Raw genomic sequence first — 45,074 nt, 5'->3', positions numbered from 1 at the left:
CCGGCGTTTGAGGACGAGGCGCGAAGCGCCGACAAGGCGGGGGTCCCAGGGGGCGCAGCCCCCTGGTTCGGGAAGGGGCGGGCCTGGGGCGCCCCGCGAGGACCCACCCACCCGCACCCACCCCCTCAGAACCGACTGGCCCCCAGATCCCGGGAAACGGCCCGCGCACAGTCCCGCACGGCAGCAATGAGCTCCGCCCGAATCTCCCCGGAGGGACACACCCGCTCCACGGCCCCCGTCACCCCCACGGCCCCCACCGGCATCCGCCGCCGATCATGGATGGGCGCGGCCACGGACGCGATCCCCTCCCACGTCTCCTCCGCGTCCGTCGCATACCCCCGCGCCCGCGTCACGTCGAGCACGGCCTCGAACGCCGCCGCGTCACTGACCGTCCGGTCCGTGAACGCGGTCCGCTCCGCCTCCAGGGCCTCGCTGTGCGCCACGGGGTCGTACGCCGCGAGCACCTTGCCGAGCGCGGTGGAGTGCAGCGGCTGCATGGCCCCGACCTCCAGGACCTGCCGGCTGTCGTCGGGCCGGAAGACGTGGTGCACGATCAGCACGCCCTGCTGGTGCAGGACGCCCAGGTAGACGCTCTCGCCGCTGGAGCGGGCCAGGTCGTCGGTCCACACCAGGGCGCGGGCCCGCAGCTCGTGCACGTCCAGATAGCTGTTGCCGAGCCGCAGCAGCTCCGCGCCCAGCTGGTAGCGCCCGGATGCCGGGTCCTGCTCGACGAAGCCCTCCTGCTGCAGCGTGCGCAGGATGCCGTGGGCCGTCCCCTTGGCGAGCCCGAGGGCGGATGCGATGTCCGAGAGGCCAAGGCGGCGCTCGCCGCCCGCGAGCAGCCGCAGCATCGCGGCGGCCCGTTCGAGCGACTGGATGTTCCGTGCCATCGCGGCCCTTTCCTCCGTCCCGCGCCCGGCACATCCCCGTACCGGGCACTCGATCCGCGGCGAACGCGCGCAACGCGCGTGCCGTTCGGCAATGACGAACACTATCGGTCGTTGCCGACCTCTGGCTAAGGGTGAGCGCACCGCGTTTCAGCCGAGCGCGCCCCACCGTCGACTTCCGGCCACCAGCCCGCCACTGCTTCGCCACTAGTCCGCCACTAGTCCGCCCCATGGGACGCTCTCACCCCAGCACGCCGGTCCCCGCTACCCTGGCCGGGTGCGCCTTCCACGGGAAGCCGCAAAGCCGACAGCCGTCGCACTCCAGGGAGCTCATTCATGGCCTCGTCGCCGACCCCCTCGTCCGTTCCCCAGGCGGAGCCCACCGCCGGGAACCGAGCCGACGCCCTTCGCGAAGCCCTCGCCACCCGCGTGGTGGTCGCCGACGGCGCGATGGGCACGATGCTGCAGGCACAGGACCCCAGCCTCGAGGACTTCCAGAACCTCGAGGGCTGCAACGAAATCCTCAACGTCACGCGCCCCGACATCGTGGCGTCCGTCCACACGGAGTACTTCGCCGCGGGCGTCGACTGCGTCGAGACCAACACCTTCGGCGCCAACCACGCGGCGCTCGGCGAGTACGACATCCCCGAGCGCGTCTTCGAGCTCTCCGAGTCCGGCGCCCGCATCGCCCGCGAGGTCGCCGACGAGTTCACCGCGTCGACCGGGCAGCAGCGCTGGGTCCTCGGCTCCATGGGCCCCGGCACCAAGCTGCCCACGCTCGGCCACGCCCCGTACACCACGCTGCGCGACGCCTACCAGCAGAACGCCGAAGGCATGATCGCGGGCGGCGCCGACGCGCTGCTCGTGGAGACGACGCAGGACCTCCTGCAGACCAAGGCCGCGCTGCTCGGCGCCCGCCGCGCCCTGGAAGCCACCGGCACGAACCTGCCCCTGATCTGCTCCGTCACCGTCGAGACGACCGGCACGATGCTGCTCGGCTCCGAGATCGGCGCCGCGCTCACCGCCCTCGAACCCCTCGGCATCGACATGATCGGCCTCAACTGCGCCACGGGCCCGGCCGAGATGAGCGAGCACCTGCGCTATCTGGCCCGCCACTCGCGCGTCCCGCTGGCCTGCATGCCCAACGCGGGCCTGCCCGTCCTCGGCAAGGACGGCGCCCACTACCCGCTGACGGCGCCCGAGCTCGCCGACGCCCAGGAGACGTTCGTCCGCGAGTACGGCCTGTCCCTCGTCGGCGGCTGCTGCGGCACGACGCCCGAGCACCTGCGCCAGGTCGTCGAGCGCGTCCGCGGCCTGACCCCGACCGAGCGCGAGCCGCGCCCCGAGCCGGGCGCCGCCTCGCTCTACCAGACCGTGCCGTTCCGGCAGGACACCTCGTACCTGGCCATCGGCGAGCGCACCAACGCCAACGGCTCCAAGAAGTTCCGCGAGGCCATGCTGGAGGCGCGCTGGGACGACTGCGTGGAGATGGCCCGCGACCAGATCCGCGAGGGCGCCCACATGCTCGACCTGTGCGTCGACTACGTGGGCCGCGACGGCGTGGCGGACATGGAGGAGCTCGCCGGACGCTTCGCCACCGCCTCCACGCTGCCCATCGTCCTGGACTCCACCGAGGTCGACGTCATCCAGGCGGGCCTGGAGAAGCTGGGCGGCCGGGCGGTCATCAACTCCGTGAACTACGAGGACGGCGACGGCCCCGAGTCGCGCTTCGCGAAGGTCACCCGGCTCGCCCAGGAGCACGGCGCCGCGCTCATCGCGCTGACCATCGACGAGGAGGGCCAGGCCCGCACCCCGGAGAAGAAGGTCGAGATCGCCGAGCGGCTCATCGACGACCTCACCGGCAACTGGGGCATCCACGAGTCCGACATCCTCATCGACACCCTGACCTTCACCATCTGCACCGGTCAGGAGGAGTCCCGCGGGGACGGCATCGCCACCATCGAGGCGATCCGCGAGCTCAAGCGCCGCCACCCCGACGTCCAGACGACACTCGGCCTGTCCAACATCTCCTTCGGCCTCAACCCGGCCGCCCGCATCCTGCTGAACTCCGTCTTCCTCGACGAGTGCGTCAAGGCGGGCCTGGACTCGGCGATCGTGCACGCCTCCAAGATCCTGCCCATCGCGCGCTTCGACGAGGAGCAGGTCACCACCGCCCTCGACCTGATCTACGACCGCCGCCGCGAGGGCTACGACCCGCTGCAGAAGCTGATGGCGCTCTTCGAGGGCGCCACCGCCAAGTCCCTGAAGGCGGGCAAGGCCGAGGAACTGGCCGCGCTGCCCCTGGAGGAGCGCCTCAAGCGCCGCATCATCGACGGCGAGCGCAACGGGCTTGAGGCCGACCTCGACGAGGCCCTGACGACCCGCAAGGCCCTCGACATCGTCAACGACACCCTCCTGGACGGCATGAAGGTCGTCGGCGAGCTGTTCGGCTCCGGCCAGATGCAGCTGCCGTTCGTGCTCCAGTCCGCCGAGGTCATGAAGACCGCCGTCGCCCACCTCGAACCCCACATGGAGAAGTCCGACGCGGAGGGCAAGGGCACCATCGTCCTCGCCACCGTGCGCGGCGACGTCCACGACATCGGCAAGAACCTCGTCGACATCATCCTGTCCAACAACGGCTACAACGTCGTCAACCTCGGCATCAAGCAGCCCGTCGCCGCGATCCTCGACGCCGCGCAGGAGCACAAGGCCGACGTCATCGGCATGTCCGGCCTCCTGGTCAAGTCCACCGTGATCATGAAGGAGAACCTGGAGGAGCTCAACCAGCGCCAGATGGCCGCCGACTACCCGGTCATCCTCGGTGGCGCCGCCCTCACCCGCGCCTACGTCGAGCAGGACCTGCACGAGATCTACGAGGGCGAAGTCCGCTACGCCCGCGACGCCTTCGAGGGCCTGCGCCTGATGGACGCCCTCATCGCCGTCAAGCGCGGCGTGCCCGGCGCCAGCCTCCCCGAGCTCAAGCAGCGCCGCGTGCCCAAGAAGGCTGGTACATCAGCGGCTGCCGCCGCGGGCCCCGCCGTCGAGGCCAAGGAGACCGAGGGCCCGGCCCGCTCCGACGTCGCCACCGACAACCCCGTACCCACGCCCCCGTTCTGGGGCACCCGCGTCATCAAGGGCATCCAGCTCAAGGAGTACGCCTCCTGGCTCGACGAGGGCGCCCTGTTCAAGGGCCAGTGGGGCCTGAAGCAGGCACGCACCGGCGACGGACCGACGTACGAGGAGCTCGTCGAGACCGAGGGCCGGCCGCGCCTGCGCGGTCTGCTCGACGAGCTGCAGACCAAGAACCTGCTCGAAGCCGCCGTCGTCTACGGCTACTTCCCGTGCGTCTCCAAGGGCGACGACCTGATCATCCTGGACGAGCAGGGCAACGAGCGCACCCGCTTCACCTTCCCGCGCCAGCGCCGCGGCCGCCACCTGTGCCTCGCCGACTTCTTCCGCCCCGAGGAATCGGGCGAGACGGACGTGGTGGGCCTCCAGGTCGTCACCGTCGGCTCGCGGATCGGCGAGGCCACCGCCGAGCTGTTCGCCTCCGACTCCTACCGCGACTACCTGGAACTGCACGGCCTGTCCGTGCAGTTGGCCGAGGCGCTCGCGGAGTACTGGCACGCCCGGGTGCGCGCCGAGCTCGGCTTCGGCGGCGAGGACCCCGCGGACGTCGAGGACATGTTCGCGCTCAAGTACCGCGGCGCCCGCTTCTCCCTCGGCTACGGCGCCTGCCCCGACCTGGAGGACCGCGCGAAGATCGCCGAACTCCTCCAGCCGGAGCGCATCGGCGTCCAGCTCTCGGAGGAGTTCCAGCTCCACCCCGAGCAGTCCACGGACGCCATCGTGATCCACCACCCCGAGGCCAAGTACTTCAACGCCCGCTAAAGGGCGCGTACCGCCAGGCTTTACTCAAGAGCGCGTACGCCGGACGAGTCGTACACTGGTCGGTCCAGTACATGGTCCAGTACAAGGCCGGTCCCTCCTGGGGGGCCGGCCTTCTCGTCCCTCATGGAGGTGTGCCCGGATGACCAGTACGGTTCCCGCGCTCGGTACCCGAACGGCCGAAGGCAGCGCCCTGCAGGCCGTGCTCCTCGACATGGACGGCACGCTCGTCGACACCGAGGGCTTCTGGTGGGACGCCGAGGTCGAGGTCTTCGGCGCGCTCGGCCACACCCTGGACGAGGCCTGGCGCGACGTCGTCGTCGGCGGCCCGATGTCCCGCAGCGCCGGGTTCCTCATCGAGGCCACCGGCGCCGACATCACCGTCGCCGAGCTGACCGTCCTGCTCAACGACGGCTTCGAGGACCGGATAAGCCGAGCCCTGCCGCTGATGCCCGGCGCCGGCAGACTCCTCGCCGAACTCGCCGCGCACGAGGTGCCGACGGCCCTGGTCTCCGCCTCCCACCGGCGCATCATCGACCGCGTCCTGAACTCCGTCGGGGCCCACCACTTCGCCCTGACCATCGCGGGCGACGAGGTGCCGCGCACCAAGCCGCACCCCGACCCCTACCTCCTCGCGGCCTCCGGGCTCGGCGTCGACCCGGCCCGCTGCGCGGTCATCGAGGACACCGCGACCGGTGTGGCCGCCGCCGAGGCCGCCGGCTGCCGCGTGGTGGCCGTGCCGTCCGTCGCGCCCATCGCCCCGGCCCCCGGCAGGACCGTGGTGCCCTCGCTCGAACACGTCGACCTGCCGTTCCTGCACGGCCTGATGGGGATCTGACCGCGCCGCCGCGGAGCCCCGGGCCGGCTGCCGCGCAGCCCGCGAACCGGCCGTCGATGGCCGAAATCCCCAGGGGGCGCGCCCAGTTGAAAGTGTGACGTTTCCCACTCGGAACGGGGTCGACAAGGTTTCGTACCTGTGCAGGAGGGTCCTTACCCCCCGGTCAGGCCATGTCCTTGTGTCCCGATTGCGTCGCCCTTGCGCGAAACCTTCCGGTGTCGGGGTCTCGGTGCGTCCACGCCCCGTGTCCCTGCGTGATGGCGCCCCAACTCCGGCCTCCGTCAGCGGCCCTGGTGGTGCGGACTAATCTCGTCGCGAGAACCTCGCCCCACCCCCCGTGACCCACCCCACACCCCACCCCGCCGTTGACCGGATCCACGGGATCAAGAGTTCTGGAGAACGTCGAGCATGAACCGCAAGACATTGGTGCTGCCGGCCGTCATAGGTCTGCTCGCTCCCGCGCTTGCCGCGTGTGGCGGTTCGGGCAGCGGCGACGGTGACGACCCCATCGCCGCCGGCACCACGGACCGGTTCCGTGTCTCCAAGGAGGTACCGGCGCCCTTCGACCCGGCCTACGCCTACGACGCCGGGTCCTGGAACGTGCTGCGCCAGACCCTCCAGACGCTCATGGCCCTGCCGCGCGGTGGCGGCGGCGAGCCGGAGCCCGAGGCCGCCCAGAAGTGCGGCTTCACCGACACCGGCAACGAGCGGTACGCGTGCACCCTGCGCAAGGGCCTCAAGTTCGCCGACGGCAAGCCGCTGACCGCCTCCGACGTGAAGTTCTCCATCGAGCGCCTCCGTGACATGAAGGTCGCCAACCCCAGCGGTTCCGACGGCCTGGTGTCGAACGTGGATGCCATCGAGGTCCAGGGCGAGCGGGGCATCGTCTTCCACCTGAAGACCGCCGACGCGACGTTCCCGTACAAGCTCGCCACGCCGAGCACCAGCATCGTCAGCCCCGACCACTACAGCAAGAACAAGCTGCGCCCCGGCTTCGCCCTGGACGGCTCCGGGCCGTACACGGTCAAGCAGGAAGTGAAGAACAACCAGCTCGTCAAGGCGGTCTTCACCAAGAACCCGCACTACAAGGGCTCGTTCGAGCAGCAGAACAAGAAGGTCGAGCTGCGCGCCTTCCCGGACACCCAGAGCATGGGCAAGGCCCTCGACGACGGCGACATCGACCTGATGACCCGCACCATGTCGCCCGAGCAGATCAAGAAGCTCAGCGAGAACCCCGGCAAGAACATCGACCTCGTCGAGATGCCCGGTCTCGAGATCCGCTACCTGGCCTTCAACACCGACGCGGCGAGCGTCAAGAGCAAGGCCGTCCGCCAGGCCATGGCCCAGCTCGTGGACCGCGGTGCCCTCGCGGGCGGCGTGTACGGCAGCACCGCCGACCCGCTGTACTCCATCGTGCCGACCACCATCACCGGCCACTCCAACTCGTTCTTCAACAAGTACGAGGGCCCGTCCCCGAAGAAGGCCCGCGACATCCTCCGCGCGGCGGGCATCGACACACCGGTGAAGCTGACGCTGCACTACACCACCGACCACTACGGCCCGGCCACGAAGAAGGAGTTCGAGACGCTGCGGAAGCAGCTGAACGACAGCGGGCTCTTCGACGTGCAGATCAAGGGCGAGGTCTGGAACACCTTCCGCGCCGCCGCGGGCAAGGGGAAGTACGACGTCTTCGGCATGGGCTGGTTCCCCGACTTCCCGGACGCCGACAACTTCATCGCGCCGTTCCTCGCCCCGGACAACTTCCTCAGCCTGCCGTACCGCAACAAGACCATCATCAACGAGCTGCTCCCCACCTCGCGCCGCGAGGCCGACCGGCTCAGCGCTGCCAAGAGCATCGAGAAGATCCAGGACATCGTGGCCGAGGACGTCCCGGTGCTCCCGCTCTGGCAGGGCAAGCAGTACATCGCCGCCCGGGACGACATCACGGGTGTCGAGTGGGCTCTCAACTCCGCTTCGAATCTGCAGCTGTGGGAGCTCGCCCGCGGTGTGGGCGACTGACCTTCGCCGCACCCGAGACGGAAACAACGACAAGGCACGTAAGTGAAAATGCGCAACCAGTGGCTGGCCCTGCCCCTCTCCTCAGGCCTGGCGGCGGCTCTGCTGACCGGCTGTGGCTCGGAGTCCTCGAGCTCGGCCGAGGACAGTGACTCCGTGGTCGTCGGCATGTCCGACAACGTCCTCGCGACCGACCCGGCGGCCGGCTACGACCCGGGCTCGTGGCTGCTGTTCAACAACGTCTTCCAGTCGCTCATGAGCTTCCCCAAGGGCACCACCCAGCCGGAGCCCGAGGCCGCCCGCAAGTGCGGCTTCACCGACCAGCGGACCATGGTCTACACCTGCACGCTGCGCGACGGACTGAAGTTCAGCAACGGCAACGCCCTCACGTCGAAGGACGTCAAGTTCTCCTTCGACCGCATGCTGAAGATCAATGACGACAAGGGTCCGGCGATCATGTTCCCGATGCTGAAGAGCGTCGAGACCCCGAACGCCAAGACGGTCGTCTTCAACCTGAAGGTCCCGGACGCGACCTTCCCCAGCAAGATCGCCTCCGGCGCGGGCTCCATCGTCGACCACCGCGAGTACCCGAAGGACAAGCTCCGCACCGACGGCGGGGCCGTCGGCTCGGGCCCGTACGAGCTCGACTCCTTCGACAAGGACGAGGCGGTCTTCTCCGTCAACTCCGACTACAAGGGCACCGCCAAGCCCGGCAACGAGGGCGTCACCCTCCGCTTCTTCCACGGCGACCGCAAGGCCCTGAAGCGGGCCATCACGGACCGGGAGATCGACGTCGCCTACCGAGGCCTCGCGGCCGGGGACATCGCCGACATCGAGCAGAACTCCTCCGACCGCAAGATGGACGTCGTCGAGGGCACGAGCGCCGAGGTCCAGCACCTGGTCTTCAACATGAAGCACCCGGTGGCGGGCAAGCTCGGTGTCCGCAAGGCCGTCGCCTACCTGCTCGACCGCGAGGCGCTCGTCGACAAGGTCTACCAGGGCACGGCGACCCCGCTGTACTCGATCGTCCCGGCGGGCATCGGCAGCCACAACACCGCCTTCTTCGACACCTACGGCGCCCGCCCGCAGCGCGACAAGGCCGCCGCGGCCCTGCGCGGCGCGGGCATCAACGGCAAGGCCCGGCTCACCCTGTGGTCCACGCCGTCCCGCTACGGTCCCGCCACCGACGAGGAGCTGCGCGCCATAGCCAAGCAGCTCAACGCCAGCGGCCTGTTCGAGGCCGACGTGAAGTCCGTCGAGTTCGGGCAGTACGAGAAGGACATCAAGGCCGGCAAGTACGGCGTCTACGTGAAGGGCTGGGTGCCGGACTACCCGGATCCGGACAACTTCACGCAGCCGTTCTTCGGCAAGGGCAACGTCCTGTCGAACCGCTACGAGAACCGCACCATCACCGAGAAGATCATCCCCGGCACCGCCGCCCAGGGCGACCGCGCCTCCACCGACAAGGAGTACGGCCGCCTCCAGGACATCGTCGCCGACGAGCTGCCCATCCTGCCGGTGTGGCAGGCCAAGCAGTACGCGGTGGTCCGCGACAGCGTCTACGGCGTGGAGTCCTGCCTGGACGCGTCCACGGTGTTCCGCTTCTGGGAGCTCAGCAAGGACTAGACGCCGCGCTGAGCCGGACAGAAAGGGTGGTGGCCGCCCCCGCGCAGGGACGGCCACCACCCTTTGGTTCTGCTGGTTCTGCGGGGACTACTGCGCTCCCGGCCTGACGAGGCCACTCTCGTACGCGTACACCGCGGCCTGCACGCGGTCCCGCAGGCCGAGCTTCGTCAGGACGTGCCCCACATGCGTCTTCACCGTCGTCTCGCTCACGAAGAGGTCCGCGGCGATCTCGGCGTTCGACAGGCCACGCGCCACCAGCTTGAGGACCTCCACCTCGCGCTCGGTCAGCGTGTGCAGCGTGTCCGGGACCGGCTCGTCGCCGGACGGGAGGTGCCCCGCGTACTTGTCGAGGAGCCGGCGCGTGATGCTCGGCGCCAGCATCGCCTCACCCGCGGCGACCACCCGGATGGCCTGCACCAGCTCGTTCGCCGGGGCGTCTTTGAGGAGGAAGCCGCTGGCGCCCGCGCGGAGCGCCTCCACCACGTACTCGTCGAGGTCGAACGTCGTCAGGACCAGGACCTTCGCCGGGCCGTCGCGGCCGGGCCCGGTGATCTGCCGGGTCGCCTCGACCCCGTCCATCCGCGGCATGCGGATGTCCATCAGGACCACATCGGGCTGCAGCGCCCGCACCTGGTCCAGAGCCTGCAGTCCGTCTCCGGCCTCGCCGACGACCGCGATGTCCTGCTCGGCCTCCAGAATCATCCGGAAACCCGTGCGCAGCAGCGGCTGGTCGTCGACCAGTAGGACGCGGATGGCCACGTAACTCTCCTTCGCCTAGCCCGGGCCCATTCTGCCCTGCTCGTCGCCGCCCGACTCGGGCGGCCTCACCGGAAGCGGATAGGGCGGGGGAGTGCCGCCGAATTCCGGACAGACGGCCTGGTGGTCGCACCAGCCGCAGAGCTTCGTCGGCCGCGGCCGCCACTCGCCCGTCTCCGTCGCGAGGACGATCGCCTCCCAGAGCGCGAGCAGCTTGCGCTCGACCCGCTCCAGGTCCGCCTGGACCGGGTCGTACGTGATCACGTCACCGCTGCCGAGATAGACCAGCTGCAGGCGGCGGGGGATCAGGCCCTTCAGGCGCCACACCACGAGGGCGTAGAACTTCATCTGGAAGAGCGCGCCCTCCGCGTACTCGGGGCGGGGGGCCTTGCCCGTCTTGTAGTCGACGATGCGGACCTCGCCCGTCGGTGCGACGTCCACCCGGTCGATGATGCCGCGCAGCTTCAGGCCCGAATCCAGCTCGGCCTGCACGAACAGCTCCCGCTCCGCGGGCTCGAGCCGCGTCGGGTCCTCCAGCGTGAACCACCGCTCGACGAGCCGCTCCGCGTCCGCGAGCCAGCGCGTCAGGCGCTCGCCCTCGCTGTCGTCCGCGAACAGCTCCGCAAGCTCCGGCTTCGCCTCCCGCAGCCGGTCCCACTGGCCCGGGACCAGCGCCTTCGCGCGCGGTGCCGTGCGCTCCGGCGCGGGCGCGTCGAAGAGTCTCTCCAGGACCGCGTGCACCAGCGTGCCGCGGGTGGCCGCCTCGCTGGGCTTCTCCGGGAGCTTGTCGATCACCCGGAAGCGATACAGCAGCGGGCACTGCATGAAATCGCCCGCGCGCGAGGGCGACAGGGAATCCGGGCGCGCGGCCGCGGACGCCGTGACGGCGTCGGTCCTGGTCTCCATGACAGAAGACCCTACGACCCACCACTGACAACGGCCGCATACCATCGACGGCAGACCCTTCCGCCCTGCATGATCGTGCGTGTACCGCGCCGCAGCAGGCGCGGGGGACGCTTCGAACGAGGGGACATCGTGGACGAGAGCGGCGGGAGCGGCAGGCCGCGGTCCGACGACGCGCGGGTCCGGGCGGACAGCGCGGACGCGCCCGCCCGGGCGGAGAGCGCGCCACGGCCGGGAGCCGACGGCGCCGAACCGGGCCCGGCGGCCACCGAAGCGGAGGGCCTGACGGCCACCGAAGCGGCGGGCCTGACGGCCACCGAAGCGGCGGGCTCGGGGTCCGACCACGCGACCCGGGCCGACGGCACGACGACCGGGCCCGACGGCGCGCCCCACATGTCCGGTGACGCACCCGCCACGTCCGGCGACGCACCCGCCACGTCCGGCGACGCACCCGCCACGTCCGGCGATGCGGCGGCTACGTCCGAGGGCACGGCGACCACGTCCAGCGGCACGGCGGCCACGCCGGATGGCGCGCCCGCCACACCCGGCGGCGGCCGGCCCGCCGCGCTCGATGGTGCGTCGGGCCTGTCCGGCGATGCGGCCGTTACGTCCGACGGCGGGTCGGCCGCGTCCGGCGGCGCGTCCGCCACGTTTGACGGCGCGGCCGACGGGCTCGATGGGGCGCCTGCCACGCTCGGCGGTCGGCCCGCCGCGCTCGACGGCGCGCCGGGTACGTCTGGCGATGCGGCCGTGGCGTCCGATGGCGCGGCGGCCACGTCCGGCGGTGCGCCCGACACGTCCGGCGATGCGGCGGCCACACTCGGCGGTGCGGCACAGCCGGAGCCCGGCCAAGCCGCCTCCGGCCAGGACTCCGCCTCCGGCCAGGACCCCGCCTCCGCCCAGAACCCCGCTCCCAGCCACGCGTCCGGCCCCGACCAGGCCCCCACCCCGGCCGAAACCCGACCCGACGCCGCGAAGCCCCGCCCCGAAGGCGCGGCAATGCCGCCCCACCCCGAAGGCACCGGTTCCCGGCGGCCCGGCGGCGCGGGTGACGCGGTCGACATCACGAAGAGCCACCCCGACCGCACCACCCCCGACCGGCACGCCCCCGCGCACGCCGACGCCACGCCGCCCCCCTCTCCTCACGAGGGGACCCGGCAACCCGGCGGCGGCGCCCGGCCTCCCCTGGGGCGGCCCCCCAAAGCCCAGCCCCCCAAGGAAGAGCCGAAGAACCCCGGCGGCGGGCTGCTCATGGGGCGGCCCTTCGGCGTGCCCGTCTACGTGGCGCCCAGCTGGTTCCTCGTCGCCGCCCTCATCACCTGGGTCTTCGGCGACCAGCTCGACCGCGTGCTGCCGGAGCTCGGCGGCGCCCGGTACCTCGTGTCACTGTTCTTCGCCGTCGCCTTCTACGCCTCCGTACTCGTGCACGAGCTCGCGCACACCGTCGCCGCGCTCCGCTTCAAGCTGCCGGTGCGCCGCATCCAGCTGCAGTTCTTCGGCGGCGTCAGCGAGATCGAGAAGGAGTCCGAGACCCCCGGCCGCGAGTTCGTGCTCGCGTTCGTCGGCCCGCTGCTCTCCCTCGTGCTCGCCGGGGTCTTCTACGCCGCCATGACCGCCGTGGAACCGGACACGGTCCCCGGCGTCCTGCTCGCCGGGCTGATGATCTCCAACCTCATCGTCGCGGTCTTCAACCTGCTCCCCGGCCTGCCCCTCGACGGCGGCCGCATGCTCCGCGCCGTCGTCTGGAAGATCACCGGCAGGCCCATGAGTGGCACCATCGCCGCCGCCTGGGTCGGCCGCGCCCTCGCCATCTCCGTACTCGTCGGCCTGCCGATCCTCAACCAGTCCGGGGCGCTCGGCGGCGACACCCAGGACATCGGCGGCATGGACACCGTCACCGACGCCCTGCTCGCCGCGATCCTCGCCGCGATCATCTGGACCGGCGCCGGCAACAGCCTGCGCATGGCCCGCCTGCGCGAACACCTCCCCGAGCTGCGCGCCCGCGCCCTGACCCGGCGCGCCGTCCCCGTGGAGACCGACACCCCGCTCTCCGAGGCCCTGCGCCGCGCCAACGCCGCCGGAGCCCGCGCCCTCGTGGTCGTGGACGCCGACGGAGACCCCCTGGCCGTCGTCCGCGAGGCCGCCATCGTCGGCGTTCCCGAACACCGCCGCCCCTGGGTCACGGTCAGCGGCCTCGCCCAGGACATCACCGAAGGCATGCGGATCCCCGCCGAGCTCGCGGGCGAGGAACTCCTCGACCGGCTGCGCGCCACCCCGGCCACCGAGTACCTCGTGGTCGAGGCGTCCGGCGAGATCTACGGCGTCCTGTCCGCCGCCGACGTGGAGCGCGCCTTCGTGAAGGCCATGGCCCGCCCGAGCTGAGCACCGGCACCCCGCGAGCGGGCCCGGCGCGACCGACCACCCCGCAGACACGACCGGCCACTCCGGAGACACCACCGACCCTCCGGAGAAGCGCGCCGCCGTCACCCTGGTCGGCGGCCCCCGCCGCGGCCGGTAGGCTGGTCACATGTCCGAACCGACCGGTGCCGCCCGCCGTCGCGGGCCCTTCAAGGTCGGGGACCAGGTCCAGCTCACCGACCCCAAGGGACGCCACTACACGTTCACGCTCGAAGCGGGGAAGAACTTCCACACCCACAAGGGTTCCTTCCCGCACGACGAGCTGATCGGCGCTCCCGAGGGCAGTGTTGTCCGCACCACGGGGAACGTCGCGTACCTCGCGCTGCGCCCCCTGCTCCCCGACTACGTCCTGTCCATGCCCCGCGGCGCCGCCGTGGTCTACCCCAAGGACGCGGGGCAGATCCTGGCCTTCGCCGACATCTTCCCCGGCGCACGCGTCGTCGAGGCGGGCGTCGGCTCCGGCTCCCTCAGCTCCTTCCTGCTGCGCGCCATCGGCGACCAGGGCATGCTCCACTCCTACGAGCGCCGCGAGGACTTCGCGGAGATCGCCCAGCAGAACGTGGAGCGCTACTTCGGCGGTCCGCACCCCGCCTGGCAGCTCACCGTCGGCGACCTCCAGGACAACCTGTCCGACACCGACGTCGACCGCGTCATCCTCGACATGCTCGCCCCCTGGGAGTGCCTGGAGGCCGTCTCCAAGGCGCTCGTGCCCGGCGGCATCCTGTGCGCGTACGTGGCCACGACCACCCAGCTCGCCCGGACCGTCGAGTCCATCCGCGAGCTCGGCGGCTTCAACGAGCCGACCGCCTGGGAGTCGATGATCCGCAACTGGCACATCGAGGGCCTGGCCGTGCGCCCCGACCACCGCATGATCGGCCACACCGGCTTCCTCCTCACCGCCCGCCGCCTCGCGGACGGCGTCGAGCCGCCCATGCGGCGCCGCCGCCCCGCCAAGGGCGCCTACGGCGAGGACTACAGCGGCCCGAACGCCGACGGCGGCGCACCCCGCTGACCGGGGCACCGCCACCCGCACAACGCACCGGCGCCGTCGCCGAGTTCCCGCACCCCCGCGCGGAACTCGGCGACGGCGCCGCCTCGTTGGACGCGTACACCACCACCGACCCCGGTGTTCCGCCGTCCTGTGAGGTGTGGCACGATGCTGGCCACCCACACCCCCCGGCACAGCCCTCACAGGAGACACTCCTCGTGCAGCACCCCGCCGTCCCGGAACTGGCCCACACCACCACCCGCCCCATCCACTGGGTGGCCACCGCCGCGGCCCTCGCCGCCGTCATCGCGGGCGCCGCCTTCCTCCAGCCCGACCCGGCCACCGCCGCCCAGACGGACCCCGCACCCGCCCCGAAGTCCGCCCCCGGCCCCGCACCCGACCCCGCGGCCGTCGACTTCCCCCTCGACTGCGGCACCGCCGACTCCGTCGTCTCGGCCAAGGCCACCGGCGATCTCGACGCCGACGGCCGCCCCGAGACCGTGGCAGCCGTGCGCTGCGCCGCGGGCTCCGGCACCCCGCCGGACGGCGTCTACGTCGTCACCAGGTCCCGCACGGGCGCCCCGCGCGTCGTCGCCACCCTGGTGAATCCCAAGGACCGGCTCACCGTCCGCGACCTGAAGGTCAGCGGCACCGCCGTGACCGCGACCCTCCTCGGCTACTCGTCGCTCGACGTGCCCCGCTGCTGCCCCGACCGCCGCGACGAAGCCAAGTGGCAGTGGAAGAACGGCGCGTTCACCCGCTCGACAAGCGGCGAGGCCCGCAGCGTGTAACGCCCCGCGCGCATCACCGGCCGCCACCCGACGACAACGCACAGGGCCCGCACGCACCTCCGACAGCGCGTACGGGCCCTCTGCGGCTAACCCAGCGAAACTATTCGGTCACTCTGCGTCGGGTCCGTAGACCTCGACCCTGTCCGAAATTCGACGTACGTGAATACAGTCACCCGGGCACTCCCGCGCCGAATCGACCACATCGCGCAGCAGCGGAAGCGGAACCGGCGTCGTCGCCCCAGGGGCCTGCAACAGCTCGTCGTCCCCGCCCTTCACGTACGCGAGTCCGTCGATGTCCAGCTCGAAGACCTCCGGCGCGTACTGGGCGCAGATGCCGTCGCCGGTACACAGGTCCTGGTCGATCCAGACCTCGAGTGGATCTTGGCTTTCGCCGACGGTCTCCGCGTCGTGCCGCACGGTCATCTCTCCTGCCGAAACTGCGCCGGACCCGGCCGACTTTGCCGCAAGTCCGGCCAGCCCTGACGGGTGTTGAACAGTTCGACCCTACAACCGGCAGCTTTCCGATGTTGTTGGGTGGGTATTCCCCTGGCGTGAGGGAGAGCGCAAGGGTGAAGATCGGACACACCCCCACCGTCTTTGTGATCTAGGGGTTTCAATCAGCACCCACCCAGGTAGGGTCAGGAAGCGTCCAGCTCCCCTTGGAGGAGGTGAGGACCGTGGCAGCCCACGACGACGACATCAACCGCGGCATCCGGCCGGGGCGAGGGTCTGAAGACCCAGCCGGTCAGGTTGCCTATCTCGAGCAGGAAATCGCCGTCCTGCGACGCAAGCTCGCCGACTCTCCGCGTCACACGAGGATTCTCGAAGAGCGGATCGTCGAGCTGCAGACCAACCTGGCAGGCGTATCCGCACAGAACGAAAGACTCGCGAACACGCTCCGAGAGGCCCGCGACCAGATCGTGGCCCTCAAGGAAGAAGTCGACCGGCTCGCACAGCCCCCGGCCGGCTTCGGAGTCTTCCTCACGGCGAATGAGGACGGCACCGCCGACATCTTCACCGGCGGCCGCAAACTCCGCGTGAATGTCAGCCCGAGCGTCGAACTCGACGATCTCAGGCGCGGCCAAGAGGTCATGCTCAACGAAGCGCTCAACGTGGTCGAGGCCATGGAGTACGAGCGGGTCGGAGACATCGTCACCCTCAAGGAAATCCTCGAGGACGGCGAACGAGCCCTGGTGCTCGGACACACCGACGAGGAACGGGTGGTCAGGCTCGCCGAGCCGCTCCTGGACGTGACCATCCGCCCCGGTGACGCCCTCCTGCTCGAACCTCGCTCCGGGTACGTCTACGAAGTCGTACCGAAGAGCGAGGTCGAGGAACTGGTCCTCGAAGAAGTCCCGGACATCAGCTACGACAAGATCGGCGGCCTCGGCGGCCAGATCGAGATGATCCGCGACGCGGTCGAGCTCCCCTATCTCTACCCCGACCTCTTCAAGGAGCACGAACTCAGGCCGCCCAAGGGCGTCCTGCTCTACGGCCCGCCCGGCTGCGGCAAGACGCTGATCGCCAAGGCCGTGGCCAACTCCCTTGCCAAGAAGGTCGCCGAGGTCACGGGACAGCCCGCGGGGAAGAGCTACTTCCTCAACATCAAGGGCCCCGAGCTCCTCAACAAGTACGTCGGTGAGACCGAGCGCCACATCCGCCTGGTCTTCCAGCGCGCTCGCGAGAAGGCGAGCGAGGGCACCCCCGTCATCGTCTTCTTCGACGAGATGGAATCCCTCTTCCGCACCCGCGGCAGCGGCGTCAGCTCGGACGTGGAGAACACCATCGTCCCCCAGCTGCTCGCCGAGATCGACGGTGTGGAAGGCCTGGAGAACGTCATCGTCATCGGCGCCTCCAACCGCGAGGACATGATCGATCCGGCCATTCTCCGCCCCGGACGACTCGACGTGAAGATCAAGATCGAGCGCCCGGACGCCGAGGCGGCCAAGGACATCTTCGCCAAGTACCTCACCGAGCGCCTCCCGCTGCACGGCGACGACCTCGCCGAGCACGGCAGCGACAAGGGCGCCACGGTGCACGCCATGATCCAGTCGGTCGTCGAGCAGATGTACGCCGAATCCGAGGAGAACCGCTTCCTCGAAGTCACGTACGCCAACGGCGACAAGGAAGTCCTCTACTTCAAGGACTTCAACTCCGGCGCCATGATCGAAAACATCGTCGGCCGCGCCAAGAAGATGGCCATCAAGGCCTTCCTCGAGCAGAACCAGAAGGGCCTCAGGGTCTCCCACCTCCTCCAGGCTTGCATCGACGAGTTCAAGGAGAACGAGGACCTGCCCAACACCACCAACCCGGACGACTGGGCCCGCATCTCCGGCAAGAAGGGTGAACGGATCGTATACATCCGCACCCTCGTCACCGGAAAGCAGGGCGCCGACACCGGACGCTCCATCGACACGGTGGCCAACACCGGTCAATACCTGTAGGCAAAAGGGCGGCTGCGGGTGCCCACCACGGGTACCCGCAGCCGACTGTTTTCCGCCGGTCGCGGACGCCTCGCAGCCGCGTCACCAACCCAGCGAGAGCAAAGCAGGAAATGATCTCCCCACCAGCGCAAAGGCGTTCTAGGCTCTTCCGTACCGCCGAGTCGCGCAGTGCGGGGACGGGCACCGCACACGCACCGGAGAACCAGCGGTACTTGAGCTGCGCCCCCGACCGAGGGCGCCGCCGGGCAAGGAGGGCCGCATGACCGTACGGCGAGTAATGGGCATCGAGACGGAGTACGGAATCTCCGTCCCCGGCCACCCCAACGCCAATGCCATGCTCACCTCATCCCAGATCGTCAACGCCTACGCCGCGGCGATGCACCGGGCGCGACGCGCCCGCTGGGATTTCGAGGAGGAAAACCCGCTGCGGGACGCACGGGGCTTCGACCTCGCCCGCGAAGCCGCCGACGCCAGCCAGCTCACCGACGAGGACATCGGCCTCGCCAACGTCATCCTCACCAACGGGGCGCGCCTCTACGTCGACCACGCACACCCCGAGTACAGCGCACCGGAGGTCACCAACCCCCGCGACGCCGTCCTCTGGGACAAGGCCGGCGAGCGGATCATGGCGGAGGCCGCCGAGCGCGCCGCCGCGCTCCCCGGCGCCCAGCCGATCCACCTCTACAAGAACAACACCGACAACAAGGGCGCCTCCTACGGCACGCACGAGAACTACCTGATGAAGCGGGAGACCCCCTTCTCGGACATCGTGCGCCACCTCACGCCGTTCTTCGTCTCCCGCCAGGTCATCACCGGGGCGGGCCGCGTGGGCATCGGCCAGGACGGCCACGAGCACGGCTTCCAGCTCAGCCAGCGCGCCGACTACTTCGAGGTCGAGGTCGGCCTGGAGACCACCCTCAAGCGGCCCATCATCAACACCCGGGACGAGCCCCACGCCGACGCGGAGAAGTACCGCCGCCTCCACGTGATCATCGGCGACGCCAACCTCTCCGAGATCTCCACCTATCTGAAGCTCGGCACCACGTCCCTCGTCCTCGCCATGATCGAGGACGGCTTCATCGCCGTCGATCTCGCCGTCGACCAGCCCGTCCGCACCCTCCACCAGGTCTCGCACGACCCCACGCTGCAGCGCCTGGTCACGCTCCGCAGCGGCCGCACCCTCACGGCCGTACAACTCCAGATGGAGTACTTCGAGCTGGCCCGCAAGTACGTAGAGGAGCGCTACGGCGCCGACGCCGACGCCCAGACCAAGGACGTCCTCACCCGCTGGGAAGACGTCCTCAACCGCCTGGAGAACGACCCGATGAGCCTCTCCGGAGAGCTCGACTGGGTCGCCAAGCGCGAACTGATGGAGGGCTACCGCCGCCGCGACAGCCTCGACTGGGACGCCGCCCGGCTGCACCTGGTGGACCTCCAGTACGCCGACGTGCGCCCCGAGAAGGGCCTCTACAACCGCCTCACGGCGCGCGGCAAGATGAAGCGGCTCCTGGACGAGACCGACGTCGAGAGGGCCCGCACCAAGCCGCCCGAGGACACCCGCGCCTACTTCCGCGGCCGCTGCCTGGAGCAGTACGCCGACGACGTGGCCGCGGCCTCCTGGGATTCGGTCATCTTCGACCTGCCGGGCCGGGACTCCCTCCAGCGCGTCCCGACCCTGGAGCCGCTTCGCGGAACGCGTAATCACGTCAAGGAACTCCTTGACCGGTGCCGCACGGCGGAGGATCTGGTCCGGGTGCTCTCCGGGGGCTGAATCGCGGCTGAAAGCCCGGCGGCCGGGGAATCACAGAGGTGGGCCCCGCACGTTGTACAAAGTGCGGGGCCGATGTCGGACCCGGATTGTAGGGTCTGATCAAGAACGTCTAACCGAGCGGGGTGAGGTAGATGGCGACCAAGGACACCGGCGGCGGACAGCAGAAGGCGACGCGCTCCACCGAGGAGGTCGAGGAGCAGACGCAGGACGCGCAGGCCTCCGAGGACCTCAAGGAGCGCCAGGAGAAGCTGAGCGACGACGTCGATTCCGTTCTGGACGAGATCGACGATGTCCTCGAGGAGAACGCAGAGGACTTTGTGCGCTCCTTCGTTCAAAAGGGTGGCCAGTAGACCGCTTTCCCCTTCGATGTGAAGGTGGATGGCGGGGGCGGGCGAGTCGAAGACGAAGCGTTGCGCGCGGCGCGGTGCGACCGGGCCGCGCGCTGCCCGCACCGGGGCGCCCGGCCCTGCCGCCGGCTCGCCGCGCGGCCGCCCTGACGGCGCTCCGGCCTCCGGCCGCTCCGTCGACGCATGTGGATCACCGCCACGAGCCGGGTAGGGTCCGTGGCGTACCGTGCTTCAACTGCAATTCGGCCATCGGCAAGTTGGGAGATGATCCCGACGCTCTCCGTCGGTCTTTTAGCTACCTGGAAGGAAACCTGTGGAAGCCAACACTCTCAAGCCCGGGCGTCTGCCGGCTGCCTTCCTGACCCCGGGGTCGTCCTCCTTCGTGGACTTCCTCTCCGCGCACCAGCCGGAATTGCTCCCCGGCAAGCGGCAGTTGCCGCCCGTGCAGGGCGTGATCGAGGCGCCGCACGGCACGACCATCGTGGCGACGACGTTCCCCGGGGGCGTGGTGCTCGCCGGTGACCGGCGGGCGACGATGGGCAATGTGATCGCGCAGCGGGACATCGAGAAGGTGTTCCCGGCGGATGAGTACTCGGCGGTGGGCATCGCCGGTACGGCCGGTCTGGCCGTCGAGATGGTCAAGCTCTTCCAGCTGGAGCTTGAGCACTTCGAGAAGGTCGAGGGGACCCAGCTGTCCCTGGAGGGCAAGGCCAATCGCCTGTCGACCATGATCCGGTCGAATCTGGGGATGGCGATGCAGGGCCTGGCCGTCGTGCCGCTGTTCGCGGGATATGACGTGGACCGGGCGAAGGGCCGGATCTTCTCGTACGACGTGACGGGTGGCCGCAGCGAGGAGCAGGGTTTCGCGGCGACCGGCTCGGGTTCGGTGTTCGCTCGCGGCGCGATGAAGAAGCTGTACCGCGACGATCTGTCCGAGGAGCAGGCGACGACGCTGGTGGTGCAGGCGTTGTACGACGCGGCGGATGACGATTCCGCGACGGGCGGCCCGGATGTGGCCCGCCGGATCTATCCGATCGTGACGGTGATTTCGGACGAGGGGTTCCGGAGGCTGTCGGACGAGGAGACGTCCGCGATCGCGCGCTCGATTCTGGAGCGGCGTCTTGAGCAGCCGGACGGCCCGCGGGCCGCGCTGCTCTGAGTGCCCTGTTGTTGTTGTGAAGTTTTGACAGAAAGGGACGGATAGCCGGTGTCGACGCCGTTCTATGTCTCACCCCAGCAGGCCATGGCCGACCGGGCGGAGTATGCCCGTAAGGGGATCGCTCGCGGTCGCAGTCTGGTAGTGCTGCAGTACGCCGACGGAATTGTGTTCGTCGGCGAGAACCCGTCCCGTGCGCTGCACAAGTTCAGCGAGATCTATGACCGCATCGGTTTCGCGGCGGCCGGTAAGTACAACGAGTACGAGAACCTCCGCATCGGCGGCGTCCGGTACGCGGATCTGCGCGGGTACACATACGACCGCGACGATGTGACGGCACGCGGCCTGGCGAATGTGTACGCGCAGACGCTCGGCACGATTTTCTCCAGTAATGCGGAGAAGCCGTACGAGGTGGAGCTGGTCGTCGCGGAGGTCGGTGCGACTCCGGACGGCGACCAGATCTATCGGCTGCCCCATGACGGTTCGATCGTGGACGAGCACGGCTCGGTCGCGGTGGGCGGCAATGCGGAGCAGATCAGTACGTATCTGGATCAGCGTCATCAGGACGGGATGACGCTGGCCGAGGCGCTGAAGCTCGCGGTGCAGTCGCTGTCCCGGGACACGAACGGCAGCGAGCGGGAGATTCCGGCGGAGCGCCTTGAGGTGGCCGTCCTGGACCGGACGCGGCCGCAGCAGCGCAAGTTCAAGCGGATCGTGGGCCGGCAGCTGGAGCGGCTGCTCGGCGAGGACGGTTCGGCGTCGTCGTCGGACGCGGAGGCCGGTGCCGAGTCCGACGACGCGGGCTCGGAGGGCGGTTCGTCCGAGGAGTAGCCGCAGCGGGTCCTTCGTCGCCCCGTGCTCCGGTGCCTGTCACCGGGGTGCGGGGCGTCGTGCTGTGGAGCCGCGCACGACGAGGCGGACGGGCAGGGGCTCGGCCCGGGACGCCTGGCCGTCGAGGACGGCGAGGAGGGTGGCCATGCCGCGCTCGCCGAAGTCCTCGGCGGGGAGGCGGACGGTGGTGAGCTCGGGTTCGACGGCGGTGGCGAGGGTGAGGTCGTCGAAGCCGGTGACGCTGAGGTCGTCGGGCACGTGCAGGCCGAGGCGGCGGGCGGCCTTGCAGACGCCCGCGGCGAGGACGTCGTCGTCGCAGATGAGCGCGGTGGGACGGGGGCCTGCGGCGGTGAGGGCGGCCTCCGTGGCGGTGCGGGCGTCGTCGACGGTGAGGGCGGCCTTGCTGGTGCGGAGCGTGGCGCCGGTGCCGCGGAGCGCGGCGGCCAGGGCGTCGCGGCGCACGTCGAAGGTCCAGGAGTCGATGTCGGCGGTGAGGTGCAGGAAGTCCCGGTGGCCGAGGCCGAGGAGGTGCTCGGCGACCTGGCGCATGCCGTCGGCGATGTCGAGGTTGACCGTGGTGGCGCCGAGGCTGTGGGCGGGGTCGCTGTCGAGCATGACGAGGGGAAGCGCGTCGCCGCGGAGGGTGGCCAGGGCGTCGGAGGCCATGGAGGAGGCGAGGACGCCGTCGAGCGCGGCGCGCGCGGAGTCGAAGGGGTCGCTGACGCGGGGGGTGTGGGTGGGCCTGTCCGTGGGCGCGGGGGCCGGGGCGACGCCCTCGGGGGAGGGGTAGAGGACGACGCTGAAGCCGTGGCGGGCGGCGACGCGGGCGGCGCCGGTGTGGAGCCGGGCGAAGAACTCGTTGGTGAGCGCGGGGACGACGAGCAGGGCGGTACGGGTGCGGCCGAGGCGCAGGTTGCGGGCGGCGAGGTTGGGGCGGTAGCCGAGCTCCCTGGCGGTGGCACGGACGCGCTCGGCGGTGCGCTCGGCGACGCGGCCGTGCCATTTGCCGCCGAGGACGAGGGAGACGGTGGCCTGGGAGACGCCGGCGGCGCGTGCGACGTCGCGGCTGGTGGGGCGGGGGGCCGTGGTGTCGTGCTGGGGTCCGGCCACGGACGTCTCCTGGTGGGTGTCGGGGTGCTCGTCGCTGTGCCGGTCGGGCGGGGCGCGGCGGTGGACTGCTGAACAGCGCTCATGGTACGTATGACCCCGCAACGTTATACGTACAACTTCGGGCGCCGCGGCGCGCGGGCGGGGTGGAGGGCGCGGTCATGGCTACCGGTTACGCGGAGATCCTCCGGGCGCGGTACGCGACCCGATTGCTGGTGGGCACGTTGGTGGGGCGGCTGCCGAACGCGACGGCGGCGATCGCCATCGTCCTCTTCGTCCGCGCGGAGGACGGCACGTACAGCCTGGCGGGCGCCCTCGCGGCGGTGTACGCGGTGGCCACGGCGGTGGGCCAGCCGCTCCTCGGCCGGCTCGTGGACCTGTACGGACAGCCCCGGGTGATGCTGCCCGCGGCCGTCGCCTCGGCGCTCGGCATGGCGGCGTTCGCCTTCACCGGCCCGGACACGCTCGCCGTCGCGTACGCCGCGATGGTGGTGGCCGGTGTGTTCACGCCCCCTCTCGAGGGCGGCCTGCGGGCGCTGTGGCCGGACGTCCTCGGCAAGGAGGAGCACGTCCACACGGCGTACGCGATGGACGCCGTGGCGCAGGAAGTGATGTTCACCGTCGGGCCGTTGCTGGTGACCGGCCTGGTGTCGCTGTGGTCGGAGCGGGCGGCGCTGCTCGTGGTGAACGCGATCGGCGTGCTCGGCGCGCTGTCGGTGGTGACGGCGCGGCCCTCGCGCACGTGGCGTTCCGCGCCGCGGGAGGCGCACTGGCTCGGGGCGCTGCGCTCACCCGGTCTGCTGGCGCTGCTCGGGGCGTTCCTCTTCGTGGGGACGGCACTTGGGGCCATCACGGTCGCGGGTGTGTCGTACGCGGACGGGCACGGCGGTGACGGGGTGTACGGCGCGATGGTGGCGGGCCTGGGGCTCGGCGCGCTGGTGGGCGGCGTGGTGTACGGGGCGCGGCAGTGGGCGGGGGTGCCGGAGCGGCGTCTTGTGGTCCTCGTGGCGCTGCTCGCGGTGTTCTACGTTCCGCTGGTGCTCACGCCGGGCGCGGTGGCCATGGTGGCGCTGACGACGCTCGCGGGGGTGTTCCTCGCGCCGTCCCTCGCGTGCGCGTTCATCGTGGTGGACCGGCACGCTCCGCGGGGCACGGTGACGGAGGCCTTCTCGTGGCTGGTGACGACGTTCACGGTGGGTACGGCCGTGGGGACGGCCGTCGGCGGGCCGGTGGTGGAGCGGGGCGGCCCGGCGTGGGGCTTCGCGGTGCCGGGCCTCGCGGGGGCGGCGGCGCTGCTCGTGCTGCTCGCGACGCGACGGGTCCTCGCAGCTACCGGCGACCGCGGGACGGTTGAGGGTTCATCGGAAAATGATCGAAGCCGTGCCGTCGAACCCGGTTTCAGTGCGGGGCATCAGGCGTAATGTTCAGTCATGGACCGCCGCATTTTCGGGCTGGAGAACGAGTACGGCGTCACGTGCACGTTCAGGGGACAGCGCCGTCTGTCGCCTGACGAAGTGGCGCGCTACCTCTTCCGCCGTGTCGTGTCATGGGGCCGCAGCAGCAACGTCTTTCTGCGGAACGGCGCCCGCCTGTATCTGGACGTGGGATCACACCCGGAATACGCGACACCCGAGTGTGACAACGTGACCGAGCTGGTCACGCACGACAAGGCAGGCGAGCGCATTCTCGAGGGCCTGCTCGTCGACGCCGAACGCCGTCTGCACGAGGAGGGAATCGCGGGCGACGTCTATCTGTTCAAGAACAACACGGACTCGGCGGGAAACTCCTATGGTTGCCACGAGAACTATCTCGTGGCCCGGCACGGGGAGTTCTCCCGGCTCGCGGACATCCTGATTCCGTTCCTCGTCACGCGGCAGTTGCTGTGCGGCGCGGGCAAGGTGCTGCAGACGCCGCGGGGCGCCGTGTACTGCGTGAGCCAGCGCGCGGAGCACATCTGGGAGGGCGTGTCGTCGGCGACGACCCGCTCCCGGCCGATCATCAACACGCGTGACGAGCCGCACGCGGACGCCGAGCGCTACCGCCGCCTCCACGTCATCGTCGGCGACTCGAACATGTCCGAGACGACGATGCTCCTGAAGGTCGGCGCGACCGATCTGGTCCTGCGCATGATCGAGGCGGGCACGGTCATGCGGGACCTGACCCTGGAGAACCCGATCCGGGCGATCCGCGAGGTCAGCCACGACATCACGGGCCGCCGCAAGGTGCGCCTCGCCAGCGGCCGTGAGGCCTCCGCCCTCGAAGTGCAGCGCGAGTACTACGAGAAGGCGGTGGACTTCGTCGAGCGCCGCGGCATCCGCACGGGCACGGTCGAGCAGGTCCTCGAACTGTGGGGCCGTACGCTCGAAGCGATCGAGACCGAGGACCTGGACCGCATCGCCACCGAGATCGACTGGGTCATGAAGTACAAGCTCATCGAGCGGTACCGGGCGAAGAACAACATGACCATGTCGCACCCGAGGGTCGCGCAGATAGACCTCGCGTACCACGACATCCACCGCCGCCGCGGGCTCTACTACCTGCTCGAGAAGAAGGGACAGGCGGCCCGGATCTGCAACGACCTGAAGATCTTCGAGGGCAAGTCGGTGCCCCCGCAGACCACGCGCGCGCGGCTGCGCGGCGACTTCATCCGCCGGGCACAGGAGCAGCGCCGGGACTTCACGGTCGACTGGGTGCACCTGAAGCTCAACGACCAGGCGCAGCGCACGGTCCTGTGCAAGGACCCGTTCCGCTCCGTGGACGACCGGGTGGAGAAGCTCATCGCAGGGATGTGACCGCCGGCCCCCGATGACCGGCAGCTGAGCGCGGAGTTGTCCGTTCGCGGCCGTTCCGTACGGGCCCGGTGGGGGCCCTGAGACGGCAGTGCGTGGCGGGAACGCAACGCGGGGCGCCGTACGTTCCTCGTACGGCGCCCTTCTCACTGCGTAGAGTTGCGCGCACGCCCACTGACAAGATCGACCGATACGAGGCCCCCACCGTGCGCCGACGCTCTCTCCTCCTGGCCGTTCCGGCCGGCCTGCTGACCCTGGCCGGATGCGGTGACGACAAGTCCGACAAGGCCAAGTCCAAGGACAGCAACACGCCGACGAACTCCACGCCCCCGAAGGGAAAGATCGTCGACGGCCCCGTGCCCGCGATCACCAAGGGCACGAAGTTCGGTGAGAAGCCGACCATCGCCAAGGGCTCCGGCAAGCCGTCGGCCGACCTGGCGGTGAAGACGATCATCGCGGGCAAGGGTGTCGAGGTCGCCAAGGGCGACTATCTGCAGGCCCACTACCTGGGGCAGATCTGGGACACTGCCAAGGTCTTCGACAACTCCTACGACCGCAAGGCGCCGACGATCTTCCCGATCGGCGTCGGCCAGGTCATCCCCGGCTGGGACCAGGGCCTGGTCGGCAAGAAGGTCGACAGCCGCGTCGAGCTCGCCATCCCCCCGGTCCTGGGGTACGGCAAGCAGGGCAACCCGCAGGCGGGCATCAAGGGCACCGACACCCTGGTCTTCGTCGTCGACATCGTGAACACGTACAGCAAGAAGAGCTCCGCCAAGGGCAAGGACGTCGCCCAGGACAACGCGGACCTGCCCAAGGTCGGCACCAACACCGACGGCAAGGCCCCCAGCGTCGACGTCCCGAAGAAGGACGCCCCGAAGAAGGTCGTGGCGACCTATGTGATCGAGGGCGACGGCGACGAGGTCAAGGAGAGCGACACGCTCCTGTGCCAGTACAAGGGCGTGCTCTGGGCCGACGGCAAGGAGTTCGACTCCTCGTACAAGAGCGGTCAGCTCGCGCAGTTCTCGCTCCAGCAGGTCATCCCGGGCTGGCGCGAGGGACTGAAGGGCAAGAAGGTCGGCAGCCGCGTCCTGGTCGTCGTCCCGCCGAAGGACGGCTACGCCGACAAGCCCCCGCAGAAGAGCCCCATCAAGAAGGACTCCACGCTCGTCTTCTCGGTGGACATCCTCGCGAAGATGTGACGCCGGGGAATGGCAGACTGTCCCGGTTGTCCTATCGCACATGAGCAGGAGCTAGTCACGTGAACATCGACAAGCCCGAGATCGACTTCCCCGACGGCCCGGTGCCGACGGAGCTCCAGATCGACGAGATCTGGGAGGGCGACGGGCCCGTGGCCAAGGCGGGCGACTTCGTCAAGGTCCACTACGTGGGTGTGTCCTTCTCGTCCGGCGAGGAGTTCGACGCCTCCTGGAACCGCGGCAACCCGCTGGAGTTCCAGCTCGGCGCCGGCCAGGTCATCGCCGGCTGGGACCAGGGTGTGCAGGGCATGAAGGTCGGCGGCCGCCGCAAGCTGACCATCCCGCCGCACCTGGCGTACGGCGACCGCGGCGCCGGTGGCGGCCGCATCGCCCCGGGCGAGACGCTGATCTTCGTCTGTGACCTGGTGGCCGTCTGACGCCTGTCGCCCCACGGTGGCGCGTCCGCGCGTGACCGGAAGTGACCGACGAGGGCCCATGCCTGCCTTGGCATGGGCCTTCGGCTTTTGCCAGCATGCCCCGGACCGGTACGGTCATCGGTCGTAAGCACTGGTGAGTGGGCACCGGGAGCCACTCGCGGGTGGACAGGGCCGAGAAAGGGCGTCGATGGCCATTGCCAAGGCCGAGCGGCTGATGAATCTGGCGCTGTGCCTGCTCGGGACGAGGCGGCCGCTCAGCAAGCGGGAGCTGCGGGAGTCCATCGAGGCCTATCTCGAAGCGGGGTCCGAGGACTCCTTCAACCGGATGTTCGAGCGCGACAAGGACGACCTGCGCGAACTCGGCCTCGTCATCGAGACGGTGGAGAACCTCGACGGCGAGACGGGCTACCTCGCACGCCGCGACAGCAACCGCCTCCCGCCCATCACCCTCGACGCCGAGGAGGCCGCCGCGCTCGGCCTCGCCGCGAAGGTGTGGCAGCAGGCCAGGCTCGCCGGGGCGGCCAGCGGAGCCCTGCAGAAGCTGCGCGCGGCCGGGCTGCCCGAGGGCGTCGACCCGTACGAGACGCACGGCGCCCTGGAGCCGCGCATCCCCGCGCACGAGGCCGCGTTCGAACCGCTGATGCTGGCCTGCCGCGACCGCAGGCCCGTCGTCTTCGACTACCGCAAGGCCACGGCGGCCCGGCCCGGGCAGCGCCATGTCGAGCCCTGGGCCCTGGAGTGCTGGCGCGGCCACTGGTACCTGGCGGGCTGGGACCGCGACCGGGAGGCGGAGCGGGTCTTCCGGCTCTCCCGCATCACCGGCAAGGTCCGCTCGCGCGCCGGGAAGTTCCGGGCGGAGGTGCCCGACGTCGTCACGGTCCGTGAGACCGTGGAGCGCTGGGCGGGCGAGAAGGCCGACCGGACCGCGCTGATCCGGCTGCGCAAGGGCGCGGGCTACCCGCTGCGCGCCAAGGCCGTCGGCACGCGGGCGCTGGACGGCGACTGGGACGAGCTCGAGATCCCGTACGGGCACGGGCTCGACGCCTGGCTGGTGGAGTTCGGGCCCGACGTGGTGGTCCTGGAGCCCGCGGAGCTGCGGGCCGACGTGGTGGACCGGCTGCGCGCCGTGGCCAAGGGCTGAGGGGGAACGGACAGAGCATGGCCGCGAACGCCATCGATCAGACCAGGCGGATGCTGTCCCTGGTGACGTATCTGCGGGAGCGCCCGGGCGCCCGCGTCGGGGACGTCGCGCGCGCCTTCGGCATCACCGAGGACGAGCTGATCTCCGACCTGGACGTGCTGCCGCTGTGCGGGACGAGTTTCCGCGGCGGCGATCTGCTCGACATCGACACCGACGGCGAGCGCATCTGGTGGCGCAACCCCAACGCGCTCAGCGCGGACGCGGCCGCTCCGCTCCGGCTCGCCGCCGACGAGGCCACCGCGCTGCTCGTGGCCGCACGCGCCGTGGCGACACTGCCCGGCCTGCGCGAGAGCGACCGCCTCGCGCTCCTGCGCGCCACCGCGAAGCTGGAGGCCGCCGCGGGCGAGGCGGCCGGGGCGAGCTCCCGGCTCTCGGTGACCTTCGAGTCCGAGGGCGGCGTCTTCGCCGATGTCGACCGGGCCATCTCGGAGCGGCGCAGGCTCTGGATCCGCTACTACTCGCCCGCCCGCGACGAGCTCACCGAGCGGGAGATCGACCCGATCCGGCTCGTCAGCGTCGGCCACACGTACGTGGAGGCGTGGTGCCGCCGCTCCGAGGCGCGGCGCACCTTCCGGCTCGACCGGGTCGCCGAGATCAAGGTCCTCGACGAGCCGTCCGCGCCGCCGGAGATCGAGCTGCGGGACCTCTCCGCGGGCCTGGTGCAGCCCGCCGCCGAGGACCCCGAGGTGGTCGTCGAGGTCGGCCCCGGCGGCCGCTGGGTCGCCGAGTACTACCCGCACGACAGCGCCGAGGAGCTCCCCGACGGCGGCCTGCGCATCACGCTGCGCACCCCGGACCCGGCGTCCCTGCGCCGGCTCGCCCTGCGCCTGGGCGGCGACGGCCGCATCGTGTCGCCGCAGGACCTCGCGGACAGCGCGCGGCGGGCCGCACGGGAGGCGCTGGCGGCGTACGACGGGGTGGTGTACGAGGACGTGGCGCACGACGGCCCGGCGGGCGGGGCCGCGCACGAGGGCGACGGCGGCGGTGCGGGGACGCATGGCGGCGCTACGGGCGGGCCCGGGGCGTGAGGACGCCGGGCGCGGGGGCGTACGGGGGGCACGGCGCCGGATCGGGGGCGGGGTGTGAGGGACGCCGGAGGGCGAGCGATCGGAGTGCCCGCGTGGTGCGTGGAGAACCGAGCCGAGGAGAGTTGCACAGTATGTCGCTGACGTCCCTTACGTCCCATCCGATGGCCGCGGTGCTCTTCAAGGCCGCGTGCCCCGACTGCCGCGCGCGCTTCGAACTCGCCGCGGGCGCCCTGCGGCTCGCGATCGGCGCCAGCCGCCGTACGACCTTCTACTCCTTCACCTGCCCCGAGTGCGGCACCGCCGTCCGCAAGCCCGCGGGGGAGCGCATCATCGAACTCCTCACCGGCGGAGGGGTGCGGACGCTGCGGCTGCACTCGACCGTCTAGGCTCGGCGCATGTTCTGGGCGATGCTGGCGGTGGCCGTGGGATTCTGCGGTCTCGCCGTACTGGGTGTGTTCGCGATCAAGGTCTTCGTGGAGGCCCAGCGTCTCGGGCGGCAAGTGACCGAGACCACGCGGCGGATCAACCGCGCGGCCGAGGACCTGGAGCGGGCCGCGACCGGAGTGGTCAGGGCGGGCAGCGACCTGAAGTGAGGCGCGGGCGGCCGCTGCGCCACGGCGTGACGCGGAGCGGCCTGTCAACTGTGCTGACCGGCCAGGTACGCTGCTGAAGTGGTCCGAAATGTGAGGCGCGGACCGCAACTGGGAGTATGCACGGGGATTGCCCCGCGTTTACTCCAGGGGGTTACGATCGCTGGCAAGCCCGGTGGTCGGACGACTGTCCGACAGCCGGTCCCGAAATCTGACGCCTCGGTGAAGAAGGTAGACAGCTATGGGTAGGCTCGGCCCCACCGAGATCATTCTGATCCTCGTCATCCTGGTCCTGCTCTTCGGTGCGAAGAAGCTTCCGGACATGGCCCGGTCCCTCGGCAAGTCGGCGCGCATCCTCAAGAGCGAGGCCAAGGCGATGAAGTCGGAAGGCAAGCAGGACGAGGCCGCCCCGGCCGACCCGCCCGCCACCACCGACAAGACCGCTCCGCAGCAGCGCACGATCCAGGCCGCGCCCGGCGATGTGAGCAGCTCCCGTCCGGTCGCCGAGCCGACCGACCACACGACGCAGCGCTGATCCAAGGCCGACCCCGACCGTCGGCCTGCCGCACGAGATGAGGACGTGGGTTGCTCAAGTCTGCCCGCAAGAAGGAGAGGGACCCCGAGGGGCGGATGCCGCTCGCGGACCATCTGCGTGAGCTCCGCAACCGGCTCGCGAAGGGAATGCTGGCGATCACGATCGTCGCGATCGTCGCCGCGTTCTACAGCGAGGACATCATGGAGTTCCTCGCGGACCCCGTGCCCCGCTGCAAGGAGGGCATGTCGACCACGGGCGGCGAGTGCGCCACCGTCGCCTACACGGACCTCCTCTCGCCCTTCACCACGACGGTGAAGGTGTCCCTCATGGCGGGCGTCATCGTGGCGAGCCCCGTCTGGCTGTACCAGCTGTGGGCCTTCGTCGCGCCCGGACTGCACAAGCACGAGCGCAAGTACACCTACGCCTTCGTCGGTGCGGCCGTGCCGCTGTTCCTCGGCGGCGCCTGGCTCGCGTACGAGATCATGCCGGTCAGCATCCGCGTGCTGCTCGGGATCACGCCCGAAGGGTCGGAGAACATCCTGCCCATGGACAAGATCCTGGACTTCAGCGTCCGGATGGTCCTGGTCTTCGGTGCCTCCTTCGAACTGCCCCTGCTGCTCGTGATGCTGAACATGACGGGCATGGTCACCGGGCGGCGCATGCTCGGCTGGTGGCGCGGCGTCGTGATGGGCGTCTTCGTCTTCGGCGCGGTGGCGACCCCCACGACCGACCCGGTCGGCATGATCGCGCTCGCCGGACCCATCGTCGTCCTGTACTTCTTCGCCGTCGGCTTCTCGGTGCTCAACGACAAGCGCCGCCGCCGCGCCGACCCCGACGCGGACCTCGACGACGACGAGGCGTCGGACCTCGACCTCACGCCCGAGCCGATCGACGACGTCAGGCCCGTCCCCGCCGCCAAGTCCCTGCCCGAGCAGGTCAACGGCGACGGCACCCGCTCCGCCCGGCACAACGGCTACGACGACGTCACCTGACCCCTCCTGAGCGGAGCCGCCGTACCCATGCGGGCCGACGCCTTGTAAGGTCCGCCCCGTGACCAGCGAGATCACTCTCTTCGTCAACCCCACCGCGGGGCGCGGCCGGGGCGCCCACGCGACCCAGCCGGCCGCCGCGGCCCTGCGCGCGGCCGGCTTCTCCGTGCGCACCGTCATCGGGGAGGACGCCGACGACGCGCTGCGCCGGGCGCGTGCCGCCGTCGACGGCGGCACCGGGGCCCTGATAGCCGTCGGCGGGGACGGCATGGCGAGCCTCGCCCTGCAGGCCGTCGCGGGGACGCGCACCCCGCTCGGGGTGATCGCCGTGGGCACCGGCAACGACTTCGCCCGCGCGCTCGGCCTGCCCGTGCGGGACCCGGCCGCCGCGGGCGCTCTCGTCGCCGACGCGCTGAAGGGCGCGCGGCTGCGGGACGTCGACCTCGGGCAGGTCGGCGGCACCTGGTTCGGGTCCGTGCTCGCCTCCGGGTTCGACTCCCGGGTCAACGACCGCGGCAACCGCATGCGCTGGCCCACCGGACGCTTCAAGTACGACCTGGCGATGGTCGCCGAACTCGCCGCCCTCGCACCCATCCCGTACCGGCTCACGCTCGACGACGGCGACGTGCGGGAGGTCGAGGCGACCCTGGTCGCGGTCGGCAACGGCTCGTCGTACGGCGGTGGCATGAAGATCTGCGCCGGGGCCGACATGAGCGACGGCCTCTTCGACATCACGGTGGTCGGCGCGTGCAGCCGCACCACGCTCCTGACGGTCTTCCCCCGCGTCTACAAGGGCACGCACCTCGGCCACCCGAAGGTCACCGTGCACCGGGCCGCGAAGGTCGAGCTCGCGGCGGCGGGCGTCACCGGGTACGCGGACGGGGAGCGGCTCGGGCCGCTGCCGCTGACCGCGCGGTGCGTGCGCGGGGCCGTGCGGGTGCTCGGGCCCTGAGGTCCGCGCCCCGGTCCTGACCAGCGGGCATATGCGCAGGTCCGGATATTGATCGTCCGATGTCAGTGGTGGCCGGTAGGCTCGAAAGCACGATGACAGAGGACCTCTCACCGGCCGAGCGGTATGCGGCAGCGCGGCGGCGCGCTGCCGAGCAGGCCACCGCGCTCGCGTCCTTCCGCGAGATGTACGAATTCGGCCTCGACCCTTTCCAGATCGAGGCGTGCCAGGCCCTTGAGGCCGGCAAGGGCGTGCTCGTGGCCGCTCCCACGGGCTCCGGCAAGACGATCGTCGGCGAGTTCGCCGTGCACCTCGCGCTCCAGCAGGGCAAGAAGTGTTTCTACACCACGCCCATCAAGGCGCTCTCCAACCAGAAGTACGCCGACCTCGCCAAGCGGTACGGCGCGGACCGCGTCGGCCTGCTCACCGGTGACAACAGCGTCAACTCGGAGGCGCCGGTGGTCGTGATGACCACCGAAGTCCTGCGGAACATGCTGTATGCGGGCTCCCAGTCGCTCCTCGGCCTCGGGTACGTGGTGATGGACGAGGTGCACTACCTCTCCGACCGCTTCCGCGGCGCCGTCTGGGAAGAGGTGATCATCCACCTCCCGGAGTCGGTCACGCTCGTCTCCCTGTCGGCCACCGTGTCGAACGCCGAGGAGTTCGGCGACTGGCTCGACACGGTCCGCGGCGACACCGAAGTGATCGTGTCCGAGCACCGGCCCGTGCCGCTGTTCCAGCACGTCCTCGCGGGCCGCCGCATGTACGACCTCTTCGAGGAGGGCGAGGGCCGCAAGAAGACGGTCAACCCGGACCTGACCCGCATGGCCCGCATGGAGGCCAGCCGCTCGTACAACCCGCGGGACCGCCGCAAGGGCAAGATGGTCCGCGAGGCCGACCGCGAGCGGGAGCGCAGATCGCGGTCGCGGATCTGGACGCCCGGCCGCCCCGAAGTCATCGAGCGCCTCGACGCCGAGGGCCTCCTGCCCGCCATCACGTTCATCTTCAGCCGCGCGGGCTGCGAGGCCGCCGTCCAGCAGTGCCTGTACGCGGGCCTGAGGCTCAACGACGACGGCGCGCGCCTCCAGGTGCGCGAGCTCGTCGAGGAGCGCACGGCCTCCATCCCGAACGAGGACCTGCACGTCCTCGGGTACTACGAATGGCTGGAAGGCCTGGAGCGCGGCATCGCCGCCCACCACGCGGGCATGCTGCCCACCTTCAAGGAGGTCGTGGAGGAGCTGTTCGTCCGCGGTCTGGTCAAGGCGGTGTTCGCCACCGAGACGCTCGCGCTCGGCATCAACATGCCCGCCCGCAGCGTGGTCCTCGAAAAGCTCGTGAAGTGGAACGGCGAGCAGCACGCCGACATCACACCGGGCGAGTACACCCAGCTGACCGGCCGCGCCGGCCGCCGCGGCATCGACGTCGAGGGCCACGCGGTGGTCCTCTGGCAGCGCGCCATGAGCCCCGAGCACCTGGCGGGCCTCGCCGGCACGCGCACATACCCGCTGCGCTCCAGCTTCAAGCCGTCGTACAACATGGCGGTGAACCTGGTCGAGCAGTTCGGCAGGCACCGCTCGCGCGAGCTCCTCGAGACGTCCTTCGCGCAGTTCCAGGCCGACAAGTCGGTCGTCGGCATCTCCCGGCAGGTGCAGAAGAACGAGGAGGGCCTCGACGGCTACAAGGCCTCCATGACCTGCCACCTGGGCGACTTCGAGGAGTACGCGCGCCTTCGCCGCGAGCTCAAGGACCGCGAGACCGAGCTCGCCAAGCAGGGCGCCGTGCAGCGCAGGGCGGCCGCCGCGGCCGCCCTGGAGAAGCTCAAGCCGGGCGACGTGATCCACGTGCCGACGGGCAAGTACGCGGGCCTCGCGCTCGTCCTCGACCCGGGCCTGCCCGCCGGGCGGGCCAACGGCCATCGCGGCTTCGACCACCAGGACGGGCCGCGCCCACTGGTGCTCACCGCCGAGCGGCAGGTCAAGCGGCTCGCAGCGATGGACTTCCCGGTGCCGGTCGAGCCCGTGGAGCGCATGCGCATCCCCAAGTCGTTCAACGCGCGCTCGCCGCAGTCGCGCCGCGACCTGGCCTCCGCGCTGCGCACCAAGGCCGGGCACATCGTGCCCGAGCGCCACCGCAAGGGCCGTTCGGCCGCCGCCGACGACCGCGAGATCGCCCGGCTCCGCACCGAGCTGCGCGCCCACCCGTGCCACGGCTGCGACGAGCGCGAGGACCACGCCCGCTGGGCCGAGCGCTACCACCGCCTGCTGCGCGACACCAAGCAGCTGGAGCGCCGCATCGAAGGCCGCACGAACACCATCGCGCGCACCTTCGACCGCATCGTCGCCCTCCTCACCGAGCTCGACTATCTGCGCGGCGACGAGGTCACCGAGCACGGCAAGCGCCTCGCCCGGCTGTACGGGGAGCTGGACCTGCTCGCCAGCGAGTGCCTGCGCGCGGGCGTCTGGGAGGGCCTCGCCCCTGCCGAACTGGCCGCGTGCGTCTCGGCGTTGGTGTACGAGGCGCGGGTCGGCGACGACGCGCTCGCGCCGAAGCTGCCCTCCGGCAAGGCCAAGGCGGCGCTCGGCGAGATGGTCCGCATCTGGGGTCGCCTCGACGCCCTGGAGGAGGAGTTCCGGATCAACCAGACCGAGGGCGTCGGGCAGCGCGAGCCCGACCTCGGCTTCGCCTGGGCCGCGTACATGTGGGCCAGCGAGAAGGGCCTCGACGAGGTGCTTCGCGAGGCGGAGATGCCCGCCGGTGACTTCGTGCGCTGGTGCAAGCAGGTCATCGACGTGCTCGGGCAGATCTCCGCGGCCGCGCCACGCGAGGGCAGCACGGTCGGGAAGAACGCCCGCAAGGCGGTGGACCAACTGCTGCGCGGGGTGGTGGCGTACAGCTCCGTCGGCTGACGCGCGCGGGCGCCGCGTGCCCCGAAGGCGATTTGGTGTGGCCCCCGCCGGGTGACTCGGCGGGGGCCACACGCGTACCGATCCGGTGCTCCTTCCGTGCGCGGGGCGTTGACACCGGTTTCGTACAGCGGGTGTCCGGGAGCGGGGTGCTCGGGCGGGCGTGCGGGGCGCCCTGGGGGAGCGGAGGCGCTGACGAGCGGGGTGCAAGCGGCTCCGGGGCCCGTGAGCGGCACTGTTCGAAGTGCTCACTCCATGCGTTCGAACGCTCGCGATGCGTGCAAATAGGGCTGAGTGTAGGCGCCTCGGCGGGCGCTCGCAGAGGGTTGCCGAATATGACTCCAGCGTGATCCGAGCGGACTAAGCTCGCCCGGAGCGTGGCGAGTTGAACGAGTTGCGTCAGATTCGCGCGCTTGTTCGTCGCTTGTTCGGAATCTTTCGATAGTTCGTTTTGCGCGTACGCAGGGAGAGCCTTCCCTCCACCTTCCTTCCCCACCCCTTTCCACCCCCCCTTCCCCGACGTCCCTCTCGACTTCCCCCTCGAGACCCGCAGATCCCCACAGCCCCACAGCCCCACAGCCCCCCCAGCTCCCCCAACCTTCTCCCCCAAGACGAGTGTTCAGAGGGCATACATGGTGAGTGTTCAAACGCCTCCCGGTGGCCGAGAAGTCCCTTACGCACGCGTGCTGTTGCTGCCCGCCATCGTCATGGCGGCCGCCACCGGAGCCGCCGTCGCCGTCGTGGCGGACCCGGCCCGGAACGCGGTGGCCCTGTGCGGTGCCGTCGCCACCCTCGTGGTGATCGCCGTCGGCGGCGAGGCCGCGCGCCGCGGCCGCGCCATCCGGGACCTGCGCCGCGGCCACGCGGAGCGGGTCGCCCACCTGGAGCGGCGCGTCGCGGCCCTCGACGAGGACACCGTGCGCCTCGGCCGCCAGCTGCTGCCCGCGACCCTCCAGCGGGTCCGGCAGGGCGAGGCCCCTGCAGAGGCCATCCGGCACGTCATCGACGGCGACGAGGCCCACCGCGGCCTGCCGCGGTCCCAGCGCGAGCTGCTGCGCTCCGTCCTGGACACCCTGGACCGCGAGGAGGCGATGCGGGAGAACGCCCAGCGCGCCTTCGTCAACATCGCCCGGCGCGTGCAGTCCATCGTCCACCAGCAGGCCGCGGAACTCCGCGACATGGAGGAGTTCCACGGCCGCAACCCCGAGGTCTTCGACGACCTGCTCCGCATCGACCACGGCACGGCCCTGATCGGCCGCCTCGCCGACTCGATCACGGTCCTCGGCGGCGCCCGCCCCGGTCGCCAGTGGCCCAAGCCCGTACCGCTGTTCAGCGTGCTGCGCGGCGCCATGTCCCGGATCCTGGAGTACCAGCGCGTCGATCTGCACTCCATCGCCAAGGTCGCCATCCACGGCACCAAGGTCGAGCCGCTCATCCACGCCTGCGCCGAGCTCCTCGACAACGCGACGCGCTACTCGCCGCCCCAGACCCGCGTGCACGTCACCGCGGTCGAGGTGCAGACGGGCATCGCCGTCGAGATCGAGGACGGCGGCGTCAGCCTCAGCGAGGAGGCCCGCGCCCGCGCCGAGCTGATGCTGGAGCGGGCCAAGGAGGGCATGGACCTCAACGACCTCGGCGAGACCCCGCGGCTCGGCATGGCCGTCGTCGGACGGCTCTCGCAGATGTACAACCTCCAGGTGTCGCTGCGGCAGTCCGCGTACGGCGGTGTCCGCGCCGTCCTGATCGTGCCGCGCGACATGCTCACCGCCGACTCCGCGCCCGGCCTCGCCCACGGCATCGGCGCCTCCGCCGTGCCGCGCGTCAACGCCGACGGCACGATCATCGAGGAGGCCCGCGACATCCGGCGCAAGAAGCCGCGCAAGGTCACCACGGTGCCGCGCCCCTCCATGCCGCTCTCCGCGTCGATGGAGGACGAGATCCCCGAAGTCACCGAGTGGACGGCCAACGGCCTCCCGCAGCGCAGGAGCCGCGTCAAGATGCCGCTCAGCGAGCGCTACGCACAGGAGGCCGAGGCGCAGCGGCGCGCCGAGGCGGCCATGCAGTCCGCCCCGCCACCGCCGCCGCCACCGGTGCGCAAGCACGAGGAGAAAGAGCCCGGTCTGTGGATCGAGGCCTTCATGAAGGGCGTGAACGGCGAGGACCCGGGCACGGGCGACCACGCGAACGACCCGGCGGCCCCCCAGCAGGTCCGCACCGAGAACGACCACGGCAGCACCGACCACGCCGACGAGGGAGGCTGGAAGTGATCCAGCAGCGCGCCAACTTCGACTGGATGCTCAAGGAACTCGCCGACGGCGTGCACGGGACCCGGCAGATCGTGGTCCTCTCCGCCGACGGCCTGCGCATCGCCCGGCACGGCGGCGACCCCGACGCCGCCGACCGCCTCGCCGCCGCCTGCGCGGGACTGCAGAGCCTGGCCGCCGCGGTCGCCACCGAGATCCCCGAGAGCGACGGCAACATGCGCATGGTCATCATCGAGGTCGACAGCGGCTACTTCTACATGATGGCCGCCGGAGCCGGTGCCTATCTGGCCGTCCTCGCCGAGGAGACCGTCGACGCGGGCCTCATCGGCAACCGCATGCGCGACCTCGTCGTCCGCATCGGCGCCCATCTGACGAGCCCGCCCCGGCGAGACGGGCAGGCCGTATGACTCATCCGCAAGACCCCTCCTCCCACGATCCTTCCGACCCCCGCTTCCAGGTCGACCTGCCCGTCCGGCGCGAGCGCCGCAGCCCCGAGGCCCCCGGGAAACCGGCGAACGCCGACACCCCGACGGCCTCGGTGGACACGACGAATCCCGCGCGGCTCTACATCCTCACCGGAGAGGACTCCGAACGGGCACCGCTCGACCTGGTCACGCTGATCGTCGCCAGGGGCGCTCCGTCCCCGACGGCACAGCCGGAGCAGTCGGCCGTGCTGCGGCTGTGCCGCACACCGCTGTCCGTCGCGGAGCTCTCGGCCTATCTGGCGCTGCCGTTCAGCGTGGTGACCGTGCTCCTGACGGAGCTGCTCGCGGCGGACTTAGTGCAGGCGCGCGCTCCGATCGTGCGCTCCGCGCTCCCCGACCGTTCCCTTCTCGAAGCGGTGATGCATGGACTTCAAAAGCTCTGACACGCTCACCTCCGGCGCGATCACCGGGCCGCGCGAGCAGGATGTCCTGCCCGCGACGGCCGCCGCGGCCGTCAAGGTCGTCATCGTGGGCGGGTTCGGGGTCGGCAAGACGACGATGGTGGGCTCCGTCAGCGAGATCCGCCCGCTGACCACCGAGGAGACCATGACGCAGGCCGGGATCGGCGTCGACGACAACTACGGCTCCGAGACCAAGACCGCCACCACCGTCGCGATGGACTTCGGGCGGATCAGCATCACCGAGGAGCTGGTCCTCTATCTGTTCGGCACTCCCGGGCAGGAGCGGTTCTGGTTCCTGTGGAACGGCCTGTTCGAGGGGGCGCTCGGCGCTGTCGTCCTCATCGACACGCGGCGCCTCCAGGTCAGCTTCGACGTGATCGGACGCCTGGAGGAGAAGGGCGTGCCGTTCATCATCGCCGTCAACGACTTCCCGGACGCGCCGCGGCACCCGATAGAGGCCCTGCGCACGGCGCTCGACCTGGAGCCGGACGTGCCGATAGTGCACTGCGACGCGCGCCGCCGGGCCTCCAGCAGGGACACCCTGATGACCCTCATGCGCTATCTGCACGCCCTCGCCATGGCCAAGGCCTAGGCGCCCCCTCACGCACCCCCCACGCGCCGTATCCCCGTACCTCCGCACCTCCCCGTACCTCTGGAAAACCCCGTACCTCTGGAACGTCCGCAACCCCCGGAGCGACCACCGTGACGACTCCCTCCCAGTCCCGACCCGGCACCGACCAGGCCGCGCCGCCCGGCTGCCCCGCCCATCAGACCTCCGGCCTCGGCCCCGGCGGCCTGCGCCGTCTCTACGGGCCCGAGGCCGACGAGGACCTCGCGGGCGTGTACGAGAAGCTGCGCGCCGAGCACGGCCCGGTGGCGCCCGCCCTGATCCACAACGACGTACGCGTCTGGGCGGTCCTCGGCCACAGCGAGAACCTGCACATGGTCCGCACCCCCTCCCAGTACACCCGCGACTCCCGCCAGTGGTCCGCGGTCAAGGACGGCACCGCGGGCCCCGACCACCCGCTCGCGCCGGTGTTCACCTGGCAGCCGATGTGCAGCTTCGCCGAGGGCGCCGAGCACCAGCGGCTGCGCGGCGCGGTCACCGGCGCCATGGCGGGCCTCGACCACCGCGGCATCCGCCGCCACATCAACCGCTACAGCAACAAGCTCCTCAACGGCATCTGCGAGAGCGGCAAGGCCGACCTGGTCGGCCAGTTCGCCGAGCACCTGCCGATGATGGTGATGCTGCACGTGCTCGGCATGCCCGAGGACTACAGCGAGCGCATGGTGCAGGCCGCCCGCGACATGATCAAGGGCACCGAGACGGCCATCGCCAGCAACGCGTACGTGATGGAGGCCCTCACCCGGCACGTGGTGCGCCGCCGCGCCCAGCCCGAGGAGGACTTCACCAGCGCCCTCATCGCCCAGCCGCAGCAGCTCACCGACGACGAGATGGCGCAGCACCTGCGTCTGGTCCTCATCGCCGCGTACGAGGCGACGGCGAACCTCATCGCGAACGTCCTGCGCATGGTGCTCACCGACCCGCGCTTCCGCGCGCAGCTGAGCGGCGGCCAGATGACCGTGCCGGAGGCGGTGGAGCAGTCGCTGTGGGACGAGCCGCCGTTCAGCGCCATGGTCGGCTACTTCGCCAAGCAGGACACCCAGCTCGGCGGCCGGCACATCAAGGCGGGCGACGGCCTGCTCCTCGGCATCCAGCCGGGCAACGTCGACCCCGTGGTGCGCCCCGACCTGTCCGCCAACATGCAGGGCAACCGCTCCCACCTCGCCTTCAGCGGCGGGCCGCACGAGTGCCCGGGGCAGGACATCGGCCGCGCCATCGCCGACACCGGCGTGGACGCGCTCCTGATGCGGCTGCCCGACGTGGAACTCGCCGTGGACGAGAGCGAGTTGCGCTGGCGCTCGTCGATCCTGTCGCGGCACCTCGTGGAGCTGCCCGTGACCTTCGGGGCGCGGCCGCCGCAGGACGTCACGGCCCGGCCCATGTCGCACGTGCCGGCGCCGCGCAAGGGCTGGGAGGTGTCGTCGCCGCTGCCGGAGCCGGTCCCGCAGCCGACGGCTCCCGCCGCCCCGGCCGCCGCGTGGCCCGCCCCCGACGCGACGCCCGTGCGGCGCAAGGGCGCGTGGCGGCGGTTCCTGGAGTGGTGGCGCGGCTACTAGGCCCGCGACCGCGCGGCGCTACCGGGCCCACTCCTCGTACGAGGCCCAGGCGGCGAGGGTGCGCCCGCTGACGAAGCGGTGTGCGGTGCCGGTCACCGGGTCCGTGAACTCCAGGGTCCTGGCGAGGAGTTGGAGCGGGCGCCGGAAGTCGTCCGGCGCCACGGGCGGGCGCACCGCGGGGTAGAGCGGGTCGCCGAGGAGGGGCACGCCGAGGGCGTTCATGTGGACGCGGAGCTGGTAGGTGCGGCCGGTGCGCGGCAGCAGGCGGTAGCGGCCGCGGCGCCCGTCGTGCTCGACGAGTTCGACGACGCTCTCGCTGTTCGGCTCGGCGCCCGCCACCTCGTACGCGGCGAGGACGCCACGGTCCTTCACGATGTGGCTGCGCACGGTGCGGGGCAGGGCGAGGCCGGGGTCGTACGCGGCCACGGCCTCGTACTCCTTGTGCACCCGCCGGTCGCGGAACAGCGTCTGGTAGGCGCCGCGCTCCTCGGGGCGCACGGTGAACAGGAGCAGGCCCGCGGTGAGCCGGTCCAGGCGGTGGGCGGCGCCGAGCGTGGGGATGCCGAGCTCGACGCGCAGGCGGGCGAGCGCGGTCTCGGTGACGTGGCCGCCGCGTGGCATCGTCGCGAGGAAGTGCGGCTTGTCGGCGACGACGATGTGCTCGTCGCGGTACACGACGGCGATGGGGTACGGCACCCGGGGCTCGGCCGGCAGGTCGCGGTGGAACCAGACATACGCGCCCGCCGTGTACGGGGCGTCCGGCGCGACCGGCGCCCCGTCCGCGCCCACGATCCGCCCCGCCGCCAGCATTCCGTCGATGACGCCGGGCCCCGCGGCGAGCCGCTCCACGAGATGGTCCCGCACGGTCGCCCACGCCCCGTCCTGCGGCAGTCGCACCCGCACGGGGTCGACGCCGTCGCGCTGGGGCAGGGGAGCGGGCGGGATACGGGGCTTGCGTCTCACCGGGCAAGCGTAATTCGCTGGGAGCGGGCCGGGCCGCCGAGCAGGATGGGGGCATGCCCTACAAGATCTCGGATGTCGTGAAGCCCGGTACGTTCGCCGAGCGGGACCAGCCTCGGCTGCCCGCGTCCGGCGGCCTGATCCTGCGCCCCTGGGCGCCCGCGGACGCGCCCGTCGTGTACGAGTCGTTCCAGGATCCGCTGCTGCAGCGCTGGCACGCGCGCGTGGCGGAGTCCGTGGCCGAGGCCCGCGGGTGGATCGAGACCTGGCGCGCGGAGTGGTACGAGGAGAACTCCGCGCAGTGGGCCGTCGCCGACGCGGAATCCGACGAGGCGCTCGGCCGGGTCGCGCTGCGGATGATCGCCCTCGGCGACGGCCAGGCGGAAATGGCGTACTGGACGGCCCCGCGCGCCCGGGGCAGAGGCGTCGCCTTCCGCGGCGTGACGGCCCTGACCTCCTGGGCCCTGGACGAGATAGGCCTGCACCGCCTCGAACTGACCCACTCCACAGCGAACGAGGCGTCGTGCCGCGTGGCCCTGAAGGCGGGCTACACCCCGGAGGGCACGAAGCGCAGCGCGGTTCTGCATGAGGACGGGTGGCATGACATGCATCTGCATGCGCGGGTGCGGGGGGATTGAGGGGCGGGGCGGCCGGCTGTGGGGTGGGTGGGGGTGTCGGGCGTGGGGTGAGCGGGGTGCCCGGTGCGGGGTGAGTGGGGGTGCCCGGCGCGGGCTGAGTGGCGGGGAGGTCCGGCGTGGGCTGGGGGCCGGGGAGGCTTGGCGAGGCTCGGGCCGGGGCGATGCCTCGTGGGGGCTGGTCCCGGGGGAGGCCCTGCCCGGGCTGCGCCGCCATGAGGCCGGGTGGGGCCGGGTGAGGGCTGGTCTCGGGGGTGCCCTGTGAGGGTTGGGTTCCGGGGGTGCTCTGTGAGGGCTGGGCCGCAGGGATGCCTCGTGTGAGCTGGGTTCCGACGATGTCCGGCGAGGGTTGGGCCCAGTGGTGTCCTGCGGGGCTGCGCTCGGCGGTGCCCCGTGGGTTGCTTCGCAGGGATGGCGCGCGTGGGCTGGGCGCCGGGGAGGCTCGGCGAGGCTTGGGCCGCCGTGACGCCTCGTGGTGGCTGGAACCCGGGGTTGTCCTGCGGGGGTTGGGCTCATGGATTTCCTGTGAGCGCTGCCGCGTGCTGGTGCCCGCGGGTGCCGTGCCCCGGGGATGCCCTGCGAGGGCGCAGCCCGCAGCGAAGCGCTGCGGGGGCCGTGTGGGAGAGGTGCCGCGGGGGGGGGCTCGGGGTTGCCCTTGTGGGGGTTGGGGCCCAGGGGGTGTCCTGTGAGTGTTGGGTTCCGGGGATGCTCTGTGGGGCTGCGTCGTAGCGATGCCACGTGTGGGTTGGGTTCCAGCGGTGTTTTGAGGGGGCTGCGTCCCGTGTGGGTCCGGGGACGCCCCGGGTGGTGGGGCGTCCCTTGGTGGTCAGGCCGCGGTCGTGCCGGTCTCCTGTTCGGCCTCCACCTGGGCGTTCCACTCGCGCTTTGAGGCCTGCCAGCCGTCCTCGTTGTGACCGAGGCGCCAGTAGCCGGAGACAGAAAGGCGCTCGCGCGGGACCTGGTGGTCCATGCGCAGGACGCGGCGCAGGTCCTTCACGAAGCCCGCCTCGCCGTGCACGAACGCCTGCAGCTCGCCCGCGGGGAAGTCGAGCGCGCGCACGGCCTCGACGAGGGCCTGGCCGACGGGGCGGCCGGCGCGGTGCAGCCAGACGACCTCCGCGCTCGTCTGGATCTTCTGCTCCTCCTCGGGGCCCTCGACCTCCACGAACGCGCGTACCTCGGCGCCCTCGGGCAGCGCCTCCAGCGCGGCGGCGATCGCGGGCAGCGCGCTCTCGTCACCGGCGATCAGATGCCAGTCGGCGGCCGGGTCCGGGGTGTACGCGCCGCCGGGGCCGAGCAGCCGCACCGTGTCGCCGGGCTCCGCGCGCAGCGCCCACGGCCCGGCCAGGCCCTCGTCGCCGTGGATCACGAAGTCGAGGGCGAGCTCGCGGGCCTTGGGGTCCCACCAGCGCACCGTGTACGTACGCGTGACGGGCCACTGCTCGCGGGGCAGCTCCTCGCGGATCCGCTGGATGTCGAAGGGCTCCGGGTAGGTCACCCCCTCCGGGGCGAAGAGGATCTTCACGTAGTGGTCGGTGAACTCCCCGGCCGAGAACTCGGAGAGGCCGTCGCCGCCGACGATCACGCGCCGCATGTGCGGGGTCAGCCACTCCGTGCGGACGACCTGTGCGACGTGGGGCTTCGGACTCCTGCGTGCGGGCCGCTCTGCCATGACGTGCCTCCCCTGATCCACTGCTTGTTAGGTTTACCTAACCTAACATCTTGTGGTCCGTCAGTCCTGGAGGACGGTCAGCAGGCGTTGCAGTGAGCCGCCGAGGCCCCAGCGGGCCGCGAGGTCGTCGAGCGCGGCCGGGTCGCGCGGCTCGCGCGGCAGCGCCACGTCGACGTCCGGCAGCGGTACGTCGCTCGCGACCCGGACCACCTTCGGCGCGACCGCCACGTACGCGCGGGACTCGTCGAGCCGCTTGCGCTGCGAGGGCGTCAGCTTGGACTTCGGGTCGTCGACCGCCGCCATGATCCCGGCCAGGTCGCCGAAGGCGTCGAGCAGCTTGGCCGCGGTCTTCTCGCCGATGCCGGGCACGCCGGGCAGGCCGTCGCTGGGGTCGCCGCGCAGCAGGGCGAGGTCGACGTAGCCGGGGCCGTCCACGCCGTACTTCTCGCGCAGCCAGGTCTCGTCGGTCACCTGGAGCGTGCCCACGCCCTTCAGGGGGTACAGGACGCGGATGCCGCGGGCGTCGTCCACCAGCTGGTACAGGTCGCGGTCGCCCGTGATGATGTCGACCGGGCCCGCCGCCCGCGCGGCGTACGTGCCGATCACGTCGTCCGCCTCGTACGCCGGGACGCCCACGCGGGCGATGCCGAGGGCGTCCAGGACGTCCTCGATGACCGGGACCTGCGGGGAGAGCGTGTCCGGCGTCTCCTCCGTGTCCGGGACGGCCGCGCCCTCGGGGGCCTCCTCGGCGACGCGGTGCGCCTTGTACGACGGGATGAGCTCCACGCGCCAGTGCGGGCGCCAGTCCGCGTCCATGCAGGCGACGAGGTCGTCGGGGCGGTGGTCCTGGACGAGGCGGGTGATGAAGTCGAGGAGGCCTCTCACCGCGTTCACCGGGGTGCCGTCGGGGGCCCGTACGGATTCGGGGACGCCGAAGTAGGCCCGGAAGTACAGGGACGCCGTGTCGAGCAGCATGAGCCGTCGGGTTTGGTGGGTCACGGGGGCATCTTGCCGCACGGGTCTGACAGCGCGCCGCGTCCCTCGCGGGGGCGCCCCAGTCCCGCCCCTTCCCGAACTAGGGGGCTGCGCCCC

Annotated in this window: 39 protein-coding genes; 31 read left to right on the top strand and 8 right to left on the bottom strand. The window is 71.1% G+C overall.

The annotated features are described in order from the left end of the window. Positions 1 to 125 precede the first annotated feature (125 nt). On the bottom strand, positions 126 to 890 hold the full coding sequence (locus ACFWZ5_RS24655; protein ID WP_384792735.1) for an IclR family transcriptional regulator: 765 nt from the start codon (positions 888 to 890) through the stop codon (positions 126 to 128). A gap of 333 nt (positions 891 to 1,223) precedes the next feature. Here ACFWZ5_RS24655 and metH point away from each other — a divergent pair, with 333 nt between their 5' ends. The 4 genes from metH to ACFWZ5_RS24635 all read left to right on the top strand — a co-directional run bounded on the left by metH (position 1,224) and on the right by ACFWZ5_RS24635 (position 9,255). Beyond that, positions 1,224 to 4,778 carry a methionine synthase gene (metH, locus tag ACFWZ5_RS24650; protein ID WP_384792738.1) on the top strand — a complete coding sequence of 1,185 codons (3,555 nt, stop codon included), beginning with the start codon at positions 1,224 to 1,226 and terminating at the stop codon, positions 4,776 to 4,778. Positions 4,779 to 4,917: 139 nt separating this feature from the next. After that, complete coding sequence (locus ACFWZ5_RS24645) at positions 4,918 to 5,613, top strand: HAD family hydrolase (protein ID WP_384792741.1); 696 nt, start codon at positions 4,918 to 4,920, stop codon at positions 5,611 to 5,613. Between the two features lie 408 nt (positions 5,614 to 6,021). After that, complete coding sequence (locus tag ACFWZ5_RS24640) at positions 6,022 to 7,632, top strand: ABC transporter substrate-binding protein (RefSeq protein WP_384792744.1); 1,611 nt, start codon at positions 6,022 to 6,024, stop codon at positions 7,630 to 7,632. Positions 7,633 to 7,674: 42 nt separating this feature from the next. After that, positions 7,675 to 9,255: an ABC transporter substrate-binding protein gene (locus tag ACFWZ5_RS24635; protein WP_384792747.1), complete on the top strand. Its 1,581-nt coding sequence runs from the start codon at positions 7,675 to 7,677 to the stop codon at positions 9,253 to 9,255. Between the two features lie 87 nt (positions 9,256 to 9,342). Here ACFWZ5_RS24635 and ACFWZ5_RS24630 read toward each other — a convergent pair whose 3' ends face one another. Both ACFWZ5_RS24630 and ACFWZ5_RS24625 read right to left on the bottom strand, forming a co-directional pair. Further along, a complete protein-coding gene (locus ACFWZ5_RS24630) occupies positions 9,343 to 10,014 on the bottom strand; it encodes a response regulator transcription factor (RefSeq protein WP_016639462.1) in 672 nt (223 codons plus the stop codon). Positions 10,015 to 10,029: 15 nt separating this feature from the next. Next, positions 10,030 to 10,917: a RecB family exonuclease gene (locus tag ACFWZ5_RS24625; protein ID WP_384792751.1), complete on the bottom strand. Its 888-nt coding sequence runs from the start codon at positions 10,915 to 10,917 to the stop codon at positions 10,030 to 10,032. Positions 10,918 to 10,986: 69 nt separating this feature from the next. Between ACFWZ5_RS24625 and ACFWZ5_RS24620 the strand changes: the two genes are divergently transcribed. The 3 genes from ACFWZ5_RS24620 to ACFWZ5_RS24610 all read left to right on the top strand — a co-directional run bounded on the left by ACFWZ5_RS24620 (position 10,987) and on the right by ACFWZ5_RS24610 (position 15,111). Beyond that, positions 10,987 to 13,296, top strand: coding sequence for a site-2 protease family protein (locus ACFWZ5_RS24620; protein ID WP_384792754.1), 2,310 nt, complete (start codon positions 10,987 to 10,989; stop codon positions 13,294 to 13,296). Positions 13,297 to 13,441: 145 nt separating this feature from the next. Further along, positions 13,442 to 14,344, top strand: a complete 903-nt coding sequence (locus ACFWZ5_RS24615; RefSeq protein WP_384792757.1) for a tRNA (adenine-N1)-methyltransferase — start codon at positions 13,442 to 13,444, stop codon at positions 14,342 to 14,344. 194 nt (positions 14,345 to 14,538) lie between these two features. Then, entirely contained in the window at positions 14,539 to 15,111 is a 573-nt protein-coding gene (locus tag ACFWZ5_RS24610) for a hypothetical protein (protein ID WP_384792760.1), read from the top strand. A gap of 108 nt (positions 15,112 to 15,219) precedes the next feature. Here the strand turns inward: ACFWZ5_RS24610 and ACFWZ5_RS24605 are convergent, their stop codons facing one another. Then, positions 15,220 to 15,534, bottom strand: coding sequence for a ferredoxin (locus tag ACFWZ5_RS24605; RefSeq protein ID WP_384792763.1), 315 nt, complete (start codon positions 15,532 to 15,534; stop codon positions 15,220 to 15,222). Positions 15,535 to 15,788: 254 nt separating this feature from the next. Between ACFWZ5_RS24605 and arc the strand changes: the two genes are divergently transcribed. The 6 genes from arc (at position 15,789) to prcA (ending at position 21,660) form a co-directional block, all read left to right on the top strand. Continuing rightward, positions 15,789 to 17,555 (top strand): proteasome ATPase, encoded by a 1,767-nt coding sequence (arc, locus tag ACFWZ5_RS24600; protein WP_384792766.1) that lies wholly within the window; start codon positions 15,789 to 15,791, stop codon positions 17,553 to 17,555. 259 nt (positions 17,556 to 17,814) lie between these two features. Beyond that, positions 17,815 to 19,326 (top strand): depupylase/deamidase Dop, encoded by a 1,512-nt coding sequence (gene dop, locus ACFWZ5_RS24595; RefSeq protein WP_384792769.1) that lies wholly within the window; start codon positions 17,815 to 17,817, stop codon positions 19,324 to 19,326. Positions 19,327 to 19,457: 131 nt separating this feature from the next. Continuing rightward, on the top strand, positions 19,458 to 19,676 hold the full coding sequence (locus tag ACFWZ5_RS24590; RefSeq protein WP_030356241.1) for a ubiquitin-like protein Pup: 219 nt from the start codon (positions 19,458 to 19,460) through the stop codon (positions 19,674 to 19,676). Positions 19,677 to 19,750: 74 nt separating this feature from the next. Continuing rightward, a complete protein-coding gene (locus ACFWZ5_RS24585) occupies positions 19,751 to 20,035 on the top strand; it encodes an endonuclease domain-containing protein (protein ID WP_384792774.1) in 285 nt (94 codons plus the stop codon). Beyond that, on the top strand, positions 19,987 to 20,832 hold the full coding sequence (gene prcB / locus ACFWZ5_RS24580) for a proteasome subunit beta (protein WP_384792777.1): 846 nt from the start codon (positions 19,987 to 19,989) through the stop codon (positions 20,830 to 20,832). Before ACFWZ5_RS24585 ends, prcB begins: the two co-directional genes overlap by 49 nt. Positions 20,833 to 20,880: 48 nt before the next feature. Next, positions 20,881 to 21,660, top strand: coding sequence for a proteasome subunit alpha (gene prcA / locus ACFWZ5_RS24575; RefSeq protein WP_384792780.1), 780 nt, complete (start codon positions 20,881 to 20,883; stop codon positions 21,658 to 21,660). Positions 21,661 to 21,699: 39 nt separating this feature from the next. On the opposite strand, the gene ACFWZ5_RS24570 is transcribed toward prcA, so the two are convergent. Continuing rightward, positions 21,700 to 22,770, bottom strand: a complete 1,071-nt coding sequence (locus ACFWZ5_RS24570; protein ID WP_384792783.1) for a LacI family DNA-binding transcriptional regulator — start codon at positions 22,768 to 22,770, stop codon at positions 21,700 to 21,702. A gap of 158 nt (positions 22,771 to 22,928) precedes the next feature. Here ACFWZ5_RS24570 and ACFWZ5_RS24565 point away from each other — a divergent pair, with 158 nt between their 5' ends. The 17 genes from ACFWZ5_RS24565 (at position 22,929) to ACFWZ5_RS24485 (ending at position 40,715) form a co-directional block, all read left to right on the top strand. Continuing rightward, positions 22,929 to 24,188, top strand: coding sequence for an MFS transporter (locus tag ACFWZ5_RS24565; protein ID WP_384792787.1), 1,260 nt, complete (start codon positions 22,929 to 22,931; stop codon positions 24,186 to 24,188). A gap of 9 nt (positions 24,189 to 24,197) precedes the next feature. Beyond that, the gene (gene pafA / locus ACFWZ5_RS24560; protein ID WP_384792790.1) at positions 24,198 to 25,559 is read left to right on the top strand and encodes a Pup--protein ligase; all 1,362 of its coding nucleotides are present in this window, start codon (positions 24,198 to 24,200) and stop codon (positions 25,557 to 25,559) included. A 203-nt stretch (positions 25,560 to 25,762) separates the two neighbouring features. Continuing rightward, a complete protein-coding gene (locus tag ACFWZ5_RS24555) occupies positions 25,763 to 26,755 on the top strand; it encodes an FKBP-type peptidyl-prolyl cis-trans isomerase (RefSeq protein ID WP_384792793.1) in 993 nt (330 codons plus the stop codon). A 59-nt stretch (positions 26,756 to 26,814) separates the two neighbouring features. After that, entirely contained in the window at positions 26,815 to 27,189 is a 375-nt protein-coding gene (locus tag ACFWZ5_RS24550) for an FKBP-type peptidyl-prolyl cis-trans isomerase (RefSeq protein WP_384792796.1), read from the top strand. A 187-nt stretch (positions 27,190 to 27,376) separates the two neighbouring features. After that, the gene (locus tag ACFWZ5_RS24545) at positions 27,377 to 28,330 is read left to right on the top strand and encodes a helix-turn-helix transcriptional regulator (RefSeq protein ID WP_384792799.1); all 954 of its coding nucleotides are present in this window, start codon (positions 27,377 to 27,379) and stop codon (positions 28,328 to 28,330) included. A 17-nt stretch (positions 28,331 to 28,347) separates the two neighbouring features. After that, positions 28,348 to 29,418, top strand: coding sequence for a helix-turn-helix transcriptional regulator (locus tag ACFWZ5_RS24540; protein ID WP_384792802.1), 1,071 nt, complete (start codon positions 28,348 to 28,350; stop codon positions 29,416 to 29,418). A gap of 131 nt (positions 29,419 to 29,549) precedes the next feature. Then, positions 29,550 to 29,804, top strand: a complete 255-nt coding sequence (locus tag ACFWZ5_RS24535; RefSeq protein WP_384792805.1) for a hypothetical protein — start codon at positions 29,550 to 29,552, stop codon at positions 29,802 to 29,804. A gap of 9 nt (positions 29,805 to 29,813) precedes the next feature. After that, complete coding sequence (locus ACFWZ5_RS24530; RefSeq protein WP_384792808.1) at positions 29,814 to 30,011, top strand: hypothetical protein; 198 nt, start codon at positions 29,814 to 29,816, stop codon at positions 30,009 to 30,011. A gap of 238 nt (positions 30,012 to 30,249) precedes the next feature. Further along, positions 30,250 to 30,543, top strand: a complete 294-nt coding sequence (gene tatA / locus ACFWZ5_RS24525; RefSeq protein WP_384792811.1) for a Sec-independent protein translocase subunit TatA — start codon at positions 30,250 to 30,252, stop codon at positions 30,541 to 30,543. A 95-nt stretch (positions 30,544 to 30,638) separates the two neighbouring features. Then, positions 30,639 to 31,535: a twin-arginine translocase subunit TatC gene (tatC, locus tag ACFWZ5_RS24520; RefSeq protein ID WP_384792845.1), complete on the top strand. Its 897-nt coding sequence runs from the start codon at positions 30,639 to 30,641 to the stop codon at positions 31,533 to 31,535. Positions 31,536 to 31,593: 58 nt separating this feature from the next. Continuing rightward, positions 31,594 to 32,484 (top strand): diacylglycerol kinase, encoded by an 891-nt coding sequence (locus ACFWZ5_RS24515; RefSeq protein WP_384792814.1) that lies wholly within the window; start codon positions 31,594 to 31,596, stop codon positions 32,482 to 32,484. Between the two features lie 59 nt (positions 32,485 to 32,543). Further along, positions 32,544 to 35,387 carry a DEAD/DEAH box helicase gene (locus ACFWZ5_RS24510; protein WP_384792817.1) on the top strand — a complete coding sequence of 948 codons (2,844 nt, stop codon included), beginning with the start codon at positions 32,544 to 32,546 and terminating at the stop codon, positions 35,385 to 35,387. Positions 35,388 to 36,016: 629 nt separating this feature from the next. Further along, complete coding sequence (locus ACFWZ5_RS24505; protein ID WP_384792821.1) at positions 36,017 to 37,651, top strand: ATP-binding protein; 1,635 nt, start codon at positions 36,017 to 36,019, stop codon at positions 37,649 to 37,651. Then, positions 37,648 to 38,055: a roadblock/LC7 domain-containing protein gene (locus ACFWZ5_RS24500; RefSeq protein ID WP_384792824.1), complete on the top strand. Its 408-nt coding sequence runs from the start codon at positions 37,648 to 37,650 to the stop codon at positions 38,053 to 38,055. Before ACFWZ5_RS24505 ends, ACFWZ5_RS24500 begins: the two co-directional genes overlap by 4 nt. After that, complete coding sequence (locus tag ACFWZ5_RS24495; protein ID WP_384792827.1) at positions 38,052 to 38,516, top strand: DUF742 domain-containing protein; 465 nt, start codon at positions 38,052 to 38,054, stop codon at positions 38,514 to 38,516. The genes ACFWZ5_RS24500 and ACFWZ5_RS24495 overlap by 4 nt, the downstream gene beginning before the upstream one ends. Next, positions 38,497 to 39,126, top strand: coding sequence for an ATP/GTP-binding protein (locus ACFWZ5_RS24490; RefSeq protein ID WP_384792830.1), 630 nt, complete (start codon positions 38,497 to 38,499; stop codon positions 39,124 to 39,126). Before ACFWZ5_RS24495 ends, ACFWZ5_RS24490 begins: the two co-directional genes overlap by 20 nt. A gap of 110 nt (positions 39,127 to 39,236) precedes the next feature. Beyond that, positions 39,237 to 40,715, top strand: coding sequence for a cytochrome P450 (locus tag ACFWZ5_RS24485; protein ID WP_384792833.1), 1,479 nt, complete (start codon positions 39,237 to 39,239; stop codon positions 40,713 to 40,715). An 18-nt stretch (positions 40,716 to 40,733) separates the two neighbouring features. On the opposite strand, the gene ACFWZ5_RS24480 is transcribed toward ACFWZ5_RS24485, so the two are convergent. Continuing rightward, positions 40,734 to 41,678, bottom strand: a complete 945-nt coding sequence (locus ACFWZ5_RS24480) for an RluA family pseudouridine synthase (protein ID WP_384792836.1) — start codon at positions 41,676 to 41,678, stop codon at positions 40,734 to 40,736. A 53-nt stretch (positions 41,679 to 41,731) separates the two neighbouring features. On the opposite strand from ACFWZ5_RS24480, the gene ACFWZ5_RS24475 reads away from it, so the two are divergent. Then, positions 41,732 to 42,313 carry a GNAT family N-acetyltransferase gene (locus tag ACFWZ5_RS24475; RefSeq protein ID WP_384792839.1) on the top strand — a complete coding sequence of 194 codons (582 nt, stop codon included), beginning with the start codon at positions 41,732 to 41,734 and terminating at the stop codon, positions 42,311 to 42,313. Between the two features lie 823 nt (positions 42,314 to 43,136). Here the strand turns inward: ACFWZ5_RS24475 and ACFWZ5_RS24470 are convergent. Next, positions 43,137 to 43,982, bottom strand: a complete 846-nt coding sequence (locus ACFWZ5_RS24470; protein ID WP_384792842.1) for a siderophore-interacting protein — start codon at positions 43,980 to 43,982, stop codon at positions 43,137 to 43,139. A gap of 60 nt (positions 43,983 to 44,042) precedes the next feature. Then, positions 44,043 to 44,957, bottom strand: coding sequence for a 5'-3' exonuclease H3TH domain-containing protein (locus ACFWZ5_RS24465; protein WP_384792848.1), 915 nt, complete (start codon positions 44,955 to 44,957; stop codon positions 44,043 to 44,045). Positions 44,958 to 45,074 lie beyond the last annotated feature (117 nt).

Source organism: Streptomyces sp. NPDC059003, from assembly GCF_042740445.1.
Lineage (GTDB): Bacteria > Actinomycetota > Actinomycetes > Streptomycetales > Streptomycetaceae > Streptomyces.
The sequence above is the reverse complement of the archived record's forward strand: the minus strand, read 5'-3'. Positions and strand labels throughout refer to the sequence as shown.

Excerpts from the sequence above, each read along its gene's own strand:
- ACFWZ5_RS24655 (WP_384792735.1), bottom strand. The coding sequence starts at position 890 with ATGGCACGGAACATCCAGTCGCTCGAACGGGCCGCCGCGATGCTGCGG.
- metH (WP_384792738.1), top strand. The coding sequence starts at position 1,224 with ATGGCCTCGTCGCCGACCCCCTCGTCCGTTCCCCAGGCGGAGCCCACC.
- ACFWZ5_RS24645 (WP_384792741.1), top strand. The coding sequence starts at position 4,918 with ATGACCAGTACGGTTCCCGCGCTCGGTACCCGAACGGCCGAAGGCAGC.
- ACFWZ5_RS24640 (WP_384792744.1), top strand. The coding sequence starts at position 6,022 with ATGAACCGCAAGACATTGGTGCTGCCGGCCGTCATAGGTCTGCTCGCT.
- ACFWZ5_RS24625 (WP_384792751.1), bottom strand. The coding sequence starts at position 10,917 with ATGGAGACCAGGACCGACGCCGTCACGGCGTCCGCGGCCGCGCGCCCG.
- ACFWZ5_RS24620 (WP_384792754.1), top strand. The coding sequence starts at position 10,987 with ATGATCGTGCGTGTACCGCGCCGCAGCAGGCGCGGGGGACGCTTCGAA.
- ACFWZ5_RS24615 (WP_384792757.1), top strand. The coding sequence starts at position 13,442 with ATGTCCGAACCGACCGGTGCCGCCCGCCGTCGCGGGCCCTTCAAGGTC.
- ACFWZ5_RS24605 (WP_384792763.1), bottom strand. The coding sequence starts at position 15,534 with ATGACCGTGCGGCACGACGCGGAGACCGTCGGCGAAAGCCAAGATCCA.
- dop (WP_384792769.1), top strand. The coding sequence starts at position 17,815 with ATGACCGTACGGCGAGTAATGGGCATCGAGACGGAGTACGGAATCTCC.
- ACFWZ5_RS24590 (WP_030356241.1), top strand. The coding sequence starts at position 19,458 with ATGGCGACCAAGGACACCGGCGGCGGACAGCAGAAGGCGACGCGCTCC.
- ACFWZ5_RS24565 (WP_384792787.1), top strand. The coding sequence starts at position 22,929 with ATGGCTACCGGTTACGCGGAGATCCTCCGGGCGCGGTACGCGACCCGA.
- pafA (WP_384792790.1), top strand. The coding sequence starts at position 24,198 with ATGGACCGCCGCATTTTCGGGCTGGAGAACGAGTACGGCGTCACGTGC.
- ACFWZ5_RS24545 (WP_384792799.1), top strand. The coding sequence starts at position 27,377 with ATGGCCATTGCCAAGGCCGAGCGGCTGATGAATCTGGCGCTGTGCCTG.
- ACFWZ5_RS24540 (WP_384792802.1), top strand. The coding sequence starts at position 28,348 with ATGGCCGCGAACGCCATCGATCAGACCAGGCGGATGCTGTCCCTGGTG.
- ACFWZ5_RS24535 (WP_384792805.1), top strand. The coding sequence starts at position 29,550 with ATGTCGCTGACGTCCCTTACGTCCCATCCGATGGCCGCGGTGCTCTTC.
- ACFWZ5_RS24530 (WP_384792808.1), top strand. The coding sequence starts at position 29,814 with ATGTTCTGGGCGATGCTGGCGGTGGCCGTGGGATTCTGCGGTCTCGCC.
- tatA (WP_384792811.1), top strand. The coding sequence starts at position 30,250 with ATGGGTAGGCTCGGCCCCACCGAGATCATTCTGATCCTCGTCATCCTG.
- tatC (WP_384792845.1), top strand. The coding sequence starts at position 30,639 with ATGCCGCTCGCGGACCATCTGCGTGAGCTCCGCAACCGGCTCGCGAAG.
- ACFWZ5_RS24510 (WP_384792817.1), top strand. The coding sequence starts at position 32,544 with ATGTCAGTGGTGGCCGGTAGGCTCGAAAGCACGATGACAGAGGACCTC.
- ACFWZ5_RS24505 (WP_384792821.1), top strand. The coding sequence starts at position 36,017 with ATGGTGAGTGTTCAAACGCCTCCCGGTGGCCGAGAAGTCCCTTACGCA.
- ACFWZ5_RS24495 (WP_384792827.1), top strand. The coding sequence starts at position 38,052 with ATGACTCATCCGCAAGACCCCTCCTCCCACGATCCTTCCGACCCCCGC.
- ACFWZ5_RS24490 (WP_384792830.1), top strand. The coding sequence starts at position 38,497 with ATGGACTTCAAAAGCTCTGACACGCTCACCTCCGGCGCGATCACCGGG.
- ACFWZ5_RS24475 (WP_384792839.1), top strand. The coding sequence starts at position 41,732 with ATGCCCTACAAGATCTCGGATGTCGTGAAGCCCGGTACGTTCGCCGAG.
- ACFWZ5_RS24470 (WP_384792842.1), bottom strand. The coding sequence starts at position 43,982 with ATGGCAGAGCGGCCCGCACGCAGGAGTCCGAAGCCCCACGTCGCACAG.
- ACFWZ5_RS24465 (WP_384792848.1), bottom strand. The coding sequence starts at position 44,957 with ATGCTGCTCGACACGGCGTCCCTGTACTTCCGGGCCTACTTCGGCGTC.